Annotated in this window: 47 protein-coding genes and 1 pseudogene; 30 read left to right on the top strand and 18 right to left on the bottom strand. The window is 52.9% G+C overall.

Annotated features, from left to right (window positions below; all coding sequences use genetic code 11):
• Positions 1-175: 175 nt before the first annotated feature.
• The 3 genes from HFD92_RS17015 (at position 176) to HFD92_RS17005 (ending at position 2,010) form a co-directional block, all read left to right on the top strand.
• On the top strand, positions 176-676 hold the full coding sequence (locus HFD92_RS17015) for a lysozyme (RefSeq protein ID WP_154929209.1): 501 nt from the start codon (positions 176-178) through the stop codon (positions 674-676).
• Position 677: 1 nt separating this feature from the next.
• Positions 678-1,127, top strand: coding sequence for a hypothetical protein (locus HFD92_RS17010; protein ID WP_167429347.1), 450 nt, complete (start codon positions 678-680; stop codon positions 1,125-1,127).
• Between the two features lie 178 nt (positions 1,128-1,305).
• Complete coding sequence (locus HFD92_RS17005; protein ID WP_167429346.1) at positions 1,306-2,010, top strand: haloacid dehalogenase type II; 705 nt, start codon at positions 1,306-1,308, stop codon at positions 2,008-2,010.
• Between the two features lie 22 nt (positions 2,011-2,032).
• Here HFD92_RS17005 and HFD92_RS17000 read toward each other — a convergent pair whose 3' ends face one another.
• From HFD92_RS17000 to arnB, 8 genes are all read right to left on the bottom strand, one after another.
• Positions 2,033-3,562 (bottom strand): Fic family protein, encoded by a 1,530-nt coding sequence (locus HFD92_RS17000; protein WP_167429345.1) that lies wholly within the window; start codon positions 3,560-3,562, stop codon positions 2,033-2,035.
• 149 nt (positions 3,563-3,711) lie between these two features.
• Positions 3,712-4,077 (bottom strand): 4-amino-4-deoxy-L-arabinose-phosphoundecaprenol flippase subunit ArnF, encoded by a 366-nt coding sequence (gene arnF, locus HFD92_RS16995; protein ID WP_167429344.1) that lies wholly within the window; start codon positions 4,075-4,077, stop codon positions 3,712-3,714.
• Positions 4,074-4,394 carry a 4-amino-4-deoxy-L-arabinose-phosphoundecaprenol flippase subunit ArnE gene (gene arnE / locus HFD92_RS16990; RefSeq protein ID WP_167429343.1) on the bottom strand — a complete coding sequence of 107 codons (321 nt, stop codon included), beginning with the start codon at positions 4,392-4,394 and terminating at the stop codon, positions 4,074-4,076. The genes arnF and arnE overlap by 4 nt, the downstream gene beginning before the upstream one ends.
• Positions 4,394-6,061: a lipid IV(A) 4-amino-4-deoxy-L-arabinosyltransferase gene (gene arnT / locus HFD92_RS16985; protein ID WP_167429342.1), complete on the bottom strand. Its 1,668-nt coding sequence runs from the start codon at positions 6,059-6,061 to the stop codon at positions 4,394-4,396. Before arnT ends, arnE begins: the two co-directional genes overlap by 1 nt.
• Positions 6,061-6,963 carry a 4-deoxy-4-formamido-L-arabinose-phosphoundecaprenol deformylase gene (arnD, locus tag HFD92_RS16980; RefSeq protein WP_167429341.1) on the bottom strand — a complete coding sequence of 301 codons (903 nt, stop codon included), beginning with the start codon at positions 6,961-6,963 and terminating at the stop codon, positions 6,061-6,063. The genes arnT and arnD overlap by 1 nt, the downstream gene beginning before the upstream one ends.
• Positions 6,963-8,942 carry a bifunctional UDP-4-amino-4-deoxy-L-arabinose formyltransferase/UDP-glucuronic acid oxidase ArnA gene (gene arnA / locus HFD92_RS16975; protein WP_167429340.1) on the bottom strand — a complete coding sequence of 660 codons (1,980 nt, stop codon included), beginning with the start codon at positions 8,940-8,942 and terminating at the stop codon, positions 6,963-6,965. The genes arnD and arnA overlap by 1 nt, the downstream gene beginning before the upstream one ends.
• A complete protein-coding gene (gene arnC, locus HFD92_RS16970) occupies positions 8,939-9,922 on the bottom strand; it encodes an undecaprenyl-phosphate 4-deoxy-4-formamido-L-arabinose transferase (protein ID WP_009093174.1) in 984 nt (327 codons plus the stop codon). Before arnC ends, arnA begins: the two co-directional genes overlap by 4 nt.
• Position 9,923: 1 nt before the next feature.
• Positions 9,924-11,060, bottom strand: coding sequence for a UDP-4-amino-4-deoxy-L-arabinose aminotransferase (gene arnB, locus HFD92_RS16965; protein WP_111208794.1), 1,137 nt, complete (start codon positions 11,058-11,060; stop codon positions 9,924-9,926).
• Positions 11,061-11,720: 660 nt separating this feature from the next.
• Between arnB and HFD92_RS16960 the strand changes: the two are divergent.
• The 3 genes and pseudogenes from HFD92_RS16960 (at position 11,721) to HFD92_RS16950 (ending at position 13,445) form a co-directional block, all read left to right on the top strand.
• Positions 11,721-12,321, top strand: a pseudogene (locus HFD92_RS16960) (YceI family protein).
• A gap of 329 nt (positions 12,322-12,650) precedes the next feature.
• Positions 12,651-13,064 (top strand): PACE efflux transporter, encoded by a 414-nt coding sequence (locus HFD92_RS16955; RefSeq protein ID WP_255461727.1) that lies wholly within the window; start codon positions 12,651-12,653, stop codon positions 13,062-13,064.
• A 177-nt stretch (positions 13,065-13,241) separates the two neighbouring features.
• On the top strand, positions 13,242-13,445 hold the full coding sequence (locus HFD92_RS16950; RefSeq protein WP_167429338.1) for an Hha/YmoA family nucleoid-associated regulatory protein: 204 nt from the start codon (positions 13,242-13,244) through the stop codon (positions 13,443-13,445).
• 88 nt (positions 13,446-13,533) lie between these two features.
• Here the strand turns inward: HFD92_RS16950 and HFD92_RS16945 are convergent, their stop codons facing one another.
• From HFD92_RS16945 to HFD92_RS16930, 4 genes are all read right to left on the bottom strand, one after another.
• On the bottom strand, positions 13,534-17,556 hold the full coding sequence (locus HFD92_RS16945) for a S6 family peptidase (RefSeq protein WP_167429337.1): 4,023 nt from the start codon (positions 17,554-17,556) through the stop codon (positions 13,534-13,536).
• 537 nt (positions 17,557-18,093) lie between these two features.
• Positions 18,094-18,339: a DUF333 domain-containing protein gene (locus tag HFD92_RS16940; RefSeq protein WP_167429336.1), complete on the bottom strand. Its 246-nt coding sequence runs from the start codon at positions 18,337-18,339 to the stop codon at positions 18,094-18,096.
• A 758-nt stretch (positions 18,340-19,097) separates the two neighbouring features.
• Positions 19,098-19,733 carry a LuxR family transcriptional regulator gene (locus tag HFD92_RS16935; protein ID WP_167429335.1) on the bottom strand — a complete coding sequence of 212 codons (636 nt, stop codon included), beginning with the start codon at positions 19,731-19,733 and terminating at the stop codon, positions 19,098-19,100.
• A 37-nt stretch (positions 19,734-19,770) separates the two neighbouring features.
• Entirely contained in the window at positions 19,771-20,361 is a 591-nt protein-coding gene (locus HFD92_RS16930; RefSeq protein WP_111208800.1) for a helix-turn-helix domain-containing protein, read from the bottom strand.
• Between the two features lie 1,561 nt (positions 20,362-21,922).
• Here HFD92_RS16930 and HFD92_RS16925 point away from each other — a divergent pair.
• The 13 genes from HFD92_RS16925 to HFD92_RS16865 all read left to right on the top strand — a co-directional run bounded on the left by HFD92_RS16925 (position 21,923) and on the right by HFD92_RS16865 (position 36,086).
• Positions 21,923-22,468, top strand: a complete 546-nt coding sequence (locus HFD92_RS16925) for a fimbrial protein (RefSeq protein ID WP_370525231.1) — start codon at positions 21,923-21,925, stop codon at positions 22,466-22,468.
• Positions 22,469-22,591: 123 nt separating this feature from the next.
• Positions 22,592-23,329, top strand: a complete 738-nt coding sequence (locus tag HFD92_RS16920; protein ID WP_255461726.1) for a fimbria/pilus periplasmic chaperone — start codon at positions 22,592-22,594, stop codon at positions 23,327-23,329.
• Positions 23,307-25,892, top strand: a complete 2,586-nt coding sequence (locus tag HFD92_RS16915) for a fimbrial outer membrane usher protein (RefSeq protein WP_167429332.1) — start codon at positions 23,307-23,309, stop codon at positions 25,890-25,892. Before HFD92_RS16920 ends, HFD92_RS16915 begins: the two co-directional genes overlap by 23 nt.
• A 23-nt stretch (positions 25,893-25,915) precedes the next feature.
• Positions 25,916-27,259 carry a fimbrial protein gene (locus HFD92_RS16910; RefSeq protein ID WP_167429331.1) on the top strand — a complete coding sequence of 448 codons (1,344 nt, stop codon included), beginning with the start codon at positions 25,916-25,918 and terminating at the stop codon, positions 27,257-27,259.
• On the top strand, positions 27,225-27,962 hold the full coding sequence (locus tag HFD92_RS16905; RefSeq protein WP_111208804.1) for a fimbria/pilus periplasmic chaperone: 738 nt from the start codon (positions 27,225-27,227) through the stop codon (positions 27,960-27,962). The genes HFD92_RS16910 and HFD92_RS16905 overlap by 35 nt, the downstream gene beginning before the upstream one ends.
• Positions 27,963-27,970: 8 nt before the next feature.
• The gene (locus tag HFD92_RS16900; RefSeq protein ID WP_167429330.1) at positions 27,971-28,612 is read left to right on the top strand and encodes a LuxR C-terminal-related transcriptional regulator; all 642 of its coding nucleotides are present in this window, start codon (positions 27,971-27,973) and stop codon (positions 28,610-28,612) included.
• 23 nt (positions 28,613-28,635) lie between these two features.
• Positions 28,636-29,955: a TolC family outer membrane protein gene (locus HFD92_RS16895; protein WP_167429329.1), complete on the top strand. Its 1,320-nt coding sequence runs from the start codon at positions 28,636-28,638 to the stop codon at positions 29,953-29,955.
• A 15-nt stretch (positions 29,956-29,970) separates the two neighbouring features.
• A complete protein-coding gene (locus HFD92_RS16890) occupies positions 29,971-31,230 on the top strand; it encodes an HlyD family secretion protein (RefSeq protein WP_167429328.1) in 1,260 nt (419 codons plus the stop codon).
• A 25-nt stretch (positions 31,231-31,255) separates the two neighbouring features.
• On the top strand, positions 31,256-33,418 hold the full coding sequence (locus HFD92_RS16885; RefSeq protein WP_167429327.1) for a peptidase domain-containing ABC transporter: 2,163 nt from the start codon (positions 31,256-31,258) through the stop codon (positions 33,416-33,418).
• Positions 33,419-33,469: 51 nt separating this feature from the next.
• A complete protein-coding gene (locus HFD92_RS16880; protein ID WP_167429326.1) occupies positions 33,470-33,913 on the top strand; it encodes a DcrB-related protein in 444 nt (147 codons plus the stop codon).
• A gap of 166 nt (positions 33,914-34,079) precedes the next feature.
• Complete coding sequence (locus HFD92_RS16875; RefSeq protein WP_111208810.1) at positions 34,080-34,394, top strand: colicin V synthesis protein; 315 nt, start codon at positions 34,080-34,082, stop codon at positions 34,392-34,394.
• A 326-nt stretch (positions 34,395-34,720) separates the two neighbouring features.
• Complete coding sequence (locus tag HFD92_RS16870) at positions 34,721-35,620, top strand: transcriptional regulator (protein WP_167429325.1); 900 nt, start codon at positions 34,721-34,723, stop codon at positions 35,618-35,620.
• On the top strand, positions 35,613-36,086 hold the full coding sequence (locus HFD92_RS16865) for a hypothetical protein (RefSeq protein WP_167429324.1): 474 nt from the start codon (positions 35,613-35,615) through the stop codon (positions 36,084-36,086). Before HFD92_RS16870 ends, HFD92_RS16865 begins: the two co-directional genes overlap by 8 nt.
• A 107-nt stretch (positions 36,087-36,193) precedes the next feature.
• Here HFD92_RS16865 and HFD92_RS16860 read toward each other — a convergent pair whose 3' ends face one another.
• Both HFD92_RS16860 and HFD92_RS16855 read right to left on the bottom strand, forming a co-directional pair.
• The gene (locus HFD92_RS16860; RefSeq protein WP_167429323.1) at positions 36,194-36,691 is read right to left on the bottom strand and encodes a FidL-like protein; all 498 of its coding nucleotides are present in this window, start codon (positions 36,689-36,691) and stop codon (positions 36,194-36,196) included.
• Complete coding sequence (locus HFD92_RS16855) at positions 36,688-37,521, bottom strand: winged helix-turn-helix domain-containing protein (protein WP_167429322.1); 834 nt, start codon at positions 37,519-37,521, stop codon at positions 36,688-36,690. The genes HFD92_RS16860 and HFD92_RS16855 overlap by 4 nt, the downstream gene beginning before the upstream one ends.
• A gap of 453 nt (positions 37,522-37,974) precedes the next feature.
• Between HFD92_RS16855 and HFD92_RS16850 the strand changes: the two genes are divergently transcribed.
• Positions 37,975-38,856 (top strand): ROK family protein, encoded by an 882-nt coding sequence (locus tag HFD92_RS16850; protein ID WP_167429321.1) that lies wholly within the window; start codon positions 37,975-37,977, stop codon positions 38,854-38,856.
• Positions 38,857-39,066: 210 nt separating this feature from the next.
• Here HFD92_RS16850 and HFD92_RS16845 read toward each other — a convergent pair whose 3' ends face one another.
• Complete coding sequence (locus HFD92_RS16845) at positions 39,067-39,855, bottom strand: MipA/OmpV family protein (protein WP_167429320.1); 789 nt, start codon at positions 39,853-39,855, stop codon at positions 39,067-39,069.
• 129 nt (positions 39,856-39,984) lie between these two features.
• On the opposite strand from HFD92_RS16845, the gene HFD92_RS16840 reads away from it, so the two are divergent.
• The 4 genes from HFD92_RS16840 (at position 39,985) to HFD92_RS16825 (ending at position 46,114) form a co-directional block, all read left to right on the top strand.
• Complete coding sequence (locus HFD92_RS16840) at positions 39,985-40,680, top strand: response regulator (protein WP_111208817.1); 696 nt, start codon at positions 39,985-39,987, stop codon at positions 40,678-40,680.
• Positions 40,677-41,846 (top strand): cell wall metabolism sensor histidine kinase WalK, encoded by a 1,170-nt coding sequence (locus HFD92_RS16835; RefSeq protein WP_140923748.1) that lies wholly within the window; start codon positions 40,677-40,679, stop codon positions 41,844-41,846. Before HFD92_RS16840 ends, HFD92_RS16835 begins: the two co-directional genes overlap by 4 nt.
• Positions 41,847-41,939: 93 nt before the next feature.
• On the top strand, positions 41,940-43,073 hold the full coding sequence (locus tag HFD92_RS16830; RefSeq protein ID WP_167429319.1) for an efflux RND transporter periplasmic adaptor subunit: 1,134 nt from the start codon (positions 41,940-41,942) through the stop codon (positions 43,071-43,073).
• Positions 43,070-46,114, top strand: coding sequence for an efflux RND transporter permease subunit (locus HFD92_RS16825; protein WP_167429318.1), 3,045 nt, complete (start codon positions 43,070-43,072; stop codon positions 46,112-46,114). The genes HFD92_RS16830 and HFD92_RS16825 overlap by 4 nt, the downstream gene beginning before the upstream one ends.
• A 38-nt stretch (positions 46,115-46,152) precedes the next feature.
• Here the strand turns inward: HFD92_RS16825 and HFD92_RS16820 are convergent, their stop codons facing one another.
• Both HFD92_RS16820 and HFD92_RS16815 read right to left on the bottom strand, forming a co-directional pair.
• Positions 46,153-46,398 carry a hypothetical protein gene (locus tag HFD92_RS16820; protein WP_033736884.1) on the bottom strand — a complete coding sequence of 82 codons (246 nt, stop codon included), beginning with the start codon at positions 46,396-46,398 and terminating at the stop codon, positions 46,153-46,155.
• Between the two features lie 71 nt (positions 46,399-46,469).
• On the bottom strand, positions 46,470-47,372 hold the full coding sequence (locus tag HFD92_RS16815; RefSeq protein WP_167429317.1) for a LysR family transcriptional regulator: 903 nt from the start codon (positions 47,370-47,372) through the stop codon (positions 46,470-46,472).
• Positions 47,373-47,476: 104 nt separating this feature from the next.
• Here HFD92_RS16815 and budA point away from each other — a divergent pair, with 104 nt between their 5' ends.
• The 6 genes from budA to HFD92_RS16785 all read left to right on the top strand — a co-directional run bounded on the left by budA (position 47,477) and on the right by HFD92_RS16785 (position 55,076).
• Positions 47,477-48,259, top strand: coding sequence for an acetolactate decarboxylase (gene budA / locus HFD92_RS16810; protein WP_009093211.1), 783 nt, complete (start codon positions 47,477-47,479; stop codon positions 48,257-48,259).
• 14 nt (positions 48,260-48,273) lie between these two features.
• Positions 48,274-49,953, top strand: a complete 1,680-nt coding sequence (gene alsS / locus HFD92_RS16805) for an acetolactate synthase AlsS (RefSeq protein ID WP_167429316.1) — start codon at positions 48,274-48,276, stop codon at positions 49,951-49,953.
• A gap of 23 nt (positions 49,954-49,976) precedes the next feature.
• Positions 49,977-50,750 (top strand): (S)-acetoin forming diacetyl reductase, encoded by a 774-nt coding sequence (locus HFD92_RS16800; protein ID WP_058957546.1) that lies wholly within the window; start codon positions 49,977-49,979, stop codon positions 50,748-50,750.
• Between the two features lie 203 nt (positions 50,751-50,953).
• Entirely contained in the window at positions 50,954-52,405 is a 1,452-nt protein-coding gene (locus HFD92_RS16795) for a flagellin (protein ID WP_167429315.1), read from the top strand.
• Between the two features lie 331 nt (positions 52,406-52,736).
• Positions 52,737-54,050: a CitMHS family transporter gene (locus HFD92_RS16790; RefSeq protein WP_167429314.1), complete on the top strand. Its 1,314-nt coding sequence runs from the start codon at positions 52,737-52,739 to the stop codon at positions 54,048-54,050.
• A 165-nt stretch (positions 54,051-54,215) separates the two neighbouring features.
• Positions 54,216-55,076, top strand: coding sequence for an MBL fold metallo-hydrolase (locus HFD92_RS16785; protein WP_167429313.1), 861 nt, complete (start codon positions 54,216-54,218; stop codon positions 55,074-55,076).
• Here the strand turns inward: HFD92_RS16785 and HFD92_RS16780 are convergent.
• Positions 55,073-57,610 (bottom strand): excinuclease ABC subunit UvrA, encoded by a 2,538-nt coding sequence (locus tag HFD92_RS16780; RefSeq protein WP_167429312.1) that lies wholly within the window; start codon positions 57,608-57,610, stop codon positions 55,073-55,075. The two genes, HFD92_RS16785 and HFD92_RS16780, sit on opposite strands and share 4 nt — an antisense overlap.
• Between the last annotated feature and the right edge of the window lie 61 nt (positions 57,611-57,671).

The raw sequence follows: 57,671 nt of genomic DNA, 5'->3' as shown, positions 1-57,671 counted from the left end.
CATGTTCGCCACTGTAAGCTTCAGGCGCGGCATTAGCTGACTAAGTATTCTGCATCTCACTGGTTACCCTGTAAGGATGCGGCAAATTAAAGTCTCCTAGCATATCATATTAATTCCATTGACCATTAATGGTACAATTCCGTTATGACAATATTGTACAGGAATAAACAGGATAATGGCCGGCGTTAACGATTCCCTGTCTTTTAGTACGGCAGGATATGGTCAGTTACGGATACGCGAGGGCGTGGTTTACCGCTACTACAACGATTTGGGACCCCATTCAGGAAACTGTACCTGGGGGGTTGGTACGCTGGCTCATTATGGCGTATGTACGGACGAAGAACTGAAAAGGCCCGTGACCGCCAGCGATATCAATACGGCGCTGGCGAAACACGTACATAAAGTCGAACGATATATTCGCCGTAAAGTACCCAACCACCGTCTGACCCAGGCTCAGTTCGACGGACTGGTCTCTTTCATTTATAACGTGTCTGATCCTTCGGCTGTTATGGATGCGGCTGATCGTGGCGACATGAAAGCGGTACACGATAAGATGCTGCAGTACATTTATGTTTTTAAACATGATGCTAAAGGCAGGAAAGTCGGCAACCCGAAAATTCTGGCATCTCTCTATAAAAGAAGGCTTGAAGAAGCCGCCCCGTTCAGGCAGGAATAATATGATTAAAAAATTATCAATCACTCTCCTGTTAACACTGTGTACATCCGCCACTGTATTTGCAGGCAGTGATAAAGAAACAGACGCCCGGCTGGATACCCTGATGGGTGCTGATTCGCACGGGCAATACCATCAGTTTTTTAATAAGTTGCAGAAAGCGGTTAAAGAAAAGGATAAAAAAACCGTGGCTGAAATGGTCGACTATCCCATTACAGTTACCGTCAGCCATAAAGAAATCGATATTGCTGACAGTCGTGCTTTTGTTCAGGCATATGACAGCGTGTTCACTGACAGGCTGGTCAACATCATTTTGCATCAAACGTATGCAGACCTGTTCGTCAACAGTACGGGTGTGATGGTCGGAGAGCAGGGAGAGGTCTGGTTCAGCGGCCTGTGCAGCGTCAAAGACTGCAGCAAGTTTGATATCAAAATCATGCAAATTAATAACTGATCATTAGTTAATCATGCTGTCAATTATGGCGATACCCTATCAGCACGCTATTGCATTAAAGCCGACTTTACAGCCTGATAATCCAGCCTCTGTGGTTGAGCAATCCTTCCTGTTCTTCTACCTTCAGAGAGCGTCAGTGACGCCTCTATCCCCACCCGATTAGCTTACCGGAGGTCCGATGACGGACAGATACCAATCCGCGCCTGACAAAGACACCCTCTTTTTCGATGTCAATGAGACCCTGCTGGACACGACCGAACTGAATCAGGTGGTCGCACAGCGACTCGGTGACCGGCCGGAACGTGCCGAAGCCTGGTTTACCTCGGTGCTGCACCACTCTCTGGTCGAATCCGTGACCGGCAGCTGGCATAGCTTTGGTGATATCGCCGAAGCGGTGCTGAAGATGACCGCTTCGCGTTACGGTGTAACCCTGCCTGAAGAAGCAACGCCACTGGCTGACATTATCGCCGCAATGCCGCCGCATCCTGATGTCGCCGCAGGGCTGACTGCCCTGCAGCAGCAGGGTTTTACGCTGGTTGCGCTGACCAACTCCTCTGCCGCGCTGGCTGAACAACAACTCAGTTCAGCCGGGCTGGCACCGCTATTCGCCCGCATTCTCAGCGTGGAGCAGGTTAAGGTTTATAAGCCCGATCTGAGAGTTTATCAGTGGGCAATGAAAGAGATGGGCAAGCCTGCCGCAGAGTGCATGATGGTGGCGGCGCATGGCTGGGATGTCGGTGGCGCAAAACGGGCAGGGATGAAGACCGCATTTATCACCCGCAAAGGCCAGTCACCTTATCCACTGGCACCTGCACCGGATTTGATCGTCAGCGACACAGGTGCGCTGGCCGCACAGCTTAAACGGCTCAGCTTAACGCAATGAACGGCAGATCAAATCCAGGCATTCAGCCTGCCTGTGTCTCAAATGCCGATCTGACCGCTTCCACGATGCGTCCGGACAGCGTCGCGTCTTCCAGCATCGGGAACGTTTTTTTAAGCTTGCCTGAGATCTGCCAGCCATTTTCCTTCAGCGAACGAATAATCCGGCTTGCATCCTGATCGGGCATTTCCACAACCTCTTTCAGACGCTGCTGCGCACGCTGAAAGATGACTAACACGCGCGCTTCATCTGCCATTTCTGTTCGAACGGTGTGCTCTATCACTCTGCACGTATAGAGCACATGCTCGGTTAGGTCGGGATAACGCCAGGCGAAGCGGGCATCCTCATAGTCGCTGAAAATGAAGTTACTTTGCGTGCCATCTTCATAGGTTTTGAGTTCACCAAACCGATAGCAGCCTGCATAACGCCGCATAAGCCGTTTAGAAAACACGTCCAGCGTGCGATCGTAACCGACGCGAAAGTCCATCGAACTGGTGATGGTAGCCGAGACGGGCAGAATGACACCATCCGGTATCGCTCCGTCACGAATCAGCGTGTCATTAATTAAAAAGCGGTGGATACGACCATTGCCATCGCGCATGGGATGGATATAGACAAATCCAAACGCAACAACAGCGGCACGGGCCAGCGGCGCGGCTCCGTGCGTCGCCTGTTCAAAGGCTTTCAGCCCCTGCATGAAGCGAGGAACATCATCATAGTGCGGCGCAATATAGTGGACGATATCTTCACGCATTGTCGACTGCCCGACAAATACCGGCGAGCGTCGCAGACCCAGTCCCAGTGCATCCTGTCCCAGAATGCCCTGCTGTATCGTGTGCAGGCTGACATCGCTGAGCGGATCGTCCAGCTGACCGCAATACTGCGCAATAACGTGGGCAAACCGCTGAATGCGATCGCCCTGGTCCGACTCTTTCTCGATAAGAAAACTGGCACGGGACTCTTTAAATGTCAGCCAGCTGGCGGTGCGCATCAGAATATCTGCGCCAAAGGCCTTATCCAGATCTGAAAAGGCCGCATTGAGATCGAACGCCAGCGCCTGTTCAACGTCACCTGTTCTGCGCACCAGGGGGCAGAAATCGATCGATCCCGGCAGGTTATCGTTAATGCGCCAGCGTCTGCTGCGTTTCACGGTGGTTCGGGTCAGATACGCTTTCGATGAAATCGCGTCAATATAGCCGCCATTAGTGACATCGGGCACCTGCAGCAGGTTACCGGTCAGCCACTCATAGAAAAACCCTGCCCGACGCGCATATTGTCCGAACGGCTCCTGATGACACCACGCCTCCAGAGGTTCCGGCCCGATTACCGTAAACAGGCGGGCAAAAAACTCCAGGTGGATCTCCTCATATTTGAGACCAAAGGCAAAATGCCCGGCAAAATCATCTTCCGGCTGATAGCCAGGAGGATAGTAATTTTCCACCTGCCCCTGACTGTCATGGTGAGAACGTACCGTTCCAATCGCTGATTTCACACGCAGTGGCTGCGCCAGTCTGATTGCATAACGTTCGCGCAATGCGCTAAAGCCGACCAGCATACTGAATCCTTTATTTTTCACGCTAAAACGCTAACAGAAAGGATTTCTATCACGAAAACGATAACTTCGCTACGTCGACCCGGCTAATCTTTGCCCGAAAACGCGAATAAAAAAGAGAGTTGATGCGAAAACAGTAATGCAGACCCTATTCAGGGCTTAACCACGATGCACAAAAGCCCGATGACAATCATCACCACGCCCGCCAGGCTATGCCAGCTGAACGCCTCATGAAATACCGGCAGAGAAACTGCAGCCAGCCAGACCAGCACATAACTCAGGCTGAGCAGCGGATAGACCCGGTTCAGGGGGAAATGACCCAGCGCCCGGATCCAGCAGAGCATGGAGAGGCCATAGGCGCCCAGCCCCGCCACCAGCAGCAGGGCGGGCAGTATGCCAATAGCGGGCAGTGACGTCAGGCTGCTGACATCGGGCAACTGCGGCATCGCCCAGCGCATCATCAGCTGCGCCGCCGAGACCAGCAGCACGCTGCAGGCAATCCATCCATACCCTTTCATATCTGACTCGCCATCAGCGCCACGCCGGTGACCACCAGCAGCGTACCGGTTATCTGGCGCGGCGTTAACCGTTCATGCCACAGGAGACGTCCGGCCAGCGCCACAAAAATAAAGTTAAGGCTCAGCATCGGGTAGGCCTGGCTGACCGGCACCCGCTGCAGCACTATCAGCCAGAGGAGCATCGCAACGCCCAGCAGCAGCACGCTCACGCCAATCCAGCTCAGGCGTGTCCGGCGGGATACCGCCCTCGTCGCCTGCTTCTGGCAAAGCTGTGCGCTGCAGCTGAGCAGACTGACCAGAATAATCAGCAGCAGCATTACTTCGTCTGGCTGTAGTAGAGGCAGACCAGCCTGCCCTGACGATAGACGGCGTCCGGCACCGGGACATCCTCATCGATATCGCTGTGAACCGAGTCCATCAGCAACAGCAGCGACACGCTCCCCTCGCGACGATGTGGGGCAAGCCAGCCGGCGAAATCTGCCCGTGAAACAAAACGGGACTGTGCATCCGGGTAGCCGAGCCCATATTCCAGTTCCCCCTTACTGTCATAGAAACCGATATCGCTGCGCTGCAGGTGCCAGGCGGCCGCAGAGGCGATGCCGGGGTTGTCAGCCAGGATAAAGCGGCTGGCGGCCAGTTGCTTACTGATAACCGCCACAAAGCGCTGCGGCTGTTTGGCATCGCGGATTTTATCGGGGATGGCCGCACCGATAACCAGCGCAAGGCCCAGCGGGCAGAGTGCCGCCGCCAGCCAGCGACGCGAGGAAGAACGGCAGCTGTACGCCCCCACCAGCCCCCAGCAGAGGAATGCCACTGCCGCCAGCACCAGCTTCAGCATCTCATGCGTGGCGAACAGCGGATGATGCGTCAGACTCCAGGGGGCCAGCACCAGCAGTACGGCGGCCAGCGTCAGGATACCGAATATCAGGTTCAGCCAGCCATTCAGCGTCAGGGCGCGCCCTGCCCGCTGCGCAGCGTTCAGGCCATAATGGGCCATCAGCAGTGACAGCGGAACAAAACAGGGCAGGATATAGGTCGGGAGTTTGCCCTTCGCCAGACTGAAAAACAGCAGCGGCATCACCGTCCAGCTCAGCAGATAGAGCGCACCGGGATGCTGATGACGCTCACGCCAGCCCGTAAACAGTGCCCCCGGCAACAGTGCCAGCCACGGCAGCGTGCCCAGCAACAGAATCGGCAGGTAGTACCAGAACGGGGCTTTGTGCTGCGCATTCGCCTCTGCGAAGCGCTGGATATGCTCGACCCAGAAGAAGTAGTGCCAGAAATCGGGAGCCTGATGATAAATGGCCAGCACCCAGGGCGCGCTGATTGCCGCAGCAGAGAGCAGCGCCAGTGGCCCGAAGCAGAGCAGCTCCGGCACTCTCCTGCGCCAGATCGCCCAAGGCAGGATCGTCAGCACCGGCAGCGCCAGTGCCAGAAAGCCTTTGGTCATGAATCCCATGCCGCAGGCCAGCCCCAGCAGCAGATAGCCGCCCACGCGCCCGGCGCGTCCACTGGCCTCTGTCGCCAGCCAGAAGCTGCACATGGCGGCCGCCAGCCAGAGCATCAGCATCGGATCGAGCACCGCATAGGTGCCGACCCCATAGACCAGCAGCGAGCTGAGAAAAATGATCGCGCCGGTGATCGCGGTTCGCGAGGAAGCAAACATCCGCCTGCCGAGCCAGAAAATCAGGGCGGCGGTCAGGGCAGTAGAGAATATCGAGCCGGCCCGCACGCCGAAATTGTTGTGACCAAACAGCCACTGACCCAGCGAGTTAATCCAGTAACCCGCAATCGGTTTTTCAAAATAGCGCAGGCCGAAAAAGTGCGGCGTGATCCCGTTGCCGGATGCCAGCATCTCCCGGCTGATCTCCGCATAGCGGGTTTCATCCGGCTGCCAGAGATCGCGGAACACCGGCGGGACAAGGTAATAGAGGATAAAAAAGCTGAAAAACAGCAGCCATATTGTCTGGTTACGTATCCGCACTAGTTCGCCTCTTCCATCCGTTTCTGGCAGCCCAGCCACCCTTCCCGTCCGGCAATTTCGCCTCTGACCACCCGGCCTAATGGCAGCGTCGTCAGATCGGCGGGCAGCAGTTCACTGAGCGGACAGAACTGAATGTCGTTATCGGCAGCCAGGGTCAGGAGGCGATCGAAGTCCGGGTAGCCGATGATCCCCTCCACTTCGGCGTGAACGGTGTAAACCGCCCCCTCTTCCGCAGCGAGCATTCGGGTCAGAATGAAGTCGTTGTACCCCTCTGCGCTGACCTCGCGCCCCACCACCTCATCCCAGGTCGGCAGCGTTACCGGGATCTGCACCGTCCCGATCTGCCCGTCTGGCAGCACCGGCCGGAACGGGCCGCTGCCGCGACAGTCGCTGTTGTAAGTGAATCCGAACGGCTGTTTAGCGGCGACCACCCGGCCATCCGCGCGCCATCCGGCCACGGCCGAGCAGCTGACCGGATGGCCGAGGATCTCACTCAGCAGGTCGGTGCCGCGCGCTATCTGCTCTGCCAGCTTTTCCTGCGGCCAGACGCCCGCCCAGGTCTGCCACGCAAAGTGGTCCCAGGCGTGCAGTCCCACCTCATGCTGACGGGTGGCGTCCTGAATAATGTGCCGCAGACGGCGCCCCATCTGCTTGCCTGGCCACGCCGTTCCGGCCAGCAGGATATCCCAGCCATAGAGCGACGCGGCCCGGGAACGCACCATTTTCAGGAGAAAGGCCGGTTTCACCAGTCGCCAGAGATGGCGGCCCATGTTGTCCGGCCCCACACTGAAGAAAAAGCTGGCCCGCACAGCATGACGCCGGAACAGCGTAAGCAGCGCCGGCACGCCCTGCTGCGTACCGCGCCAGGTATCTACGTCAATCCGCAGACCGATCTTCTTCATCACTTATCAGCCTGTTGCTCAATGGTGCGCAGGAAGAAGTCGAGCGTGTTGTCGATGGTGACATCCATCGTCACGGTTGGGGTCCAGCCGAGTAAGCGGCGCGCATTGCGGATAGCAGGTTTGCGGTGCTCCACATCCTGATACCCTTTTCCGTAGTAGCTGCTGCTCTCCACTTCGCGGAAACCGGCAAACGGCGGGAACTGGCTGCGCAGCGGGTGACGCTCAAAGCTCTCCAGCAGCTGCTCGGCCAGCTCTTTGATACTGGCTTCGTTGTCCGGGTTACCGATATTGATGATCTGCCCATCACAATTCTGCTGTTTGTTCTCAATGATGCGGAACAGCGCCTCCACGCCATCTTTGATGTCGGTAAAGCAGCGCTTCTGTTTGCCGCCGTCAATCAGCTTGATGGGCGAACCTTCCACCAGGTTGAGGATCAGCTGGGTAATGGCGCGGGAGCTGCCGATACGCGCGGCATTGAGGTTGTCCAGACGCGGCCCCATCCAGTTGAACGGCCGGAACAGGGTAAAGCGCAGCCCCTCTTTTTCGCCATAGGCCCAGATCACCCGATCCAGCAGCTGTTTGGAGACCGAATAGATCCAGCGCTGTTTGTTGATCGGCCCGACCACCAGGTTGGAACAATCTTCATCGAAGCTGTCATCGGTACACATGCCGTACACCTCAGAGGTGGACGGGAAAATGATGCGCTTCTGATACTTCACACAGTCGCGAATGATTTTCAGGTTTTCTTCAAAATCGAGCTCAAACACGCGCAGCGGATTGCGGGTGTACTCAATCGGCGTGGCGATCGCCACCAGCGGCAGGATGACGTCACATTTCTTGATGTGATACTCAATCCATTCGGAGTGGATAGCGATGTCCCCTTCGACGAAGTGGAAACGCGGATGGTCGAGGAAGCGGCTGATGGCATCGGAACTGATATCCAGGCCATACACCTCGAAATGCGCATCCTCCAGCAGCCGTTCGGTAAGATGGTTACCGATAAAGCCGTTAACGCCGAGGATCAGCACCCGGGTGCGGCGCTGGATCGCCGACTGCGGCTGCGAATAGAGCAGCGCGCCAGGCACCATGCCCAGACTCTGCGCCAGCTGACTGCCGTTCATATAGACGCCATGCTCGGACTGCCCGGTCTGGATTTCAAGCGCCCCCTCACCACAGGCAATCAGGAACGGCTGCTTAGAGATTACCGTGCCCGGTCTGGCCTGATGCGGCTCGTGATGAACCCGGCTCTTCCAGACAATGAAGCGGACCGACCCGGCGAAGGCAAAGGCGCCAGGCCAGGGATCGGTGACCGCTCTGACCAGATTGTGAATCGTCTGAGCAGGCTGGTTCCAGTCAATCCGTCCATCTTCGGCGGTGCGACGGCCGACACGGGTCGCCTGACTCTCATCCTGGGGCCACTCACTGACCTCACCCTGACGCAGGCGGGGTAAAACGTCGCCCAGCAGCTGCTCTGCGACACTGATGAGTTTACGGTGCAGGGTCAGCGCATTGTCCTGGTCCTCGATAGCCACCGCCTGCTGCGCCAGAATATGACCGGCATCGGCACGCTTTACCATGCGATGCAGGGTGACACCCGTTTCGCGTTCACCGTTCACCAGCGCCCAGTTGAGGGGTGCCCGCCCCCGGTATTTTGGCAGCAGCGAACCATGCAGGTTAAAGGCCCCTTTTTGCGCGCATTGCAGGATCTCATCGCTGAGCAGATGGCGATAATAGAAGGAGAAAATCATCTCTGGCGCCATGCTGCGGATACGATCCAGCCAGATCGGGTGATTCGCCTCGTCGGGCGCATAGACCGGGATGCCATGCTCTGCCGCCAGACGCGCAACCGAGCCGAAAAAAGGATTTTCGGTCGCCACGTCGTTGTGGGTGAAAATGGCGGTGATCTCATAGCCTGCCTTCAGCAGCGCATTGATGCCGACACAGCCCATATCGTGATAGGCGAAAACGAGGGTCTTCATGATTGAGTATCCTGTACTGATGGCTCTTCTGGAGCCTGAACAATGCGTTGAACGAAATAGCGCGGACGCGCCCGAACGTCGTTATAAATGCGCCCGATGTACTCCCCGAGCAGTCCCATGCCCACAAACTGGGCACCCGTAAACATGAACAGCACGGCAAACAGGACAAAGACGCCATCCCCCGCCCAGGCCGCACCAAAGAAGAGGCGCAGAACAATCAGCACCAGCGAAAAAGCGAAGCCAGCGAGTGCAATCAGGCTGCCGATAACGCTGAGCAGTCGCAGGGGGGTGGTGGTCAGGCAGGTCACCAGGTCGTACATCAGGTTGATCAGGCGCATAAAGCTGTATTTCGAGTCGCCAAATGCCCGCTCAGCGTGGATCACCGGCAGTTCGATGGTGTGTCGGGCAAAGGTGTTCGCCAGAATCGGAATAAAGGTGCTGCGCTCGTGGCAGTTGAGCATCGCCTCAACGATGTGGCGACGATAGGCGCGCAGCATACAGCCGTAATCCCCCATCGCTTTGCCAGTCACTCGCTGGATCAGCCGGTTGAGCGTGCGCGAGGCTTTACGCCGGAACCAGGTGTCCTGGCGCTGCTGCCGGACCGTGCCGACCACGTCATAGCCCTGGCGCGCCGCCTCAACCAGCCGCGGGATCTCCTCCGGCGGGTTCTGCAGATCGGCATCAAGCGTGATAATCAGATCGCCACGCACCTGACTGAAACCGGCCATGATGGCGGAGTGCTGGCCGTAATTGCGGTTAAGCAGCACACCGATGACCCGGCTGCCGGGTGCGGAAGCCGCCTGCTCAATCAGCCCGGCGGAACGGTCACTGCTGCCGTCATCCACCAGCAGGATTTCATAGTCCATCTGCAGTGTGTCGCAGGCGGCAGCGGTGCGCTGAAGCAGCTCCGGCAGGCTCTCCTGCTCGTTGTAGACCGGGATAACCACGGAGAGTCTGTTGATCGGTTTATTCTCGCCCATATCAGACTCCGGCAATGTCATTCAGCGCCTGAATGACGCGCTCGACATCCTGGTCCGTCATTGAGGGAAACAGGGGAATCGAACACATCTGCTGGCTATTGCGTTCACTGGCGGGCAGACGTAAATCGGGATAGCGCTCGCGATAATATTTGTGGGTGTGGGCGGCCCGGAAATGCAGACCGCTGCCGATATTGCGCGCCTTCAGCGCCTGCATAAACGCATCACGCGACAGGCCACACTGGCGTTCATCAATGCGGATAATAAAAAGATGCCACGCATGCTGATGAGGCCAGGCGGGCAGTGACAGCGCCGTGAACGGCAGTGCGCGCAGCGCGGCAAGATAGCGTTCGGCAATCTCGCGGCGGCGTGCAATAAAACCGGGCAGTTTCTGTAACTGCACCAGCGCAATGGCTGCGCTGATGTCGGGCAGGTTGTATTTAAAGCCGGGCATCATCACTTCTGCCTGCGGCAGACGGCCCTGCGTCTGGCGATCAAAAGCATCAACGGCCAGACCATGAAACTTCAGGCTGCGTATGCGATCGGCCAGCGCGGCGTCATCGGTCACCACCAGGCCACCTTCCGCGCAGGTGATATTTTTAATGGCGTGAAACGAAAAAATTGCCGTACCGCGGTGTCCGATCGGCTGTCCGTGGTAGGTCGTGCCTGCTGCATGTGCCGCATCTTCAATGATGGCAATGTTATGCTGCTCAGCCAGCTGATAGATCGGGTTAAGATCGACCGGTGCGCCAGCGTAATGGACCGGAATAATGGCGCGGGTCCGGGGCGTAATCGCCTGCGCAATCAGTTCCGGCGTCACCATCAGGGTATCAGGGTCCACATCGATCATGACCGGCGTGGCGCCCAGCAGCGTGATCAGATTCAGCGTGGAAACCCAGGTCAGGGAGGGCGTAATAACCTCATCACCGGGCCCAATTCCCATTGCCATCAGCGTGACGTGCATTCCGGCGGTGGCAGAGCTGACCGCAATGGCGTGCGGGTTGCCGGTCAGCCGGACAAAGGCCTGCTCCAGTCCGGCGCACTGAGCGCCGGTTGTGATCCAGCCCGAGTCAAAGACCGCTTTCACGGCTGACAGCTCTTCATCCCCCAATGAGGGACGGGAAAAAGGCAAAAAATCCATGCTAAAACTCCTGCAGATCAAACCCATAAGCGATCGCGCGAACTTAATCAGGCACAACGCCGGAAACAGAACTTAAATAGCGATTTATCATCCGCCAGCAGAGATGTTATTTACCCCAGGCGTCCATTTCTGGAATAGGGGTTGCCGGACTGGTAATACAAACTAGCGCACGAAAGTTAACTGAACATTAAATGAAGGGAATGAATAACAATAAATTAACGCAGGGTTCATTTGGTCATTTCTGAAAAAGTTCACCGACATGCATTAATATCGCCTCCGGGCAGACTTCTTTTTGATTGATTGATGATTTGTTTATAAAACAACGCAATCCGCCGCTGGATTATCAGCTTTCGATTCCATCCGATCAGCGATCCACTCAGACAAAAATAGCTTACTGAAGAACGAAGACGATTAATCTCCGCCTTTTTACAGTCCCGGCGAACGCCGCAGTTCTTATTTTCACCTTAATGTATTCTTAATATTTCCCGTTATCTTTGCGCTGAGACGGCGGTCACCGTTAACGTTTCGTGAATGTCAGATGACAGTGCGTTAATATTTGTCACATACGTCACGACAGAAAGGTAAAACAGTGTTACAAAGTCAATAAAATCGCGGATTCAGGCGTCAGGGTTTGAGCCCGCTCAGAATGAGAAAATAGTGATGAACCGTGTCGCCTGCTTATACGCTCTGCTCGCCTTGTTCAGCCCGGCGCTTTACGCCGCCCCCGTTACCTATACCATCGCGCCTGAGAAAACGTCGATCGGCCTTTCATGGCGTGTTTGGTCATGACTTTTCTCAGGCCACACTGCGCGGCGTGACCGGCACGGTGACGCTTAATCCTGATGAAGAGCGTGATGACCATATTGACGTCACCATTCCGGTCGCGACGCTGGTCGCCTCAAACAGGCTGTTAACCTGGCAACTGAAAAGCGATCTGTTTTTTGATGCAGAGCATTACCCACAGATTCACTTCGTCAGCAGCCGCGTTGCCTCGATGGGGGGTGCTGATTACCGGATTTTCGGGTTGTTAACGGTCAAAGATGTCAGCCGGCCAGTGGTGATGCTGGCCACGCTCGACAGCGGACAGGCCTTTGACCCCGCCTCAGATTCGCTGGCCCTGCATGCCTCGACCGCGATTTCCCGCACGGCATTCCGGGTGGATCGGCTGGTCGGCGTGGTAGACGATCGCGTCAACATTACGCTGACCATTGCGGCGGAAGTGAAGCGGCCGCTGTCCTCACCGTTAACCTCGTCCCGATAAGGGTTGTCACTTAACCTGACGCCCAACATAGACGCCCCGTTCAGGCTAAAAAACCATAGCCGACCTGAATACTAAAATAAAAAACTATATATGCGATTTTCGCAGCTTTAATCTTTAATGACTTCTGGGTGGCGTTAATATTGCTTCTGGTCCGGCTTAACGTTTGTGAACTGCATGTTCAGAGAGAACCGGACAGCCTGCATCAGTCAATTAACAGGCAGGCAGAAAGATCGCAACGGGGCGGGCCCGACGGATATTACGGCACGCCAGGGCAGATCTGCGTACTGACGACATTATGAGAATCTGGTTTGGAACACGCTTTATCCCCGATGCGCACGACAACAGAAAGAGTGCTGCATGCCATCGTCTTTGAGGTGGTCGCCAATTGTCTGGTGTTCATCATTCTGATGATCTGCGCCTCCGCGGCGCCTGCGCAGTCGGCACTGTTGACGATAGCCTCATCATCACTGGCGATGGGATGGAACTATCTGTTTAACCTGCTGTTCGACGGATTCCTGATGCGAAAAGGCATGAAAAAATCCTGGTGGGTAAGATGCCTTCATGCCCTGTTATTCGAAGCGGGTCTGTTGATGGTATTAATCCCGTTTGCTGCATGGTGGCTGGATATGACGCTGCTTTCAGCGTTAAAACTTGAATGCGGGCTGGTGCTGTTCTTTCTGGTTTATACCTGTCTGTTCAATCTGCTATGGGATTATGGAAGAGCACTTCGTCTCAGCAAATAATCAATGCGCTAATCCGCAGGGAGGATTAATACCTGACGTAGCCGGATAAAAATCGTTCATTCAACAGGCTTTTCATTGCCAGCGCGCTTTTTGCTGACAGCCTGGATATAACCACGAGCCTGCGGAAATCAGCTTAGCCACTGGCTCAATTTAATGAGTAACATCTGCAAACATATTATGAACAAAGTCTATTATCTGAAAAAATTAAGAAATTGCCCTTCCACGGATATCCTGGATATCGTGACAAGCTATATGCGGAAAAAATTGCCTTATGACGATCTCTCTTCCTTTGAAGGTGCTTACGATCATCGTAAAGCTGAGCTGATAATGAATGAGACCTATACTGAAGTGCCGGCAGAGGTCTGGCGGCTGGTGTGCTGATTGGTTCAGTTAAAAAGTGAATTCGCGGATCATGCAGAGCATCACCCGGTACTGAGGTGATGCTCTGCAAGCAGGAGAAGCTGCATGATCAGAAGTGGTATGACAGACCGATCAGACCGCTATAATCCGTTTTAAATTCACCACCAAAACTGGTATCCACTTTCGCAGTGAGTGCAAGATCAGGGGTGATAACGCCCTGAAAACCAATACTGCTGCGATAACGGTTATCAGACCAGGCGCTATATTTTCGACTCGACTGGCGGTCTGATAGCGTAGTCGTTGAGCCCTTTTCACCCGGCGAATATTGATATTCGATGCCCGCATTCAGATTCACCTTTGGCAGCCATGCACCCAGCCCGCGTTTATGTACCAGAATGCCTGTGGTCGTGAAATAAGGTGTTGATGAACTCAGTGAAACGCCGGCATCTTTTCCTCTCAGTGTGTAACCAGACAGGGTGCCACCACTGACGCCCACGTAGGGTGAAATGAACAGCGTATTGTCAGACAGACCAAACTGATAACCTGACCGCAGGCTGCCCGTCAGCATCTGACTCTCTTTCTTACTGGCGTGGATATATAAGGCAGGATCCAGCGATATTTCCTGATTGAGGTGCATGTAATAACTGGCCGCATCGACAAACCATCCGACATCAGACTGCCAGGAAGAGTAAATCCCCACTGTCGCCAGTCGATGTTTTTCATGGCCAGCCCCTTTGATTTCACCCTGGGTGTAACTGGCGCTGATACCCGCTGTTTGCGTACCGTTGTGGCTGTCCCAGCCTACATTCAGCGTCTGCTGGCTACTGTCCAGTCCCAGGAAATGCCCTTTTCTCTGTTCAATAGTGGCCCATGAACCGCTGTTTTCTGGCGAAGCGCGCAGGCTGTCGGTACGGTTGTGCAACTGACTCACAGCTTCGCTTAAAATGTACTGCCGTGAAGCAATTAAGGCACGCGTTCGCTGAATCAGTGGCAGATTGTCGGAAACAGAGAACCAGTCATCCGGATTGAATGTCGCCTTTACTGCTGGCTCTTCTTCTCTCGCTATGTCAGCAGTCGCATTCTCTTCAGCCGGCACATCTGGCAGCGATGCGGAATCGGGTGTGGCTGCGGGCGCTGGCGTCACATCCTGTGCTGGCGCGGGTTCCGGCGCCGTATCTGATTCCGGGGCGGGCGCGGGCTCCGGCGTTGTATCTGATTCCGGGGCGGGCGCGGGCGTCACGTCCGGTACTGACTCGGGTTCCGGCGTCGCGTCTGATGCCGGCGCAGGATCTGGCGTCATGTCCTGTGCTGGTGCAGGTTCTGGCTCAGGTGTGACGTCAGTTCCTGGAGTCGGTTGCGGATTGGGTTCAGATTCAATCGTCTGATTATTTTTCAGTACCCATAAAACACGGTTGTTTTCGTCTTTCACCTGATAATTTGGCGTGTAAACGCTAAAGCCGCTGAAGTTGTCTGCAAAAGAGAAATAACTGTGTGAGGTACCCGCTGGGGCATCAATCATCACCAGATCCTGTTTCAGCGCAACCTCATCCTGCCCGCTCATGAACAGGCTGACATCCAGCAGGTTATCCCCGCCGCTTGCTACGTCTTTAACAATCAGTTTATCGCTTTCCAGCGTAGCGGGTTTAACGCCCAACATCAGGTTTAAACCTGTGGCATCCAGTCTGTCGACAGACAGGGTTTTGGCACTCCAGCTTTCTGAAGGCACCGTTGAAAGCGTTGCTCCACGTTTTGCCAGGAGCGATTTAATAGTGCTGTTGCCGGTCATCGTCCAGTGTGCGTTGGAAGCCAGCGTCATCGCACTGCTGCCCGTTGATGTCACTGAACCCTGATAATTCACCTTCCCAAGGTAAAGGGAAGTGTTGTCTGCGAGCTGAACATCGCCTTCCACCTCACTGGGGGGCAGCAGGGCCAGTGCCGCTTCGCTGCGTACAGGCTGACTGCAGGAAACAGCATCAGAATAGATGGCGGAATAACAACGCCAGCTTTTGTCGCCTGCCAAATCGCTATCGTTATAGCCAAAAGAGAGCGTTGCCGAATCAGCAACAAAAATGTTGGCTTTGACACCCGCATATTCTCCCACCTGTAACGTCGCTCCCGAACCAACCGTAATCTGCTCGGCTTTAAACAGCGAAGTATTCCAGTCATCCTCAACAACAACGCCGCCTGCATGGGGAACCGGCTGTCCTGAGAGAATGACAGTTCCGCTGGTAATATCCAGACTCCCATTTAAATTCATCCCGCCTGTCAGTGCAGTAATGGCGGTGGAATTACGCGGTAAGATATTCACGTTCATCACGCCATTCAGCGCATTCTCCAGGGTTTCACCCAGAAAACCACGAAAGACCTGAACGTTAAGCTGCGTCAGGCGATGATTGATTGCTTCATCCGGATCAGTTCCCAGATAGGTCCACGTCGACGTTGAAGACTTATTGGTAGGAAAATACCAGTAGGAAGAGGTATTTAATTGAAAGTATTCAGTATCTTTGGTGTAAGGGTTATTGTAGACATAGATTGTGCCTGGTATGCCCTTGGGATTGCTGCTGCTGAACTTATAAAAGGGGACGTCAGCGGCAGTGTAGCCAGTGATGTTCAGTGTGGCCGCCGAATCACTGTGGTTTACCAGCATTGCCCCACTGTCGGTATGGTTAATCTTTTTAAAACTGAGTGCATTACCATTTAAATCCAGCCGTCCTCCCCGATAACCAAAAAAGATCTGATCAGCAGGCACCTGCTTTTCATCATTCAGAACCACAGTTGGCCGGCCGCTGACCAGCGTGACCGAAGAGAACGCCTGTTTCCTGCCTGAGGCATCCGCTTGTTGATCGAGAATAACGGTTCCCTCCCCCACATTCAGTGAGCCCGGGTTTTTACCTGTTGCATTAATGTGCAGTGTCCCTGCCCCGATCTTATGCAGGGCATCATTGGCTACTCCATTCACCTGCCACAGAACTTTTTTATCTGCGTCAACGTCAACACCGCCGCCAGCCCAGGTTGCATTTGCGCCAGGGGCAGAGAGAACCGTATAGTCACTGGAGAACTGAAGTTTGCCAGCCCCCATATTCACTGGCGCACTCAATGAGATGATTCCACCTGCGCCATTGAAACGAAGATCTTTAGTGCCGTCGAGTTCTTCATTTGTGGCTTGAGACGGGGCAGTCATTGCATATTTTGTGTCCAGACCACTCCAGGACCATGATGCTTTATTTTGAGTAATAGCCTCCTTTTCCCACAGGATTGTGCCCGCGCCAGCCACGTCTGTAACCTCTGGCGAGGTATTAGCATCCGTGATCGTCTCAATGTATCCATCAGGTATATATTCCCACATGATAGTACTGCCATAAGCTGCCGCAGTAGTTCCGCCATGTAATACACCCGCGACTTTCCATTTCTGATCGGGTTCGTCGAAAACCAAAATCGGACTGCCGCTATCACCCCCCAGCGTACCAATCGCGAGCGGGGAGGTGAGCGGATTGTCTGGACCATAATCAATCGCGCGCAACGTCCCGGACGGGGTCGTTACCGTCTTCGCATTGATGGTACCGCCGCTGACCCACTTATAAGCACTGCTTAAAGTGATTTGCGTTGTCTGATCTTCACTGACCTGAGTCTGCTTACCGCCCCCAATACGGGTATACCAGGAAAAGCGTGACTTATCTGCCGTACGCATGGTCGTCTTATCAAGCACTTCTGCTGGCGCAGCCTCGGTAACAACTTTATTCAAACGCGGAAGATGAAAGTCAACATCTGAGATCGTGGAGTCATTGCGGTTAATTAAACGGTAGGTTGCACCGTACTGTGCACCTTTACCAAATCCGACTGACTGATAACCCGTATTATGGCGTGCGCTGGCAACATAGGAGGGTGCAACCAACGTGCTGTAACCATAATTAGCGACCATACCAAAGTCGGGCATAGCGAATGGCAGGTATTCTGATAAGGAGCCATCTTTTTTACAGACCGGTATATTTTTTTCCCCGGCGGCGTAACGTCCCAGATTCTCAGCAAAATCGCGATATTCCTGCACGTCGATATCATGACGCATAATACCCGCATAGGATTTAGTGCAAATAATAAACGTGTAACAAAGCGCTGCGCTTCCAAAATATTTCAATAGATCGCCCTCATGACATTGTTCTTATTTAAGGAAATCCTTAATTAAGGAAATAATATCACTACGACAATCCTGAGCTAAATGCCGGTCAATATAAAGAGTTGACTTAAATCAAAGTAATGGGATATGCAAGCCATCACCATTACATAACCTATTGTTTTTAATCATTAATTAATTCATCTCAAATCAGAATGAATGTTTAAATATTTAAATTACCGCCCTACCCATGCTGTCAAATGAAACCTCCAGATAAAACAAAAAGCATACATTGACAAAAACCTTTCAAAAATAAAATACGTAATGGAAGTGGCACTGACCCATTAAACATTGATCGTGCCATCATTAATCCTATACCACTCATCCTGTTTGTCGTTTCAGAATACCCTTGAGACAGATGGCATTTCTGCTCTGGTATGCAGGTTGATTCGTGAAGCATGCAGCCAGAAAACAGTTAAATAGGATAGTGGGGGGGCGAAATTAAAGAATATTACTTACCCGGCATCCAGTGCGGGCAATCTCAGGCTGATGGATACAGTTTTAATGCGGGTGATCACGATGAAAAAGTGCCCACTGCTCAATGCGTTCGCCAGAAGGTAGCAGGCAATATAGAGCACTCCCCTTCGGGGAAACCGCCTTCACTTCTTCTCCACCCCGCTGGAGGCACCATTCACTGGCAGGATTGCGCATCGTCAAACGCCCAGGTTCTTCAATATGCGATGCACACCCTGTCAGTTTCAATGCAAATATCAATGTGATGCCAGTTATCTTATTTACAGTTTTCATTAAAACCTCTGATGAGAAACGCTTAAAGTGTGACTTAAGTAAAGGGCAGCGAAAATCTTTTTGAACACATAATTATAAAAATTTGCCTTGATCATTTGAGGAATAGCTATCAGGTTAAGCTTTCACATTTGAGTCTGAAAAAAAATTCATTACAGTAAACAGATAGAAGATGTATACAACACTGCCGATTAGAATTTTCTTTTTACTGCCAATACAGAAAATAAAAGCAATTTAAAACAGAATTCAGAATGCGTCATCATTTGCTATCAGCAGACCGACTGGATTTCAGAACGTGCCCCCAGTACAGTATATCTGTAAGGCGTATCCTTTTAAGCGTAACACCATTATCCTTCGTACGGTTATCAGTCCTGTCCTGTTTGACGCTTTAAATTCAGACTCATGGGGATAATGCTTATCCACCGTGGATTTCTAAGAGTCATTGAAAAGAACTCTTCGGTGTCTTGTTAAGCATATGGCAGTCTGACCATCAGCCTTATACACCAAGAGATGAACGTTGCACAAGCGCGGAGATCATGACGATTACAGACAAAAAAAATCAATAAATTTTCAATATTTTCTCATCTTACTGCCTAAACAGAATGTTAAGTGCACAAGCCGTCTGTTCTGACGATTTTCTCACAAAACCCATTAAGACTTACGATAATGAAGAAAATCATCAATAAAGCATGTGTAGCCGACCCGCTAAGTACCCAGTGAACCTGCTACATGGCGTGGCGTAATGAAGCTTATTCGAACACTTATGCTTCAACGGAGTTAATCACACCTCTATAAAGTTCAAGCAGTGAGAGATCGTTGATAAAAGCGTTGAACTCCATATCTCCCCGCAATGCGAACTTTTTCATTACATTATATTTGTGCGCATATACAGTTTTTGCTGATAAGTCTAATCGTTTTGCTGTCTGTCTCACACTATAGCCCTTTTTCAAAAAACTGAGTACCTGTAACTGGACTACCGTTATACGCGCAAAATCACAGCGCAGACAATCTGATGGCTGGAAGCCTGGCCCTCTATCCTGAGTGGTTAGCCAGAAGCGGGTTAAATTTCTGGATATTGTGCAGACAGAATCAGAACGTGGGATAACAAGCAAAGATCGGTAGCAAACAGGCAGTTGGTTCAGAATGACATCTTCATATTCATCGACAAAAACCATGATGATGCTACCGGGTTTACGATCGCGGAAAGCAGGTTGACACATGTACAAACGCCATTGTGACACATTAATCAGGATAAAATCAGCCTGCTTTAAGCTGCAACTATTGAAGCCAGATAAAAAGTTCACCTTAGCATCAGATAATAGTGCTCTCTCAATTATTTTTGAGATGCCTAGCCTGAAGAAATAATTCTCATTAGTACAAATGACATGAAATTCCATTTTTCCCCTTAGGCACCTCAAAATTAGCACCAATACTTCAGGTAAACTTCCCGTTAACCAGTACCAGCTCACCCTTTTCTTTTAGTTCTTTCAACACTCTGCATATGGAGCTTTTAGAAAGATGCGAACTATTCTCAATAAGGTAAAGCGCAGAAAAGCGTTTTTTAAGGTGTGCCGGTAGTTTTTCCCAGCGGCCAATGAGAGAAATAACCTCATCATATGAATTCTTTTTAGGCAGCTGAATGTAGCTCATCAAATCAGAATACTGACCTGATAAAATGGACATCGCATCATTAAAGAGATCTTTTTCAAAGATGAGACGCCAGAACACATCATAATCAATGAAACTGACTTTACCATAATCAATTCTCTCAAGATAAACCGGAGGTTCATCCAGTGCAGGTGTGACACCAACCACAAAAGGAGCGGATAAAATATTGAGGACCTTATTTTCGCTTTTAAGCTTGAGCAAAAAATCCCCATCCAGAATAAACATGACACGACGTACATTATCTTTAGTCAGATGATAACGACGCTTGCCGCGTGAGATCTCGTCTGGATTAGCAACTTGAGTATATCCTGCCAATGCATCGATGATTCGTTCATGATTTTCGGTTACTCTATACATAATAATCAACTCAATCTAACTAACACAGGGTTAGTGATTAGTAGTAAAATTTGTAACATCGGTTTTTATAGTCTCTTTTTCGCCTGGTATACTGCACGCCCCAGCTCGCCTCCGCAATTCGAGCTTAATGTAAATTATTATTGGTTTCACTATAGTAAAACCGTCACGATAAAATTCAACACCATAAAAAAACGAAATGAAAGAGCACACGGCCAATGCATGGCATAAAAACCAGATATTACACCACTAAAAAGTCATTTAATCAGCATATAAAGCCAGCTTATGGTCCGTTACTGATAGTCTTATAACTTTTTCAGAAAAAGTGAATCGTTCATAATCATTTGAAGTTAAATGTTATAAACCTGATACATCACTATCAGACATCAGAAGAAAAATGGCTTAATTTTGCGATGAGAATAATCAAATCATACTGACCTCATTGTTAACTCTCCCTTCTAAAATAAAGAACATTTATTACCTCTTGAGAGTCATTAAACCATATGCACAGTCATCCAGGCATTTAAATTATAAAATGCATATTATTTAGATTTTTAATTTATATTTTTCATATTAATCAGATTTAAATTCTGATCCAGAGCGGTTTTTTGTCGCCCGTTTTTTACTTATTACTCACAAAAGAGCATAAACATCTGGTCATGGAGCAATTTCTGATGAGCATAAAACTATCAATACCTTTTAAGTTAATCCTCAGAGTTGCCCGTGGCGTCCTGTTCTTCGCTGGCAACATTTTTACAGCTTGTGCTACGTCCTTTATTTTAGAAGATAGAAACCAAAGCAATAAGACACCATTCCTTAGACAGGCTTAATTCCACGCACATGGTTATCACATTATGAATGGTGGGCTCATGCCAGAATATTAAAACCAGCACCATAGTCTTAATTTCACTTAATCTTTTATAAGTCTCTCAGGTAAGAAAAACCATAACGCCCGGCTTTCCTGGAAGATAGCATATTTATCAAGGCATCAGCCGCGTAGATTAATAGCCTCCTCCCCTGGCATATCAATTCATTTTATCCATGCAGCCCTCATAAATGAAGAAACAGCCATGGTTCAACGACTATAAATTGCAGGCGCAGCCAATCATGTGGCCTGTACCTGCTGGAAAACTGACTGCCTTAAGCACTCGCCTCATAATTTAAAACAGATGCCATTGAATTAACTTCGGGAACAAGAACGAACACTTTTCATTAACCGGCATGCAATAAAACACACAAAATTAGATTCCCCGCTAAAGAACTGGCTCTATTTATGAATGTATTTCATCTTTCTGCCGCCGAGGAAAAAACCAAAAACAAATACTTTTTTAAAGAAATAAAAAACTCAGCAAAACAAAAAAATTACCTATATTGCCATATGAGATCCCTCAGCCAGGGTATGAGTTAAATTAAGAGTTTTTAAGATTACTTCACATGTGGTGAATGGCGTGGAACTTTAATATTTCTACGCCAAATAAGACTCTCTTATCCTGGCCACCCAAGGTTTCATGTTATCCGAAGCAATCTGAAACCTAATACCTTTATACGATAGGGAAATTTAATGATGAAAAAAATCGCCTTTTTATCTGCATCTGTAATGTCTGTGCTGTTCGCTTCGCAGGCTTTTGCATCTAACAACACTATTACTTTTCAGGGACGAGTAGATAGCCAAACCTGTACAGTAACAGTTAATGGCAACACTGCAAAACCAACGGTACTGCTGCCAACCGTCAATGTTGATGCTCTGAAAGAAAGTGGAAGTACTGCCGGTCAGACAACCTTCGATATCGGCATTACAGGCTGTAATGATAGCGACACTGCAACAACTGTTTCTACCCTGTTCAACGGAAACAGCGTGAGCGCAAAAGGTAACCTGAGCAACGTTGCAGCTGCAGATGAAGCGGCGCAGAACGTTGAAATCCAGATTCTGAACACTAAAGGTGGCGCCATCGACTTTAACCTGGGCCAATTCAACGGCGAGGGCGATTTACTCCTGGCAGCCGGCGAGAAAGACGCATCTGCGACTTATACCGCACAATATTATGCTACCCAGGCTGCATCTGCCGGTGCTGTTGAAGCATCCTTACAATATGCAGTGAGCTATAACTAATAAGTAAATTATCAGGGATGTGAATTTTCTAAACATTATTTAGATTAAATCGGGCCATGGATGGCCTGCTTCTCTTTGATCTTGATTCTGGCAATAATTTTCTTATCTTAACGGATGGCTATTATGTCTTGCTTACCTATAATTCGTTTATCATGGCGTAGCATTTTATTGCTTTTGTTTTCCTTTTTCATTTGCGGATCAACACTTGCTAGCGTTGTGATGACCGGCTCGCGCGTAATCTATCCTTCTGATGCTAAATCCGTCGATGTGCAGCTAAAAAATAATGACGACTTCCCTTATGTCATCCAGGCCTGGTTTGACAGTGGCGATAATAATTCTACGCCAGCTACCGGTAAAGCACCCTTCGTAGTTACACCACCGACATTCCGGATTGCAGCAAAAGATGGTCAGGTAATGCGTATTTTCTTTACTGGCGGTAATACATTACCGCAGGATCGAGAGTCTGTTTTTTACTTTAATTTCCTGCAACTCCCGCCAGAAAACCTCTCTGGTGATAAAGGAAACCAGATGGTGGTTTTATTAAAAAACAGGATGAAATTATTTTATCGCCCAGCCTCACTAAAAACTAACCCTAAAAAAATATTTGATTATTTAACTTTTAGCAATATTTCTCCATCAGGCATCAGAATCACCAATACCTCTCCCTACTACATTTCGTTGAGTAAGGTAGCGGTCAGAAATGCAGTGGCAAAAAAAGCGGCGCCTATGATTTCCCCATTTTCCTCAGTTGATGTGGCTTTAACGTCAGGGAAAACCACAGGTAACACCCAGGGAATTGAAATCGGTTTAATCAATGATTATGGGGCAACGGTGACACATGAATATCCAATTCAAAAATAAAAAAAATGGCTTTCATCTTGCTCTGGTTACTTGCTTAGTAAAAGCCGCATTATTTACACAAGCTGCTCACGCTGAAGAATACCGATTCGATAATCATTTACTGGCAGGATCTGGCTTTGCACAGGGCGTTGACCTTAAGCAGTTCAATGAAAAGCAGGTAGCGGTTGCTGAAGGTCAACAGATCCTTGATGTCAGCCTGAACGGAGTAAAAGTCAGAAGTCAGGTAGCGGTGAATTTTCGTAAAAAGGATGCCGCAGATAAAAGCGCGCAACCTTGCATCGATGCTGAAATGGTAAAAATACTCCAATTGAAATCTGGTCTGCCGGATGCGAGTAAAGAGCAATGCTGGTTACTTTCTGATATCACAAAACAGGGAAAATGGAACATTAAGCAGTCCACACTAACACTGGACTTTCTCATCCCTCAAATTTTTCTTAACCGCAAACCGCGTAATTATATCCCTATTTCAGAATGGGATGCGGGTGCACCACTGATATTTTTACGTCACAATACCAGTTTTACCCGCAATATTGTTCGTGATTCCCACTACAACTATATGTGGAGCATGATTAATGCTGGCGGAAATCTCGGTATGTGGCAACTGCGTCATCAGGCCAACCTGCGTTATATGGAAAGCAGTACTGGTGGCGATCATTACAAATGGAACTCTGTGCGCACCTGGGTACAGCGTCCATTGCCAGCTATATCCAGCGAGCTGATGGTCGGTGACACTTACACCGACAGCTCAATGTTTGGCTCAATGTCCTTTAACGGTGTGAAACTGGCCACCGATCAACGTATGTGGCCGCAAGCTCGCCGCGGTTATGCACCAGAAGTACGTGGTGTTGCTACCAGCACCGCACGAGTCCTTATAAGACAGGCCGGGAATGTAATATATGAAACGCAGGTACCACCTGGCCCTTTCCTTATTGACGATCTCTATAACACGCGTAGTCAGGGTGATTTAAAAGTTCAAATCATCGAAGCTGACGGCAAATCTTCATTTTTCACCGTCCCTTACGCTGCGGTGCCCAACTCTATGCGTCCGGGCAATCTCAGCTATCAGTTCGCCGCCGGTAAAGTCAGAAATTATTATTCTGTTCAGAATGCCTTCACAGAAGGTGTATTGCAGTATGGCCTCAGCAATAGTTTTACTTCAAATTCAGGGGCTCGTTTCGCCAACAACTACCAGGCTTTGCTGATGGGGGGTGTCTATGCCTCTGAGCTGGGCGCATTATCACTTAATACCACCTGGTCACATGCTAAGGTGGAAAACGATATGACCCAAAGCGGCTGGCGCGCTGAGATGTCTTATAGCAAAACCTTCCCGACTAATACTAACCTGGTACTGGCAGCCTACCGCTATTCCACTTCAGGTTATCGCGATCTGGAAGATGTGCTGGGTGTACGTCGGCAGCAGGATGGCGGTACGAATTACTATTCCGACACAATCAAACAGCGCAACCGCTTTACGGCAACCATCAGTCAGAACATGGAGCAATATGGATCCGTCGCCTTGAGCGGCAGTAGCACTGACTATTATAACAATCGGTCGCGTATTACCGAGCTACAGCTTTCCTACAACAATATGTGGAAAAGGATAAGTTATAACATCAATGCTGGAAGGCAGCGCTCCACCTGGAGCAGTAACAACATATACAGTGTGAATGACCGTGATTACGATTCAAGCCGTACTCAGAAATACACTGAAAATGTGGTGTCCATTGGCATTTCCATTCCGCTCGACTGGCGTGATAGCCGCTCGACGGTTTCTCTTGATATGACAAGGGATAACAATACAACCTCAGCAATGACGACGCTTTCTGGTTCTGCAGGACAGAATAGTGATTTTACCTGTTCACTCTATTCAAGTTATGACAAATACCGCAATGCTGGAGAGGGTAAAAAGCACTCCACCCGCTGGGGAACTAATGTGCAGGAACGTACCCGTCTGGGAACTGTTCGCGCGTCCTATTCCCGCAGCGATGATTATCACCAGCTTGGCCTGGGAACTTCAGGCACACTGGCTATCCATAGTGGTGGCGTCACCTATGGTCCCTATACGAGTGATACCTTTGCGCTGGTAGAAGCCAGGGGTGCGAGTGGGGCGATTGTGAATAACGGGCAAGGTGCCAAAATCGATCCTTTCGGTTATGCCATCGTGCCATCGCTGGCACCGTACCGCTATAACACCATCAGCATTGATGGTAACTCCATGTCTCAGGATGTTGAGCTGGAAGGCGGTAATGTGCGCGTCGTGCCCGTGCTCGGCGGTGTACCGAAAGTTACATTCAAAACTGTGTGGGGAACTCCAACACTGATTCTTGCCAGACTGGCAGACGGTACACCAGTACCAATGGGTGCAGATGTTAAAGACAGCGAGGGCAACCGCGTTGGAATGGCGGGTCAAAATGGCCAGATTTACGCTCGTCTTCCTCATGCCTCGGGTACGTTATTTGTTAGCTGGGGAAACAGCAATAAATGCCGAATTAACTATCAATTGCCTTCTAAAAAGGTGAGCGATAACAGTTTTGTCAATTTAAGCGGCACATGTATCCAGTGAACCTTATTTCGATGAGTACAATCATGAAACGTAACATCACTAAATTGAAACCATGGCTGGTCGCCTCAATATTATTAGCACTAACGCCAGTAGCTCAGGCAACCTGCTACAAGGTCACCTCCATAGGCAAAACGACCCGTTCGATTCCTCAGGAAGTGGCAGATTTAGGATATACCGCTAAAAATTGGGGTGGGGTATTTGCCACGACTGCGGCATCTATCTCATTTGGAACAATTATTATGGGTACAGCCGCACAGTCAATTGCGCCTGCCGGAACGGTATTAGCCGTCGCAGATCTCCCTATCCTGGAAAAAGGGCAGAAAGTGTCCTATTCAGCTAATCAGATTGTGTTTAAATGCGACCTTTCCGATGCTGATGATATCTATGAAATCTATGCATTACCTGGCGTAAGCGGAGAGTTTTATGGTGGCAAAGAAGTTTCCGACGTCGAACATGGCTACCAGACACCTTCAAAGAGTATTGCTTATCGAATATTTAATCAGAGAACCGGGCTTTATTACACCAACTCCTGGCAGGAGCGCAAGCTTACAGAAGAAGATTATGTTGTCATTGGCTCGAAAATTTATATACCAGCATCCGCATTCGACAGCGCAACATTTGAATTGGTTAAATCCGAATTAGATTTTGGAATAGTACGACGAAATGCATTTGGACTGGCGACATCAGCACAAGGGTACGTGACCTTAAGAACGCCGACTATTAATAACAACGCCAAAACGGGTTCCTTAGCCAACAGCCCGGAGAAGAGTGATCATTCCGTAGCCGTCTGGACCATGGGAGGCGGTACCACCAATGTCATTCATGGTAATAACTGCACCCTGGGAGATTTTGACCAGGTAGTTAATCTACCGCCTATTACAGTGAGCGATTTAGAAAATGATGTGGCCAGCACTAAAACCTTTAATATTTCGATAGATTGTAATGCTGGCGCAATATCGGGTACGACTCCCGATGACGATGACGCACCGGTCGCTGTGGGTTTTCTGGTCTCCCCCTCAGCGAAATCAAAAGCAAGTGAGCTTAAATTGGAAAACAGTTCGGGTGGCATAAGCTATTTACTTGACGATAATTATGGTGCCAATGGCGTAGCTTCTGGGGTTGGTATCCGAATTTATTCATCTGGTACAAGTGCGCTTAACTTGTTGTCCAGCAGTACCGACACCGGTACCGGGAATACAGCAGGCTGGTATGGGTTTGCCGATCTCATGAATGTAACAGGTATTAATGCTTCTGGTGGCATGTCATACGCGGGTTCCTTTACGGCGTCTTTAGAACAAATTCCAGGTTTAACCGTAAAAACAGGTTCAGTTAATGCGCAAGCACAGATTATCGTTAGTCTGCAATAACCTGCTGCTTTTCGGTGCGCTTATTATGAGCACTGGCACTGCCAGTGCCGTTGTTAACAGCACTCAAAGCCGTCTCGTTTTCAACGAAAACAGTGTCGCAGAATCGATTACCGTCGTGAACTCAATCACTTCCCCAGCATTGGTTCAGATGTGGACAGATGATAATGAACCACTAAGTCCGCCAGATCGTATCAGCACACCGCTTATTGTGGTACCGCCAATGTTCAAATTGGCTCCAGCAGAGTCCCGCAACCTGCGGGTAATGTTACTTTCACGTGATGGAATGCCTAAAGACCGCGAACGGGTATACTGGCTGAATATTTATCAGATTCCTCCAAATACACAGCAGGAAACCGCAGAGGAAAAGAAAATAGTCCTGCCGTTGCGTATTCGCTTGAAAATATTTGTGCGTCCATCCGGACTTAAAGAACCTGACGAAAATATCGGCGAAAAGTTACGCTTTACTCTCAATCACACCAATGAAGAGAACGCCGTGCTGAAGGTGGACAACCCCACCCCTTACTACATAACTTTAGGAAGCATCAGTCTGGGTGAAAAACATCTGAAAGCCGATATGATTGCGCCCTTTTCCTCGATCTCATTCCCCGCGATAAACGCAGGGATCCAACGTACATTACGCTGGAGTGTGATTGATGATTATGGAAAAAAGACCCCATACAATAGAGAGTTAAGCAGCCCGTGAAAAGTAATATGCTCACGACATTAAATGTGACATTTTTACATAAATATCATATGTCGTACGATTTGATGGCTTCATTCATTCAACAGGAGATGAATGTTGACCATCTTCATCTGCATCGCTTCCCCGATATTAAAAGCATGATAGCAGCAGCCGAGAAAAACAAAATCGACATCATAATAATTAACTCATCATGTTTATTTGACAATAACTTTCAGCAGGATGAGATAAAAAAAGCACTTTCCAGGCTACATGAAATTAAAAACATCACTACTATATTCCTGGCCCAAAACATGAACAAAGCGCTGCTAAAAAAAGTAGCAAATGCAGGCGTGGATATTATGATTAGCTCACAGGATACGCCACAGGAATTGATTAAAGCACTCAAAACCGTTATGTTTGTCACTCCAGAAAAACCTTATATTTCTCATTCTTTACAGGAAGTTTTACAGCAGGAATATGCTCATCTGACACCAAAAGAGTGGGAGGTTATTAATCTCATCCAGGAAGGTCATACGTTGTCTGAAATAGCTTCTAAAAAATGCCGCGCCATGAGCACTGTTTCGACCCAGAAAAGAAATGCAATGAACAAACTCAACCTGCGAAATGAAAACGAATTGTTAATATTTTTGCATCAAAAAGCTTTCTTCTGATTTTTTAATATTTTTGGAAAACCATGCTCATTAAATTCGTTATCCCTGTAGCGGGAAGTTTATTGCTATCCAGTCAGGTCTGGGCACTTTCTCTTCAGGAATCATTGATTGCGGCCAATATCTATAATGCAGAAATTAACGCTGCCCGAAGCCTGCATAACGCTGATGGTCAAAAAAAGTATCAGGGGTTTGCTGGTTTATTGCCGACGATTTCTCTCGATGGTTCCTGGAGTAAATCCGATCAGCCGGATGCGGCCTATTCTGCTGGTGTAACCCGGCATAGCTATAGCTTCAACCTGCAACAGCCTGTTTTTGACATGTCGAAATATGCGACCTGGCGCAAAAGTGTGGTCATCGGCGATCTTGCAGATGTGAATCTGCTGATTGCCCAGCAAAAACTGATTAGTGATGTAACGTCCGCCTATTACGGCGTAGTCTATCAGCGTAGCGTACTGGAAACTAATCAGCGTATTCTGGCCGCTTTCAGTGCTAAGCTTAAACAGGCTCATAAGGCTCTTGAAGTGGGAGATGGCACACGGCTGGATGAAGCCGAAGCACAGGCCAACTATGATAAAGCAGTTGCCGATGAACTGGCGGCAGAAAATGATCTCCACGATGCTAATGTCTCATTCCGTCAACTTACCGGACTCAACGCGCAGGATATTTCAGATAAAAGCATGCGCTGCGTGCGTTATAATGAAAAACTCCTGCCGGAGCAATTAAAACGTGCCGCCGCCACAAATAATCTCGACGTTCTGGCCGCCATTCAGACTCGCAAAGCCAGTGAGGCTGATATTCTGACCGCAACATCCGGTCACATGCCAGTGATAACCTTTCAGGCGGGATATGGAAAAAACTGGAGCCGCGCCGAAGATGGCAACTATCTGGACACTATCTTCGGCACAACATCCAAAACTGATAACACACAAATCAGTATGAACATTTCAGTACCCTTGTTTGCAGGCGGTAGCCAGATTTCGCAAAGTCTTGAGGCCGCGCACCGCTACGAACAAAGCAAAGATTTAGTGATTGATGCCCGGCGCAGAGCCGAAGAAAAAGCTGTGCAAGCGGCATCTGCCGTCCTCAATAGCCAGTCGCGAATCAAAGCCTATGAACGGGCAATTACCTCAGCAAATAAACGCCTCATCGCTACACGTTATGGCCGGGAAATTGGCCAGCGGACGCTGATTGATGAATTTAATGCTGAAAAAGAGTACTTCCAGGCAATTCAGGATCTGGCGCAAGCACAAAACTTGTTAATCCAGTCAATCGTCAAATTAAAAACTGCCACTGGCTCACTCGACTTTAACGCGATGAAAAGCTTTAACTGTGGTGCATTGTGATCGGAAATTTAATTCATGAATAACGACTTATTTCGTAAAGAATCACTGGATGCGAAAAAGACCAAAGTATTAGGGTCAGTGGCGTTGTATTGCCCGCCATTCAGGTGGGTAATCATTACTCTGGTTTGTATGCTGGTAGCCATACTGACCGCCTTTTGCATTTTTGGCAGTTATACCAAACGGGAAACCGCAAAAGGGGTGCTGGTACCAGAAAACGGCATGATGACCATCACAGCGATGAGCGCCGGTACGGTGATCGCCCTTCCCGTTCGTGAAGGTGACAGACTGAAAAAAGGCAGCCAGATTGCCACCGTATCTTCGGAGATTTCTACGCGCTATGGTTCTACGCGCGAAGCTATCGCCAGACAGCTGGAGCTTCAGAAACAGGGATTGAATAATCAACTGCTCAATCTCGATGAACTTAATAGTGAGACGTTAAAATCGTTACAGGAAAAGGTTAATTTGCTTGGCCAGCAATCTGTTGAGCTGGAAAAAATTTACCGGCAACGCACTCAACAAATTCAGCTCTCCAAAAATCAACTCAATAAAATCGCGGCAATGCGCAGGGAAGGCTATGCCTCAAATACGCAGGTAGAGCAACAGCAGAATGACTTACTTGATGCTGGCATCAGGTTGCAGGATGTCGCACGTCAGCGCATCGATGTTCGTCAGCAACTGGCACAGGCACGACAGCAGTTACGCGAACAGCCCATTACCTATTCTCAGCAGAAAAACGATCTGCAACAGAAGCTATCAGAAATCACACAGTCGATGATGGAAAACGAATCACGCCGCTCAGTAGAGCTTCGTACGCCTGAAAAAGGCACCGTCAGCGCAGTGCTGGTAAAACAGGGTCAGGTTGTAACAGCAGGTCAGACGCTGGCAATGATATTGCCAGATAACGCACATTTGCAGGCGCGCATCATGCTGAGCAGCCGGGCGATTGGTTTTATCCAACCGGGACAGCGAGTAGTGCTTCGCTATCAATCATTCCCCTGGCAGAAATTTGGTCAGCAGTACGGCACAGTGCTGGAAATTTCAAAATCTGCGCTCTCACCTCAGGAAGTCGCGACCATCACTGGTGACAGCCAGGTTCAGGAATCGATGTATCAGGTGAAAGTCACTCTGGATAAACAAACGGTTCAGGCTTACGGCAAGCAGAGCTCTTTGCGTCCAGGTAGCGGACTGGAGGCTGATTTTATTATTGATAAGCGTCGTATTTACGAATGGGTTCTTGAACCACTGCATGCTCTGGGAAAAATGACTTCTCTTTAAATTTTACTCTTTAGCCAGGTTTATAATGGATTTATTTCACAAACTGAATTTGTCATTTCGCCAGAAATTGCCCGTCTTACGCCAGGCACAGGCCGCTGAATGTGGCCTTACCTGCATCGGGATGATCGCTGGCTATTATGGCCATCACATTGATATGGTCTCACTTCGGCAACGATTCCCAACCTCCACGAAAGGTAGCACCCTGGCGAATGTTATGTCTTTTGCTCAGCATTTAGGCATGGGGTGTCGTGCAGTTCGGCTCGAACTGGATGAGCTAGACAAGTTGAATCTGCCTTGCGTACTGCACTGGGACATGAACCATTTCGTTGTGCTTAAAAGTATTGCGAAAAACAAAATTCTTATCCATGACCCGGCGCGTGGCGTACGAAAGGTGCTGATGGATGAAGTCTCAACATCGTTCACCGGTGTGGCACTGGAGCTGTACCCTGCTGCAACGTTTGAGAAGAAGAACGAGAAGAAATCCATCTCAATGCTCAACCTGATCCGCAATGTGTCAGGGATTGGATCCGCTTTTATTCAGGTGGCCTTACTATCACTTGCGCTGGAGTTCTTCGGCATCATCACACCATTTTATATGCAGTGGGTTATCGATCAGGTGCTGGTTTCGGCAGATGGCGATTTACTGACTTTGCTGGGCGTGGCGTTTATCTGCATTACTCTCTTGCAGAGTATGATTTCAGCATTACGCAGCTGGGTCACCACCTGGTTCTCCAGCATGCTGAGTGTTCAGTGGTCTTCAAATCTATGCGCCCATTTGCTGGGCTTACCCCTGAAGTACTTTGAGGAACGGCATGTCGGCGACATTCTTTCTCGCTTCAGTTCACTAGGCAATATTCAAAGTACTCTGACGGGTCGCTTCATCTCGTCTATCTTCGACGGCGTGATGGCACTTGTGACACTTGGAGTCATTTTCACCTATAACGCGACACTGACTTTTGTGGTGGTCGGTCTGTTCCTTCTGTATGCGCTCATCCGCTGGATTTCTTTTGAACCCTTCCGGCGCGCTAATGAAGACCAGCTGATGGCCTCCGCAATAGTTCAGTCGCAGCTGCTGGAGTCCATCCGTGGCGTACAGGCCATCAAGCTTAACAACAAGCAAGACCTGCGCGTTTCCACCTACACGAACGAAACCGTCGAATCGACGAATAAAGGGATTACAACGCAGAAACTCTCAATCTTTTTCAATACATTGCAGGGAGCAATTTCAGGCATTGGCAAAATTATATTAATCTGGCTGGCGGCGGCGCAGGTGCTGGATGGCAACTTCACAAGCGGGATGCTGGTGGCATTTATCTCCTTTTCAGATCAATTTATTTCACGTTCAGCTGGCCTGATTAACGCATTAATCGAGTTCAAAATGCTGCGTCTGCATGGCGAACGCCTTTCTGACATTGTATTGACAGAAAAAGAACAGGATATGGAAAGTAATGTCATATTAGCTAATGACAATGGACCGATAAGTCTGGATATCCGCAACCTCTCTTTCCGCTATTCAGAAACTGAAGCAGATATTTTCTCTGATTTTAATCTGTCCATTGAAGCTGGCCAGTCTATTGCCATAGTCGGCCCATCAGGACAGGGTAAAACAACTTTGGCAAAAATCTTGCTGGGCCTGCTCAAACCTGATTTCGGAACAATCAGTATCAACGGCGTCGAGCACACTAAACTGGGCATGAAAAACTATCGCGATATGATTGGTAGTGTGATGCAAAGTGATATCCTGTTCGCTGGTTCAATCATGGACAACATCGCTTTCTTTGATGCCAATCTGGATCGGCATCGGATTGAACGAGCCGCGCGTATTGCCCAGATTCATGATGACATCATGGCTATGCCGATGGGCTATAACAGCATGGTAGGCGATATGGGATCCTCGCTTTCAGGCGGACAAATTCAGCGAGTCATTCTTGCACGTGCACTTTATCGAAATCCACGTATCTTGATTCTGGATGAAGCAACCAGCCATCTGGATGTTTCTAAAGAAAGTGCCATTAATGATGCCATCAGGCACATGAGTGTAACGCGAATTATTATTGCACATCGACCACAAACGATTTTAAGTGCCGATCGCATTATTCAGATTAACCGCTATGGAACAACAGAGATATCTAAAAACGAATTTCTAAATTTGATCAACTCATCGCATGCTACTTTAGCTGTCAACTAAACATGCAAAAAAGCAGTGTGCATTGCCTTTTTATAAATCTGAGGATTCAATATGCAGCGTTGTTTAAAATGTCTCGAAGGCACTATTCATTTTGATGAAGATGTTAAAACACAAACTATAGATATTATAGCATTCAGATCCGGGCAACAGATCACAATCAATCGTGAGCGCCTGCCTGCCGGTAAAAGCCTGGCTGAAAACATCACTATGCAAATTAACAATGCAGAAAAAGTCTTTCAGCAATTCAACCTTGTTAAAATGGAAGATTTTACGGCTGACAGTGCATTCCAGGAAACCGTCGAGGTAATCTACAATTTCGTTTCTAACCCAGGAAGTGGAAAACGTGTCTGGCAGGTTACTTATGTATGTCTCAATTCGGAAAGTGACATCATTAACTTTACATCACTCTACCCTGATGAAATCTCAATGAAGAACGAAATAAGTCGCTTACGTCATTGCGTGCAAAATTTCGCGCATGAACAAATCAGAATTTAACATATTTTTGAATATGACATCACCTAATACTTATAGAAAACCCTGGTAAAGCCATAAATAGAATAACTTCTATTTATATATATCACAAATAAATGCATAATTTTTTTCGTTGGCTGCTGGCAAAAACCAAAGGCCCGATTTAATCATTTAAAGTGAAGGAAATAATATGCGCGATTTAAACATGATGGAAATTGAAGCAGTAGCGGGTGCTGGTATCTGGAGTTCATTAACCAGCGCCATTCTCGGCGGCGTAGCAGCAGCTTCTGCTGGTGCTCTGGTAGGCGGCGCTCATGGTGGTGACGGTGGTGGTCTGATCGGAATTGGAGCTATCGGTCAGGGCGTTGGCATGATTGTTGGCGGTGTAATGGGCGGAATCACTGGTTTCGTTGGTGCTGCAATTATTGGCTGGGACGAGCCAGAGACGGTAACCAGCCTGGTCACCCAGTGGGCCTCAAGTGTAATCAATGGTACTTACGTCTAATTAATATTTTAAAACAAGGGCCGGAACAGGCCCTTGTTTTATTTATGCAGCTGACTACAAATAAGCCATAGAGTCAATATTATTTTTTGATGAGGGTATGTTAATACCTGTAATGTCACCCTCAAAAAAATGAGCTTAATTCCTTCTTACCCACGCCAATTCATACTCTCCATTTTAACGCTAACTCCTCAACGCAAGTTACAACTTTCAAATAACCTTAATACGCCTGCTCATTTGACTAGCATATATGCACTGCACTTCACCTTGTTAAATTAACTAAAGGAGAAATAAAAGATACAATTAGCATTTCCTCCGGGTTTCGTTAGATGCATAATCATTACATTATTAATGGGTTTGTTGAATTTCATCCTGCGACCAGCACTTTGCGTAACTTGAAAGAGCCGGGAAATTCAGTTGTGCTGAATTCCCCCGCAGGTCGTTGCTTATTATTGCTCATCACTCGCGATGGAAAGATTGTTACTCAGCAAGAGTTCATGGACATCGTCTGGGAGAAAAATGGCATGCTTGTTTCTCCCAATACGTTCTATCAGAACATTTCAATCCTGCGAAAAGGATTGAAAAAAGTTGGACTGCCTGAAGATCCAGTCGTAACGATCCCGCGAGTGGGGCTGACACTGGCCAGTGGTACTGAAATAACCAAGCGCAGTAGTGAAAAGCTGGCAACACACAGCGATGAAAATGCGCATTTTATGGATGAGCACTTTCTGGCGCAGGAACAGCATGAAGATCTTCCACCAATGGCGGATGCAGAAAAGAGTAATAAGCTGCCGGCAACCCCGGAAGCGCAGTCAGCAGATAACGCAGCTCAGACAGCACCATCAGACAGGATAGTGCAAAAGAAGCCCCGCTCTTTATCACTATGGGCAGCAGGCCTGGTGGCAACAATTCTATTAATTCTGATTGCAGGCGTGAAAGATAATACTTCCATCAACTCCCGCCTCTACTTCAGTCACTACATTTTTCTGGCCGAGGCCAGTGGTTGCCATATTTTCATCGCGGATAAGAATGCCACGCCAGAGGACAAGATAAAGACTCTCTCTCTTTTTGAGAAGCTGGATACCAACTGCAGCAATTATCCATGGGTCTATATAACTCATTATTTAATGCTGCCCAGAATTTCAGTAATACGCTGCAACAAACCAATGACCAGGACCAACACCTGTATTTCAGAGTATTATTTCAGAGGTTTAACTCAGGATGATTAGAAAATTTGTATGGATTCTACTGGGCGCAGTTATTGTGGCCGAAACAACTTATTTACTTCATCACTATATTCAGCGTCGGCAGCCAGAAAACTTCAGCTGCCATGCCAATTTAGTGCAGCACTATAATGACGACAAATATAAACTGTCTCTGGATTATATGATCCGGGGTAACTTTGGGTTGGTTCACATAACAGGACGCTCAGAAAATAATCCTGAAAATACATTTAATCGTAAAGTCTCCTTTAACTTAGAGCGCAATGGTGATATTTTTTATATGTTTTCTACAAAAAACATCCGACTGCCTGATGATAATCTCAGCGATGATGAGATGAAGATGTATGTTCCCCATTTCTTTGTGACATCAGAAAGAGATATCTATATGCGAGTGATTAAACAAAAAAATAATAATTTCATTTTTATGGTTGATTCTATTCCTACCTATGTGTGCAACGAAACGCCTGGCTGAATTAGTATACAATCTTCAGTCAGCAGCGACGATTTTGCATCAATCAGTAATGCAGGAAGTGACTATCTCATTCCGTTTACCCGCATCGGAAACTGCTGTTCTTTGGTTTAGTAACGCTGACAGTTAAAAAGGAATGAGAGCGGACCGCCAACCAGATAGGTCTTTTTATCGACCTGAGTGATATCAAGCTGAAGATAGCCAGGATCGAGAGTAATTTCAGCCAGCAGTAGATTAAAGATGGCATCTGGCGTCGTATCGTTGGTGGAGGAGATGATCTTTCTGATTTTATAACGATAAGTGTCGTGCTCTATTTTACTCCCTTCGCTCAGGGCAATACGACGATTGAGTATTGTTACCTTATCACCATAAGTAGCCTGCCCATTTAATAACAGATAACCTGATTGCAGATTGATAAAACGTAGATTCTGAGAAACAACAAACTCAATTTTATTGTTTTCATGGCGACTAAGGTCATAACGGCTGAAAGCTGAACAGCGGAAAGGGAGATCATCAGTCTGACGCTTGAAATAGCTAACACCTGCTAAAGAGAATAGTAGTAACGAGGTTAGTGTTATTATTAGCGTGAGAGTAGTGTTGTGTTTCAAATCGTTCTCCAGTCAAGATAATAGATGTTGTCACAGGAAACGATATTGCCGCTGCTGTCCAGGTTACATGCGGATAGCGTTGTTCTGCCGTAGTCAGCGGTAGAAAATGCGGTATTTTTATCAAAATAGATCCGTCGTCCTGGCGCACAAGTCTCATTATTCTCTTTGAGAATTTCAGAGAGTTGCTTATAAACTGACTTTTTCCCGAACACGTCCAGACCTGGGATAATCACCGCCTCGCAGCCGCCTTCAAGTTTGATGGTGCTCATAGAGGCCGTCTTTGGTGCTGACGAATCAGAAGAGAAATACCAGAACGCGCCCCCCAGAAACAGCATCAGGATAAGCGCAATCTGGGCTGTCCTGATGGTAACAGCAGATTTTTCTACTGCCCTATCCTCCTTATGAGAAACGCAGGACGCAGCATGGCTATCCTGACCAGCATCATTATTCTCAACCGGCATTTCATAATTCTGAGTCTGCGCCGCAACAATAGCCTGAGAAGATTCGTGTCTGATTTTGATTTCAGTATTGAGCCGGATGCCAATTTTCGGAATGGTGATGATGAGATTTTCACAGCCATAAGCTGCGAGCGCTCTGCGCAGGATACTCAGGTACTGATTCAGATTACTATTAGATCCACGCAGGCCATATTTATCCCAGACTTCGGTCAACAGGGTTTCACGCGCCAGTATTTCACCCTCAGAATTCAGTAATTGCTCGAATAAGCGGCCTGATGAAATACTCAGACTCAGCGTCTCCTGAGTAGGGAGATGGCTCAGCGTGCAGTCATCAGAATTGTAAGCAATCTGGTCATCGATAATGTAAATCATTAAGAAATCACTGAATTTGCTGTCATTGCCGACAGTATAATTCAGCTCATTTCAAGAAGCACTAACCAGCCCTTAATTAGCCTGCTTAGCCGGTAAGACCGGGTTAATGTTGAAATCTGACTTTCATGCGGATAGTCAGGTTTGCATAGTCCCCCCCTCTGTACCGCTAGTTCAGCACGCACTCCTGCTGATCACAATGAGCGTGACCGGATTGTGAAGACACCCATGCAGAACGGCGCGCATCATGTCAGCTTTCGTTATCCTGATGGAGCGGCTGGCAGTACGGTTAATCCCTGATCAGCGCGTTCAATATCAGATGCATGTCTGTGGTCATTACCCAGCAGCAGCTTTATAAATCTGTACCTTTCCTGACAAAATTGCGGCTGCCCGGCCGCCTGCGATTTTATTTCAACACTACAATTAATCGCACCAACATCATTTCAGAGAACGTTGATGAATATTGCAGCTTTTGATATTGGCGGTACCTCTTTAAAAATGGGCGTGGTGGACGATCGGGGAAACATTCTGACGCAGGAGAGCGCCGACATTTCCCACAACGCGCGGGACAAAATTCTGGAAGAAATAGTGGGCTGGCTGGAGAAGAATCCCGGCTGTGAAGGTATCGCCGTGAGTACGCCAGGCTATATCGACCCCGATAAAGGCTTTATTGAGATGGGCGGCACCATCCGTGATTTTGACCAGTTTCATCTGAGCCAGTGGCTGACGGAGAAAACATCCCTGCCTGCCACGGTGGAAAACGACGCGCACTGTGCCCTGCTGGCGGAATACTGGCTGGGCAAAGCGAAAAAACTGAACGATTTCCTGATGCTGACCATCGGAACCGGGCTGGGCGGAGCCGCTTTCTGCAACGGTGCGCTGATTCGCGGTGGCCGGAACCGGGCAGGTGAGTTTGGCTGTCTGCTGACCTCACGCCCCACCAGCAGCGACATTGAACGCCACACCATGAGCCAGAGCTGTACCATGACCGCGCTGCGGGAGAATTACAGTCAGCTCACCGATCGGCCTGTCGACGACGTCAGTGGCAAAGATGTGTTTGACGCCTGCGACCGCCAGGAAAAAATGGCGCAGCAGGTGGTGGAAAAATTCTACCAGGATCTCGCGGCCTGTTTATATAACCTCTTCAGCGTCTTTGATCCGCAGATGATATTTATTGGCGGCGGCATTACGGCGCGGGAACCTTTCCTTGAAGAACTCGCTGAGCAGCTGGCAAAGTATCAGATTGATATTCGTATTGATGCGGCCACCTACGGCAACGACTCCGGCATGCTGGGTGCAACATGGAATTTCCTCCAGCGCCAGCCAAAGAATAATTAGCTGACCGGTCAGGGTCATGTGGCCCGCAGACAGCGTCAGCATAAGGGAGGCGCCCGACCCTCTCTGTCGCCTCCCTGTCGCACCAGCCCGGCTCCGGCGCATCAAACAGGCTCAGTGCGACACCGGTCAGGGTAAAGACCAGCAGATATAACAGAATGAGCGCGACAAGCAGAGCACGGTGACTGCGCATCCCGCTTATTCCCATGTGGCTCAGAAGGAGTAGCTGAGGGCCAGCGTGACCCCGGCCCCATCGTGCCGTGCGACAATGGGGCTATCGGAGGCAGATTTATCGAGCCAGCTGTAGTCACCCGTGACGCTGGCTGCCCAGGCAGGGGTCAGCTGATGACTCCAGGTCAGGCTGGCGTCCGTTCCATAAAATCCCCCTGAAGCGTTATACCGTGCAAACCCGCTGCGCGCACTCTGCTGGCTGTTCACGCCGTACCAGGTGTTCATGTAGCGTCCATCACCGAACAGACCGGCCACCTGCAGCGCCACGGTATCGTCCGTGGTCTGCCAGGGGATCAGGGTGACCGACGTCCGGTACTGCACGCCCTGACTGTCACTCAATGGCAGCGTCGCTTTCCCCTCCAGCACCAGCCACGGCGTCACAGACCAGCCCAGCGCCAGCGCGGTATTGACCGTCGCGTTGATATTTCCCATTCCCCGCAGCCGGTCATCCCCGTCACGCCAGGAGGAGTTCTGGTCTGAGCGGCCCAGCCCGTAGCCCAGCGTATGCTCAAGGTAAAGTCCGTTATCCGCCTGCAGGTCATAGCCGATACCTTTTTGCGAATCGAGAAAAAACGCTCCGTCGCGCGCCTGAATCACCGGCATCACCTGCCAGTGATTCCTCGTTGCGCCGCTGTAGCGCGGTGCGTTGATGCCCGCAATGCCCAGCGTCATGCTGGGAGGCGGCGTGGGACTCTCTTCGGCCATCGCGGCGGCGGCACTGAAACCCAGCGACAAACAGACCATGTGAAGCGTTATTTTTCCGGTTATCATCACGTTTCCTCATTATCACATCCGGTGCGGAGCTGGGGAGTCAGTACCGCGTCACCGGAGGTGAGTATGCGAGGCGCGTATCAATGAACGGCCAGGGATTTATGAAGAAACAGTCAAGGTGGTCCGGAAATGCAGGAAAAACGTGTACTGATTATTGAAGATGACGCGGATGCAGCGGGCGTCCTTGAGGCTTACCTGAAACGTGAAAACTATGCGGTTACGATAGCCGGTGACGGACCGGGCGGGCTGGAGGCGGCCAGACGCTGGCAGCCCGATCTGATCCTGCTCGATATCATGCTGCCCGGCATGAACGGCACCGAGGTGCTGGCGGCGCTCCGGCGGCGTGACGATACCCCGGTGATCATGGTCACGGCGATGGGTGACGCGCCCGATCGCATCGGTGCGCTGCGCTATGGGGCCGATGACTATGTGGTAAAACCCTATCATCCCGGTGAAGTGGTGGCGCGCGTGCAGGCCGTTCTGCGCCGCAGCCAGCCGCCCGCGGCCGCGGCCGGGGTCCTGCGCTGGGCTGGTTTAACGGTCGATCCCGAGGCGCTCACCGCGATCGTGGAGGGTGACAGCGACGCCCCACACCGGCTCGATCTGACGCCCACCGAGTTTTCCCTGCTGGTCACGCTGATGCGCGCTCCGACGCGTCCCTTTACCCGCCTGTTTCTGCTGGAGCACTGCCTGCCGGAAAGTGATGCGCTGGAGCGGGTAGTCGATACCCATGTCTACAACCTGCGCCGTAAACTGGAAGCCGCCGGCATCGCTGATGTGCTGCCGGCGGTACGCAGCGTCGGCTACCGGTTCAGACAGCCATGAAGAACGCAACCCACACCTCACTGTGGCGCTGGATCTGCATCCGGGTCCTGTTGCTGGCGATAGGCAGCGTAGTGCTGATCGCCCTCTGTATGTGGCTGCGATTTGCGGTGCAGGCGGTCTGGGTTTACCACCGGATGCCCCCCGCGCTGGTGGAGGAGTTCACCCGGCTGCGCCAGCATCCCGCCAGCGATCCGGCGCGCTTCCATCAGATTGTCGATCAATACTGGGGCATCAATTTTTCCGATCCGTCGCTGGCCTCCTCTGACTGGCTGACCGTCATCCTTCTGGTCGTGGTCACCATTCCGCTTATGGTACTGATTGCGCTGCGCTTTGCGCGTCCGCTCTCCGCACAGTTCAGCCAGCTGGCAACGGCGGCGCGTGCGGTGTCGCAGGGGGAGTTTGGCCGCCCGGCGGCGGTTGTTGACGCGGCCCCGCAGGAGCTGGTGCGCTTTACCGAAGACTTTAATCAGATGACACAGCAGCTGGCGCGTTACGAGCGCGAGCTGCGCGCCTCTCACGTCGCGATGGCGCATGAACTGCGCTCTCCGCTGACGGCGGCGATGGGCCGTCTGCAGGGCATTCTGGATGGCGTTTTTCCGGCCGACCCCCAGCAGCTGGCGATGATCATGAAGCAGCTGACACAACTGAGCCGGCTGACTGACGAACTGCATCTGCTGTCACTGGCGGATGCGGGGCAGCTTACGCTGAACCCGGAGTGCTTTAACCCCGCCGAGCTGCTGCGTGAGCGCACCGGCTGGCTGCTGCCGCAGGCAGAGCAGGCAGGCCTGACCCTCCGCGTGAAAGCCCCTGACAACCTGCTGCTCTGCGCCGATGCGTTCCGGCTGGGGCAGGTGGTGACCATCCTCTGCGAAAATGCGCTGCGCTACGCGGCGGACGGCGGTGTGCTGCTCATCTCCGCCAGCCGGGACGCCCGGGCCACGATACTGACCTTCCGCGATTACGGTCAGGGCGTGGATCCGGACTTCCTGCCACAGCTGTTTGACCGCTTTACCCGCGCCGACTCCTCACGCGCCCGCCACTCCGGCGGCAGCGGACTGGGATTGTCCATTGCCAAAGCCATTGTCGACGCGCACGGCGGGACGATCACCGCCTCGCTACCCGCCGACGGCGGCCTGCTGATTCGGATAACACTCCCGGATCGATAAATTGTTCTGACTTGACCATTTCTTGATGGTTCATGGAACGTTTCTGGACACGGGCCGGGTTCAATGAGCACAACTCATTACAGGAACCCGGCTATGACAGACTTCTTATCTGATGCTGCCCGCCAGATCTGGCGTCATCTCTTCTCTGTTCACCTCGTGGTGCCGTTCGTCTTTGTGCTGTCCGGGGTGCTGATCATGACCGGCTGCCGCGATAACAGTGCGGCCCCGCCGCCAGCTCCGCCCCGCCCGGTAAAAACCGTGACCGCGCCACCGCCAAGCGGTGCGGCCTCTCTGCGGCTGACCGGTGAAATCCGGGCGCATGACGAAGTCACCCTGGCCTTCCGGCTCGACGGGCGGGTCGTCAGCCGCACGGCTGAACTGGGCGATCGGGTCAGTGCCGGGCAACCGCTGGCGGCGCTGGAAAACGATCAGACGCGTAACCAGCTGAGCAGCGCCCGGGCCGATCTCGACAGCGCCCGGGCTACGGAGCGGGTCGCCGCGCTGAATCTGCATCGGATGCGGTTGCTGATGCCCGGCGGTGCTATCGCCCGCAGCCAGCTGGACAGTGCCCAGGCGGACTGGCAGAGCGCGCAGTCCCGCCGTCTCAGTAGCGAAGCGGCGCTGAAAAATGCTCAGGATAGCCTCAGCTGGACCCGGCTGACGGCCCCTGCTGCGGGCCGGATCACCGCTATCACGGTTCAGCCGGGTCAGGTGGTCAGCGCCGGACAAAGCGTGATGACGCTGGCCGCGGGGGATGCTCGCGATGCGGTGTTTGATCTGACCACCACCGAGCGGCTGCAGATCGCTGAGCGCACACCGCTGAAGGTGACGCTGCTTGCCGACCCCGGCACCGAGGCCCGCGGCACGGTCCGTGACATCAGTCCGCAGGCTGACCCGCAGACCCGCACCTGGCGGCTGCGTGTCACGCTGAATCAGCCGCCCGAGGCGATGGCCCCCGGCGCCACCGTTATGGTCAATCTGCCCGATACGCAACCGCCGGTCATCGCCCTGCCCGCCAGCGCCCTGACGCGCTTAGCCGACCAGCCGGCGCTGCTGGTTGTGGATGCGGCTTCCCGTCTGCAGCTTCGCCCGGTGGTGCTGGCCCGCTTTGACGCTCAGCAGATCTTCGTCGCATCCGGTATTCAGCCGGGCGAGCGCATCGTTACCGCTGGCGTCGCCACCCTGCAGCCCGGCGAAAAAGTGTTGCCTGCACAGGAGGAACCATGAAAAAACCGGCTGGCTTTAACCTCTCTGGCTGGGCGCTGGCGCATCAGCAGCTGGTGGTCTTTTTTATGCTGCTGGTGATGGCCGCGGGCGTGATGAGCTATGAACATCTGTCACGTAATGAAGATCCGGCGTTTACCATCAAAACCGCGGTGGTCTCTGCCCAATGGCCGGGCGCCGACGTTAATACCATGGTGCAGCTGGTGACGGACGTGCTGGAGCAGAAGGTGCAGGAACTCCCCTCTCTCGATACGGTGGAGAGTGAGACCCGCGCCGGGCAGACGGTCATCTATGTCAATCTGCGTGACGATACGCCGCCGTCTCAGGTCGCGGGCATCTGGTATCAGCTGCGCAAAAAGATGCAGGATGTGAGCACCTCTCTGCCGCAGGGCGTGCAGGGTCCGGCGGTCAACGACGAGTTTGATGACACCTTCGGCACGATTTATGGCTTCACGGCTGAGGGCTTTACCGCCCGTGAGCTGCGCGACCGCGTCGATAACCTGCGGCGCGCTCTGGCGACGCTGCCCGACATCGGCAAAACCCGGCTGCTGGGTGTGCAGGAGCAACAGGTGGTTATCGCCTTTTCTCCGCAAAAGCTCAATGGCATGGGTCTCGATTTGCAGCAGGTCAGCGACGCCATCAACGCGCAGAACGAGGTCGTTCCGGCGGGCAGCCTGCGCACCGACCGCGAGAATATTGCGCTGCGGGTCAGCGGCACCCTGACCTCCGTCGACAGCCTGCAGGCGATGACACTGCATATCGGCGATCGCTTTATCCCGCTGACCGATCTCGCGACGATCAGCCTGCAACCCGCCGAACCGCCCGCCCCGACGTTCCGGGTCAATGGCGTGCCCGCTATCGGGCTGGCCGTCTCCATGGCCGCCAGCGGCAACCTGCTCGACTTTGGTCAGCAGCTGAATCAGCGCATGCAGACGCTGGCTGGTCAGTTACCGCACGGCATCACCATGACCCGCGTTGCCGATCAGTCTGCGGTGGTAAAAACGGCGGTCAGCGGTTTTGTGCGAATCCTGGGCGAAGCCGTAGTGATTGTGTTAGCCGTGTCGTTTATCTCGCTGGGGCTGCGCGCCGGACTGGTGGTGGCGGCGGCGATCCCGCTGGTGCTGGCGATGACCTTTACCGGTATGTTGCTGGCCGGTATCGGGCTGCAACGCATCTCGCTGGGTGCGCTGATTATCGCACTGGGGCTGCTGGTGGATGACGCCATGATCACCGTCGAGGCGATGGTGGCCCGGCTGGAAGCGGGTGACAGTAAGTGGCAGGCCGCCACCTGGGCGTTTAAAACCACCGCCTTTCCGATGCTGACCGGCACGCTGGTCATGATCGCCGGGTTCATTCCGGTCGGGTTTGCCGCCTCCAGCGCCGGCGAGTACTGCTACTCGCTGTTTGTGGTGATCGCGCTGGCGCTGCTCTGCTCGTGGGTCGTCGCGGTGATCTTCTCTCCGCTTACCGGCTGCTGGCTGCTGTCGGCAAAACTGAATCATGCCGACCCGCGACCGGGCGTGCTGATGCGCGGCTATCACTGGCTGCTGGAAGTCATTCTGCGTCATCGGGGCGTGACGGTGAGCGCGGCGCTGGCGGTGCTGCTGGTCAGCCTGTACGCCACCACGTTTATGCAGGGTGAATTTTTCCCGGCGTCCGACCGCCCCGAACTGCTGGTCAGCCTCACGCTTCCCGCCAGTGCGACGCAGGCTGAAACCACGCGCCGGACCGCACAGCTGGAAGAGGTGCTGCGCCATGACCGCGATGTCGCCAGCTTCAGCAGCTACGCAGGGTCGGGTGCCATCCGTTTCTATCTGCCAATGGATGTGCTGCTGGAGAATGAAAACATCGCACAGCTGGTAGTGGTCGCCAGAAACCTGACGGTGCGCGACCGGCTGCAGCGCAGGCTGGAGAGCAGGCTCGCTGAGAACTTCAGTGATATCACCACACGGGTCTCGCCGCTGGAGCTGGGACCGCCGGTTGGCTGGCCACTGAAATACCGCCTTACCGGACCGGATTATGGTCATGTCCGGCTGGCGGCGTCCCGGCTGGCGGCGCTGATTGCCCGCTCACCGCTGACCCGCGAGGTCAATCTGACCGCCGGAGAACCGGAGCGCGTCATGACGCTGACCGTCAATCAGACCGAAGCCCGCGCGGCCGGACTCTCCTCCGGGACGATAGCCCGTGCCCTGAATACCCTTATGTCCGGCAGCGTGGTAACGACACTGCGCGACCGCAACCGGCTGATTGATGTGGTGCTACGCGGCAATGACGCCGAGCGGCAGGATACGGCGACGCTGGCGGGTTTGATGATCACCAATGCCAGCGGTCAGAAAATCCCGCTGCGCCAGGTGGCGACCCTGAAGTGGGGCGTGGATGATCCGGTGATCTGGCGGCGTCAGCGGCTGCCCTACATCACGGTGCAGACGGATATCGCTCCCGGCCAGCGGGCGGAAGCGGTCTCCCAAAAGCTGGCACCGGCTATCGCCGCCCTGCGTGCTTCCCTGCCTGCCGGGTACACGATTGAGGAAGCGGGCACGGTAGCGGAGTCGGACAAGGGCAACAGTTCGGTCTTTGCCCTGCTGCCGATGACGCTCTGCGCCATGCTGGTCCTGCTGATGATTCAGCTGCAACGCTTTTCCGGCATGCTGCTCGCGCTGAGCATGGCCCCCTTCGGCCTGCCCGGCATCGTTTCCGCCATGCTGCCGACCGGCACCCCGCTGGGCTTTGTGGCGCTGCTGGGGATTATTGCACTGGCAGGTATCATCATCCGCAATGCGGTGATCATGATCAGTGAAGTGGATGCGAATGCCCGCGCCGGGCTGGCCGCGGGTGAGGCCATCCGCCAGGCGGCGCATCACCGCGCGCGGCCTATCCTGCTGACCGCCTGCGCCGCGATCCTCGGCATGATCCCCATCGCCCATCAGGTTTTCTGGGGGCCGATGGCGCTGGCGATTATCGGGGGGCTGGTCAGCGGGACGCTGGTGACGCTCACCGTGCTGCCCGCCGCGCTAAGCCTGTTGATGCAGCGCCGGTCGCGCTGAAACGGTGTCAGGCGATCCCGCGGGATCGCCTGGCATGCTCAGTTCATCACCTCCACCAGAATCAGCGGGCACTTTCTGACTTTACAGGCCTGGGTATAGGCCAGCGAACAGACCGAACAGAGGTCGCGCACGTCAGACTGGTACTCATACTCCATGAAATAGCGGAACTGGCCACCCGCCGAATCTGTTCTCCAGAATCGCTGCGGCTCCAGAATTTCATCCAGTTGCCTGAATGTCAGGGCTGACGGGTTATGAAACCCGACTCTTACGCGGTATGTAGTCATGCCCCGATTATTAATATCCCGCCCACCGCCCGCCAGCTGGTTATTGTTTTCAGTTCAATAGCTGGCGCTTATCAACCCGCTTCGCCTGAAGCCGACTGTTCCGCCAGCAGCGACAGCAGATGCAGCACCGCTTTCGAGGGGTGATGCCGCCGCCAGGCAAACGCCACGTCGGTGAACAGCGTGTTATTTTCGATATCGCTGAAGCTGACGTCCGGGTTATCAACGCAGCGCATCGACTCCGGCACCAGCGCAATCCCGCACCCTGCCGCCACCATACCGAGTGACGTGGTGATCTGCGGCGCCTGCTGGAAAGTGTGGCGCGAAAACCCCGCCCGCAGACAGGCGGTGACAATCAGCTCATACAGGCTGGGCGAAACGTTACGCGGGAAAATCACCAGGGTTTCACTGGCCAGGGCCGATAAGGGCAGGACGGGTGTGCCGCTGAGAGGGTGGCTGCGCGGCAGCGCAATCAGCATCTTTTCGGTGGAGATGACGCGCAGATTAAACGCCTTGCTGCTTTCGCACGGCAGCCGGATAAAGGCGGCATCCAGCAATCCCTCCTGCAAATCCTGCATCAGCAGGGACATGTTCTCTTCGCGCGTCAGCAACTCCATCGCCGGATAACGCCCGGTAAAGCGGCGGATCAGGGTAAAGATATGAGGATTAAAGGCAACCGAGCTGGCAAAACCCAGTGACAGCTGGCCGCTGATCCCACGGGCAATCCCGCGCGCATTCTCCAGCGCCTGGTCGGCAAGTTGCACAATCTGCACGGCATCCGCCAGAAAAGCCTCGCCGGCCTCGGTGAGTTCCACCCCGCGCGTCAGCCGCTTCAGCAGGGGCGTGCCAATCTCCTGCTCCAGCCGCAATATCTGCTGACTCAGCGGCGGCTGCGATATCCCCAGCATTTCGGCGGCGCGGGTGAAGTGAAGCGTCTCGGCAACGGCAACAAAATAACGCAGGTGGCGCAGTTCCATATCAAAAACGTCTCAAAGTTAACAGGTTTCGCTATTGGATCTTACGACTGAATCGGTTCACCCTTAGGTTAACACGGCTTAACGGTTAACTTACGAGGCATCAAATGAGCAATTGTGTAACTGATTGTTCCTGTGAGGATCAACTAAAACGAACTGTCTTAACGCTTTCCCAGGATGCACCAGAAAGTGTTATCTATCAGACCTCTTTAATGAGTGCGCTACTGAGCGGCGTTTATGACGGGAACACGCGGATTGCCGATCTTCTGCGCAAAGGCGATTTTGGCCTGGGCACCTTTAACCGGCTGGATGGCGAGCTGATCGCCTTTGACAGTCAGGTTTACCAGCTGCACGCCGATGGCAGCGCCCATCCGGCCGATCCGGCGCAGAAAACCCCGTTTGCTGTCATGACCTTTTTCAAACCGCAATATCTGTTTGAGTTTGACCGGCCGATGTCGCGTGAGGCCATCCATCAGGTGATCGACAGCGAAATCACCTCCGACAACCAGTTCTGCGCGCTGCGGATCAGTGGCCGTTTCAGCCGGGTCGAGACCCGCACCGTGCCGTGCCAGTGTCGCCCCTATCGCTCCATGCCGGAAGTGCTGGGCGATCAGCCGACCTTTGCGTTCCGCCAGCGTGCGGGGGAACTGATCGGCTTCCGCACACCCCAGTACATGCAGGGGATTAACGTCGCGGGCTATCACGAACATTTTATTACCGACGATCGCGAAGGCGGTGGACACATTCTGGATTATGCGCTGGAACAGGGAACCCTGACCTTCGGTGCCATCAGCAAACTGGTCGTGGATTTGCCGCAGGACAGTGACTTTCTCAATGCCGACCTGAACCCCGCCAATCTTGACGCTGCCATCCGTGCGGTCGAAAGCTAATCAGAGGAATGACGATGAAAACTCCAACCGATACCACGCTCTGGACCTGTGGCGCTGACCTGGTGGTCGCGCAGCTTGAGGCGCAGGGCGTCCGCCACGTCTTTGGTATTCCCGGCGCCAAGATTGATAAGGTTTTTGACTCCCTGCTGGACTCCTCCATCCAGACGATTCCGGTTCGCCACGAGGCGAACGCGGCGTTCATGGCAGCAGCCGTAGGCCGCCTTACCGGCAATGCGGGAGTGGCGCTGGTCACCTCCGGACCGGGCTGTTCTAACCTGATCACCGGCATGGCGACCGCCACCAGCGAAGGGGACCCGGTGGTCGCCCTCGGCGGCCAGGTAAAACGCTCCGACAGCGCCAAACAGGTGCACCAGAGCATGGATACCGTCTCGATGTTCCGCCCGATCACCAAATATGCAGTTGAGGTCACCGATCCCTCCGCGCTCTCCGAGTGCCTGTCGAATGCGTTTCGTCACGCCGAACATGGCCGGGGCGGCGGCGCGTTTGTCAGCCTGCCGCAGGATATTGTCGACCAGCCTGTTACCGGCAAAGCACTGAGCAGCAAAGCGCGTCCCGTCCTGGGCGCAGCACCGGACGCGATGATCGATGCCGTGAGCCAGGCCATCGCCGGGGCTAAAAATCCGGTCATCCTGCTGGGACTGATGGCGAGTCAGCCCGAGAACAGCGAGGCGATCCACGATCTGCTGAGCCGCAGTCACATCCCGGTCACCAGTACCTATCAGGCCGCCGGTGCCATCCGCCAGGAGCACTTTTCACGCTTTGCCGGACGCGTCGGATTATTTAACAACCAGGCGGGCGATCGGCTGCTGCAACAGGCTGATCTGATCATCACCATCGGTTACAGCCCGGTGGAGTATGAACCGGCCATGTGGAACAGCGGCAACGCCACGCTGATTCACATCGACGTGATCCCCGCAGAGACCGACAACCGCTACCTGCCGGACGCCGAGCTGGTGGGCGATATCGCCGCCACGCTGCGTAAACTGGCGGCGCGCATCACCGCGCCGCTGCAGCTGACGCCGGAAGCCGCCACCATCCTCGATGACCGTCAGCAGCAGCGGAAACTGCTGGCGATGCAGGGTGCCAGCCTCAATCAGTTTGCCCTGCATCCGCTGCGCATCGTGCGTGCCATGCAGGACATCATTAACAGCGACGTCAGCCTCACGGTGGACATGGGCAGCTTCCACATCTGGATCGCCCGCTATCTCTACAGCTTCCGCGCCCGCCAGATCATGATCTCCAACGGTCAGCAGACCATGGGCGTCGCCCTGCCGTGGGCAATCGGGGCCTGGCTGGTCGACCCGCAGCGCAAAGTCGTTTCGGTCTCGGGCGATGGTGGCTTCCTGCAGTCCAGCATGGAGCTGGAGACCGCCGTCCGGCTGAAAGCCAACATTCTGCACATCGTCTGGGTCGACAACGCCTACAACATGGTGGCGATACAGGAAGAGAAAAAATATCAGCGCGTCTCCGGCGTTAACTTTGGCCCGGTCGATTTCAAAGCCTATGCCGAAGCGTTTGGCGCAGCAGGCTTTGCGGTGACCAGCGCGGCAGAACTGGAGCCGACGCTGCGTAAAGCGATGGATGTTCAGGGACCTGCGGTAGTGGCTGTCCCGGTGGATTACGCCGATAACCCGCTGCTGATGGGCCAGCTGCATCTGAGCCAGCTTCTTTAATTTCATGCAAAAAGGAAATCACGATGAAAAACAGAGTGGCATTTGTAACCGGCGCAGGCCAGGGCATTGGTGAAGCGATTGCCCTGCGTCTGGCGAAAGATGGACTGGCGGTCGCGGTGGCGGACTTTAATCAGGACACCGCCCGTCAGGTGGCGGAGAAGATTACTCAGCAGGGCGGTAAAGCGATCGCGCTGAAAGTAGATGTGTCGCAGCGCGATCAGGTGATGGCGGCAGTTGAGGAGGCGCGTCGTGCGCTGGGGGGCTTCGACGTCATCGTCAACAACGCCGGTATTGCCCCCTCGACGCCGATTGCGGAGATTACCGAAGAGGTGGTCGACAAGGTTTACAACGTCAACGTCAAAGGCGTGATCTGGGGTATGCAGGCGGCGATAAAGGCCTTTGCGGCTGAAGGGCACGGCGGCAAAATTATCAACGCCTGCTCTCAGGCCGGACACGTCGGCAACCCGGAGCTGGCCGTCTACAGTTCCAGTAAATTTGCCGTGCGGGGCCTGACACAAACCGCAGCGCGCGACCTGGCCGCGGCCGGCATCACGGTCAACGCCTTCTGTCCCGGCATCGTCAGGACGCCAATGTGGGAAGCGATCGATCGGCAGATCTCGGAAGCGGCCGGAAAACCTGCCGGTTACGGCACGGAAGCGTTCGCCAGACGCATTACGCTGGGACGTCTCTCTGAGCCGGAAGATGTGGCGGCCTGCGTGGCCTATCTCGCCAGCCCCGACTCCGACTACATGACCGGCCAGTCTCTGCTGATCGACGGCGGCATGGTCTTTAACTGATCCCCCTGCCTGCTGCGCCAGCGCGCAGCAGCTGTTTTTCCTGCCCGGCTTCACCCTTAAATATTTTTTATCTGAAAAGCGGTTAACCATCAGCAGGTTGCCCGCCTGGCCGCGCCCCTGCTGGTTTTTTGTCACTGCAGAGGTTAAAGCTGCTTATCACCCTGCCGATAAATCAAAGACTCCTCTCCCTGTTCGAAGCGACCATGTTAACAATCAACCATAACGACACCGCCGCGATAGCGAACAAAACGCGGTACGGCACTGACTCTGTTCTGGGACGAACGGTTGAACGACTTTCATCAGGGATGCGGATTAACAGTGCTAAAGATGACGCGGCGGGCCAGGCCATTGCCAACCGCATGACGGCCAATGTGAATGCCGATGCGGTTGTTGCGCGCGGCCTCAATGACGCGATCAGCTACTCCCAGACGGCAGGCGGCGGCCTGGACACCATCGCCAATCTGCTCATTCAGGCCCGCACGCTCTCCGTGCAGGCGGCGAACGGCACGCTCTCTGATGCGGATCGGCAGAGCGTTAACGCCCAGTATCAGCAGATTCTGGCCGGGATTGATGAAGTGGCCGATCATACCGAGATTTTTGGCCGCTATCCGCTGGCGACCGATAATCCCGATCTCCCGCCCGCCAAGCTGGGCAACGTTGATCCCATCAACACCAAATTTCCGGTTTCGGGCAGGAATTACTCCTTCAGCTCCGGGGTGATCCCGCTGGCCTATATTCCGGCAGGCGCGACGTCGATTACCATCACCATCGACTCGCTGGGTCAGGATGATGACCTTCAGCTGTTTACCCGCGACGGTAAGCATCTGGTCGGCACGCCGCTGGAAGGCAGCGCGCCCGACTACACCTGGACCAGCAAGGGGATAACCGATGCGGCGACCGCAAAATCGCGCCTGCTGACCAGCAGTAACGGCTTTGACAGCAACGCGGCCTATGACAGCTCCTCTCTGCTGGAAGGGGGATCGAGCTGGGCGCTGGCGGGCAGTAACAGCGGCAGCTACAACGGCATGAACATCACCTACAGTGGTGACGGCGATCGCTATGAAGATGCCACCAGCGGCGATTTCAACAACGGCACCATTACCGGCAACCGGCTGGAGCGCATCACGCTGGATACCGTCAGCGAAGATCTGATTGTGGTGGTGGTCGGCAACGGATCTTTCACCAGCAATCTGACCTGGGGGATCCTGCCTGAGCCGAAAGGGATGCCCGCCATACCGCCGCATAAGAGCCAGCCGATGGAGGTGATTACCAGTGCGGATTATGGTCAGCCGGTGCAGTCGGACTCGATTCCGGCCACGCCCTCGGACACCAAAACGCTGAAGCTGAATAACACCACGCTGCTGACCAGCGGTGACATCTCCGTCACCATGAAAGCGCTGGATTCAGCCCTGGAGAAGATCAGCAGTTATCAGTCGCTCTATGGCGCGAAGATTAACCGCTACGAGTCGAACCGGAATGTGCTGTCGCAGCAGGGTGTGGATACCGCCACCGCCCGCAGCCGTATTCAGGATGCTGACTATGCGGAAGAAGCGAGCCAGCTGGCACGCAGCCAGATTATCCAGCAGGGGCAGACCGCTGTCAGCAAAATGGCCAACAAAACGCCTGAGATGATTATCCAGTTGCTGAATAATTAAAGCCCATCCGGCTGAGCGCTCGCGCTCAGCCGCTTCCCCTTGACGGCTTTTCGCCGCTGCATCAGCCCCCGTCTGGCCCGTAATTCCCTCTGACGCCCCCCTATCGTTTGATCTCAGTCACACAATCTCGTTTAACATTCGTTTAAAGATGATCCCGATCACCCTTCCCTGTTAAAGAAATGCTAAAAAATGATAACAATTTAATATCATCTTTCTGCTCAGGGTTAATTAAAACAACAGGTTAATCGTTACCACGCTAAGCAATTTCCTGAATTTTCCTGACTGAACGCCACCTTTTCATTACTTTTACGCCATTGTGAGGGCTGTTATTTTGCTGACGATACTGGGTTTTTCCATGGTTGTTTGCTTCATGTATCTCATCATGACCAAACGCATGTCAGCCTTAATTGCGCTGATCCTGATACCAACCATTTTTGCGCTGATTGGCGGTTTTTACGCGGGACTGGGCGAAATGATGCTGGATGGCGTCAAAAAGCTGGCCCCCACCGGTGTCATGCTGACCTTCTCGATTCTCTATTTTGGTCTGATGATCGACGCCGGCCTGTTTGACCCGCTGGTCCGTTTTATTCTCCGGCTGGTGCGCGGCGATCCGCTTAAAGTGCTGGTCGGCACCGCCGTGCTGACGCTGCTGGTTTCACTGGATGGTGACAGCTCCACCACTTACATGATCGCCATCGCGGCTTTCCTGCCCCTCTATCACCGGCTGGGTATGAACGTGCTGATGATGACCTGTCTGGTCAACCTCGCCAGCGGCATCATGAACCTCTCGCCCTGGGGTGGCCCGACCGCCCGCGCCGCCGCCGCCCTGCGCATTGACGCCCTCGACATCTTTATCCCGATGCTGCCCGCCATGCTGCTGGCCTGCGTCAGCCTGGTCGCGATGGCCATTCTGTTTGGCCTGCGTGAGCGCAAGCGTTTAGGCGTCATGACGCTGAAAGATCACCATCTCGACAACATTGAGCTGGGGCTGGGCGATGCCGATGAGTGCGCCGCCAACCGCCGTCCGAAGATGTTCTGGCCCAACTTCATCCTGACCACCGTGCTGCTGGTGCTGCTGGTGGTCGGGTTAATGCCGATTCAGATCCTGTTTATGCTGGCGTTTGCGATTGCCGTGATGCTCAACTATCCAAGCCTGGAGGAGCAGAAAGCGCGCATCAGCTCTCATGCCGGTAACGTGCTGGCTGTGACCGCGCTGATTTTTGCCGCCGGTATCTTCACCGGTATTCTCTCCGGCACCGGCATGGTGGATGCCATGGCGAAGAGCCTGCTGGCGGTGATCCCGCACAGCTTCGGACCTTATCTGGCCGTCTTCACCGCGCTGGTCAGTCTGCCATTCACCTTCTTTATGTCGAATGATGCCTTTTACTTCGGCATACTGCCGGTCATCGCGCAGACGGCGGCCAGCTACGGCATTACCGCAGAGGAGATCGCCCGCGCCTCTATCGTCGGTCAGCCTTTCCATCTGCTGAGTCCGCTGGTGCCGTCAGTCTATCTGCTGGTGGGTCTGGCAAAAGTCGATATCGGCGACCACCAGCGCTTTGCGATTAAATGGGGGATTCTGGTCAGTCTGGTGCTGATGGCGGGCGGTCTGCTCACCGGCGCTTTCCCGTTCTTCCATCGTTAACTCTGCTTTCTGGCGGATAACCGGCAAATTTGCCCGGTTATCCGCTTCACCGCTCCGCCTACTGTTACAACCCTCTCTACACTCTAAAGCCAGGCTGATCTGCTGCGTGCCGGAGACGAGCCGAAGCACCTCAGCCATTCTGCCGATGATTGCAATGGAGGCCCGATGAAAATTCACCACCTCAACTGTGGCTGTATGTGCCCACTGGGCGGAGCATTTTATGATGGATTCAGCAAAGGCATCAAAGCGCATCTGGTCTGTCACTGCCTGCTGATTGAGACGGACCACGACGGTCTGGTGCTGGTCGACACCGGCTTTGGCCGCCAGGATATCCACGCGCCGGGCAGCCGCCTGTCCGGCTTTTTCCGCGCGCTGAACAATATTCAGCGTCGCGACGAACTGACCGCCCTGTCACAGGTCAGGACGCTGGGCTTCCGGGCTGAGGATGTGCGGCATATTATTCTGACCCACCTCGATTTTGATCATGCGGGCGGACTGACCGATTTTCCGCAGGCGCGCATCCACCTGCTACAGCAGGAGGTGGACACGGCCCATCAGCGTCATAGCTGGCTGTCGCGGGAACGTTACCGTCCCGGACAATGGGGTGGGATCAGCCACTGGGAGACCTATCAGCCGCAGGGCGAAACGTGGTTTGGTTTTGAAGCGGTTAATCGCCTGCGGGATTTACCGCCGGAGATTCTGCTGGTGCCGCTGGCGGGCCACACGCCGGGTCACGCGGGCATCGCCATTCAGCAGCCTGACGGCTGGCTGCTGCACGGTGGTGATGCGTGGTTCTATCGGGGCGAAATGCGCCAGCAGACGCGCCACTGCACGCCTGGACTGCGTTTTTACCAGTGGATGATGGCGATGGATAACGGCGCCAGACGACACAACCAGCAACGCCTGCGGGAGCTCTCCTGTCAGCGCGGCAGCGAGATCACCTTTTTCTGCAGTCACGACGCGCGTGAGCTGGAGGCCCTGCAGGCTAATGCGCCACGGTTCAGCCAGAGTGCCCGGCCCGATTAATCCGGATCGCCCGCTCGCTTTTGCAGCTGGGCTGACAGCCACGGAGCGGTCAGACTCTCTGATGACTGACTGACCGCATCCGGTGAGCCGGATGAAACAATCCGTCCACCCTTATCGCCCGAACCCGGCCCCAGATCGATCACCCAGTCCGACTCCGCCACGATACGCATATTATGTTCTGCCATGATGACCGTGTGGCCGCGTTTAACCAGCTCATCCAGCACCCGCAGCAGCTTATCCATATCCGCCGGATGCAATCCGGTCGAAGGTTCATCGAGCAGGTAGAGCGTGGCGGTGCGCTGGACCCGCTGCAGTTCCCAGGCGAGCTTGATACGCTGACACTCTCCGCCGGAAAGTTCTGTGGCGGGCTGCCCCAGCCGGAGATATCCCAGCCCCAGCGCCGTCAGTGCCGACAGCGAACGCTGAATCCCTTCGTTGCCGCTAAAGACCGCCGTTGCCTCGTCCACCGTGAGATCGAGCACATCCGCAATCGTCAGGTTGTTCCACCTTACCTCCAGCGTCCCGGGGTTGTATCGGCTGCCCGCGCAGACGGAGCAGGTGGCCGTGGCGCTGGGCATGAACAGCAGCTCAATGGAGATCTGCCCCTGTCCCTCACACGCAGGGCAGCGCCCGGCAGGCAGATTGAATGAGAACCGCCCGGCGTCGAAGCCTTTTGCCTTCGCTTCGGGGGTATCGGCAAACAGTCGGCGAATGATGTCGAAAAAGCCGGTATAGGTGGCCAGGTTGGAGCGCGGCGTCCGTCCGATAGGACGCTGATCGATTCTGATGAGTCGGCCGAAGGCGTCGCTTCCGCTGACCACGTGTCCCTTCACATCGGGCACCAGATCCTCGTCCTCCCCCTCCTCGCTGTCAGACTCTTTATCCGCATGACCGAGCATTGCCGGCAGCACGCGATTCAGCAGCGTCGATTTCCCTGAGCCTGACACCCCGGTGATGGCCGTCATTCTAGCCAGCGGAAGGGCGATATCCATCCCGACAATATTGTTGCAGTCGATCGCTTCCAGCCTGAGCCAGTTTTCCGGCGACTGCCGCTGGCGCAGTCCGGTGTAGCGTCGGGAGAAGAGATAGCCTGAGGTGGGCGATTCGACCTCTTTCACCCCCGCCGGGGCGCCGTTGTAGACGATCGCCCCGCCGTAACCGCCCGGACCGGGTCCGATCTCTATCAGCCAGTCCGCTTCCGCGATGAGGTCAGTGTTATGTTCCACGACTATCAGCGAGTTGCCTGCGCGAACCAGCCTTTTCAGGGAGGCAAGCAGCGCTTTCACATCTTCAGGATGCAGCCCGGCGGACGGCTCATCCAGCACGTACAGCACGCCAAACAGGCGCGAAATCATCTGGGTTGCCAGACGGACGCGCTGCAGCTCGCCGGAGGAGAGTAGCGTGGTGCGACGCCCCGGCGCGAGATGTCCCAGGCCCAGCGCGTCAAGCTGCTCAAGCCGCATACAGATGTCTGCCGCCATCCGGATGACCGCCTCACGCAGCGCCGGCTCTTCTGGCAGATCGGGAGAGGCGCCACGGGCATAGGGACGAAAGCGTTCCGCCAGCGCGGAAACCGTCAGCTCGCTCAGGCTGGCTATGTCATACCCGGCAAATGTCACGGAGAGCGCATCGCGGTTGAGTCGTTTACCGTGGCACTCAGAACAGGGCGTGACCGCCACAAAGCGCGCCAGCCGTTTTCTGACCGATTCGCTGCCGCCCGAATAGCTCTGCAACACGATTTTTGCGGCGCTGGTGTAAGTGCCGGTGTACCCCGGTTCCACGCCTGCCGCTATCGCCTTCTCGCGCTGCTCAGCGTTGAGACCTTCGTAGATGGGCACCGACGGCTGCTCCTCGGTCAGCAGTATCCACTGCCGGTCACGCTCAGACAGAGTGTGCCACGGCGCATCGATATCGTAGCCGAGCGTGTCAAGGATGCTTCGCAGATTCTTGTTGTGCCAGCCCCTGGGCCAGGCGGCGATAGCCCCCTGCCGGATGCTCAGTGAGCTATCCGGCACCAGCGCCTCAGTTCTGACAGTGTGAACCTTTCCCAGCCCCTGGCAGTGGGGACAGGCACCCTTTGGGTTGTTCGGTGAAAAATAGTCGGCCGTCATAAAAGGAACACCGTCCGGTCTGGTGCCCGCACGGGAATAAAGCAGACGCAGCGTGACGGCGATCCGGGTGAGGCTGCCGACCGTCGATCGCTCCTGCGCGCCCGCCCGGCTCTGCTGCAGGGCCACCGCAGGCGGAAGTCCATCAATGTTATCGACATCCGGCGCCGCGGCCTGATCGATCAGACGGCGGGCGTGAGGTGAAACCGACTCGATAAACCGGCGCTGCGCTTCCGCATAGATCGTATCAAAGGCGAGCGACGATTTACCGGAACCGGACACCCCGGTGAACACCACCATAGCGTTACGGGGAAAACGCAGCGACACCTCTTTAAGGTTATGGGTGCGCGCGCCCTGCACGGAGATAAAGGGATCGATCTCCCCTTCTTCAGCGCGATATGTCTCGGTAAAACGGTGTTCTGTCATGATGTCCCTGCCTGGTGAAGTGCGGCCGACTGATGATCGCCTGCGATGAATGGCCGAAAAC

The organism is Pantoea sp. EKM101V, from assembly GCF_011800325.1.
GTDB lineage: Bacteria > Pseudomonadota > Gammaproteobacteria > Enterobacterales > Enterobacteriaceae > Pantoea > Pantoea anthophila.
The sequence above is the reverse complement of the archived record's forward strand: the minus strand, read 5'-3'. Positions and strand labels throughout refer to the sequence as shown.

Excerpts from the sequence above, each read along its gene's own strand:
- HFD92_RS17015 (WP_154929209.1), top strand. The coding sequence starts at position 176 with ATGGCCGGCGTTAACGATTCCCTGTCTTTTAGTACGGCAGGATATGGT.
- HFD92_RS17010 (WP_167429347.1), top strand. The coding sequence starts at position 678 with ATGATTAAAAAATTATCAATCACTCTCCTGTTAACACTGTGTACATCC.
- HFD92_RS17005 (WP_167429346.1), top strand. The coding sequence starts at position 1,306 with ATGACGGACAGATACCAATCCGCGCCTGACAAAGACACCCTCTTTTTC.
- HFD92_RS17000 (WP_167429345.1), bottom strand. The coding sequence starts at position 3,562 with ATGCTGGTCGGCTTTAGCGCATTGCGCGAACGTTATGCAATCAGACTG.
- arnF (WP_167429344.1), bottom strand. The coding sequence starts at position 4,077 with ATGAAAGGGTATGGATGGATTGCCTGCAGCGTGCTGCTGGTCTCGGCG.
- arnE (WP_167429343.1), bottom strand. The coding sequence starts at position 4,394 with ATGCTGCTGCTGATTATTCTGGTCAGTCTGCTCAGCTGCAGCGCACAG.
- arnD (WP_167429341.1), bottom strand. The coding sequence starts at position 6,963 with ATGAAGAAGATCGGTCTGCGGATTGACGTAGATACCTGGCGCGGTACG.
- arnA (WP_167429340.1), bottom strand. The coding sequence starts at position 8,942 with ATGAAGACCCTCGTTTTCGCCTATCACGATATGGGCTGTGTCGGCATC.
- arnC (WP_009093174.1), bottom strand. The coding sequence starts at position 9,922 with ATGGGCGAGAATAAACCGATCAACAGACTCTCCGTGGTTATCCCGGTC.
- arnB (WP_111208794.1), bottom strand. The coding sequence starts at position 11,060 with ATGGATTTTTTGCCTTTTTCCCGTCCCTCATTGGGGGATGAAGAGCTG.
- HFD92_RS16955 (WP_255461727.1), top strand. The coding sequence starts at position 12,651 with ATGCGCACGACAACAGAAAGAGTGCTGCATGCCATCGTCTTTGAGGTG.
- HFD92_RS16950 (WP_167429338.1), top strand. The coding sequence starts at position 13,242 with ATGAACAAAGTCTATTATCTGAAAAAATTAAGAAATTGCCCTTCCACG.
- HFD92_RS16940 (WP_167429336.1), bottom strand. The coding sequence starts at position 18,339 with ATGAAAACTGTAAATAAGATAACTGGCATCACATTGATATTTGCATTG.
- HFD92_RS16935 (WP_167429335.1), bottom strand. The coding sequence starts at position 19,733 with ATGGAATTTCATGTCATTTGTACTAATGAGAATTATTTCTTCAGGCTA.
- HFD92_RS16930 (WP_111208800.1), bottom strand. The coding sequence starts at position 20,361 with ATGTATAGAGTAACCGAAAATCATGAACGAATCATCGATGCATTGGCA.
- HFD92_RS16925 (WP_370525231.1), top strand. The coding sequence starts at position 21,923 with ATGAAAAAAATCGCCTTTTTATCTGCATCTGTAATGTCTGTGCTGTTC.
- HFD92_RS16920 (WP_255461726.1), top strand. The coding sequence starts at position 22,592 with ATGTCTTGCTTACCTATAATTCGTTTATCATGGCGTAGCATTTTATTG.
- HFD92_RS16915 (WP_167429332.1), top strand. The coding sequence starts at position 23,307 with ATGAATATCCAATTCAAAAATAAAAAAAATGGCTTTCATCTTGCTCTG.
- HFD92_RS16910 (WP_167429331.1), top strand. The coding sequence starts at position 25,916 with ATGAAACGTAACATCACTAAATTGAAACCATGGCTGGTCGCCTCAATA.
- HFD92_RS16905 (WP_111208804.1), top strand. The coding sequence starts at position 27,225 with ATGCGCAAGCACAGATTATCGTTAGTCTGCAATAACCTGCTGCTTTTC.
- HFD92_RS16900 (WP_167429330.1), top strand. The coding sequence starts at position 27,971 with ATGCTCACGACATTAAATGTGACATTTTTACATAAATATCATATGTCG.
- HFD92_RS16895 (WP_167429329.1), top strand. The coding sequence starts at position 28,636 with ATGCTCATTAAATTCGTTATCCCTGTAGCGGGAAGTTTATTGCTATCC.
- HFD92_RS16890 (WP_167429328.1), top strand. The coding sequence starts at position 29,971 with ATGAATAACGACTTATTTCGTAAAGAATCACTGGATGCGAAAAAGACC.
- HFD92_RS16885 (WP_167429327.1), top strand. The coding sequence starts at position 31,256 with ATGGATTTATTTCACAAACTGAATTTGTCATTTCGCCAGAAATTGCCC.
- HFD92_RS16880 (WP_167429326.1), top strand. The coding sequence starts at position 33,470 with ATGCAGCGTTGTTTAAAATGTCTCGAAGGCACTATTCATTTTGATGAA.
- HFD92_RS16875 (WP_111208810.1), top strand. The coding sequence starts at position 34,080 with ATGCGCGATTTAAACATGATGGAAATTGAAGCAGTAGCGGGTGCTGGT.
- HFD92_RS16870 (WP_167429325.1), top strand. The coding sequence starts at position 34,721 with ATGCATAATCATTACATTATTAATGGGTTTGTTGAATTTCATCCTGCG.
- HFD92_RS16865 (WP_167429324.1), top strand. The coding sequence starts at position 35,613 with ATGATTAGAAAATTTGTATGGATTCTACTGGGCGCAGTTATTGTGGCC.
- HFD92_RS16855 (WP_167429322.1), bottom strand. The coding sequence starts at position 37,521 with ATGATTTACATTATCGATGACCAGATTGCTTACAATTCTGATGACTGC.
- HFD92_RS16850 (WP_167429321.1), top strand. The coding sequence starts at position 37,975 with ATGAATATTGCAGCTTTTGATATTGGCGGTACCTCTTTAAAAATGGGC.
- HFD92_RS16845 (WP_167429320.1), bottom strand. The coding sequence starts at position 39,855 with ATGATAACCGGAAAAATAACGCTTCACATGGTCTGTTTGTCGCTGGGT.
- HFD92_RS16840 (WP_111208817.1), top strand. The coding sequence starts at position 39,985 with ATGCAGGAAAAACGTGTACTGATTATTGAAGATGACGCGGATGCAGCG.
- HFD92_RS16835 (WP_140923748.1), top strand. The coding sequence starts at position 40,677 with ATGAAGAACGCAACCCACACCTCACTGTGGCGCTGGATCTGCATCCGG.
- HFD92_RS16830 (WP_167429319.1), top strand. The coding sequence starts at position 41,940 with ATGACAGACTTCTTATCTGATGCTGCCCGCCAGATCTGGCGTCATCTC.
- HFD92_RS16825 (WP_167429318.1), top strand. The coding sequence starts at position 43,070 with ATGAAAAAACCGGCTGGCTTTAACCTCTCTGGCTGGGCGCTGGCGCAT.
- HFD92_RS16820 (WP_033736884.1), bottom strand. The coding sequence starts at position 46,398 with ATGACTACATACCGCGTAAGAGTCGGGTTTCATAACCCGTCAGCCCTG.
- HFD92_RS16815 (WP_167429317.1), bottom strand. The coding sequence starts at position 47,372 with ATGGAACTGCGCCACCTGCGTTATTTTGTTGCCGTTGCCGAGACGCTT.
- budA (WP_009093211.1), top strand. The coding sequence starts at position 47,477 with ATGAGCAATTGTGTAACTGATTGTTCCTGTGAGGATCAACTAAAACGA.
- alsS (WP_167429316.1), top strand. The coding sequence starts at position 48,274 with ATGAAAACTCCAACCGATACCACGCTCTGGACCTGTGGCGCTGACCTG.
- HFD92_RS16800 (WP_058957546.1), top strand. The coding sequence starts at position 49,977 with ATGAAAAACAGAGTGGCATTTGTAACCGGCGCAGGCCAGGGCATTGGT.
- HFD92_RS16795 (WP_167429315.1), top strand. The coding sequence starts at position 50,954 with ATGTTAACAATCAACCATAACGACACCGCCGCGATAGCGAACAAAACG.
- HFD92_RS16785 (WP_167429313.1), top strand. The coding sequence starts at position 54,216 with ATGAAAATTCACCACCTCAACTGTGGCTGTATGTGCCCACTGGGCGGA.
- HFD92_RS16780 (WP_167429312.1), bottom strand. The coding sequence starts at position 57,610 with ATGACAGAACACCGTTTTACCGAGACATATCGCGCTGAAGAAGGGGAG.